Source organism: Bradyrhizobium sp. HKCCYLRH2015, from assembly GCF_051168215.1.
GTDB lineage: Bacteria > Pseudomonadota > Alphaproteobacteria > Rhizobiales > Xanthobacteraceae > Bradyrhizobium.
Genome location: NZ_JBNPUO010000004.1, coordinates 334,794 through 391,914, shown reverse-complemented (window position 1 = coordinate 391,914; position 57,121 = coordinate 334,794). Strand labels below are relative to the sequence as shown.

Genomic DNA, 57,121 nt, shown 5'->3' with positions numbered 1-57,121 from the left:
CGCGCTGATCCGCGCTGCCCATATCTGCCATGCCCTGGTATCCTCGGCCAGCCGGTTGCGGCGCGCCGCGGCACGGAATAGCTAGGGCGCAACAGAGATTTGGGCTCCCATGGTCACCATCGTCGACACGCTCTCCAACACGCCGCTGCGCCCCCGTCACCCCGAAAAGGTCAATCGGCCGGATTCCGTCTCGCCGGCCAAGCCGGCCTGGATCCGGGTCAAGGCGCCGACCACCCGCGGCTATGCCGACACACGCAACATCGTGCGCGAGAACGGCCTCGTCACCGTCTGCGAGGAGGCCGGCTGCCCGAACATCGGCGAGTGCTGGGACAAGAAGCACGCCACCTTCATGATCATGGGCGACACCTGCACGCGGGCCTGCGCCTTCTGCAACGTCAAGACCGGCATGCCCGCCGCGCTCGACGCCGGCGAGCCCGAGCACGTCGCGGAAGCCACCTTCAAGCTGGGCCTGGCGCATGTGGTCGTCACCTCGGTCGACCGCGACGACCTCGCAGACGGCGGCGCCGCGCATATCGCCGCGACCATCCGCGCCATCCGCGCCAAGTGCCCGACCACCACCATCGAGGTGCTGACGCCCGACTTCCTGCGCAAGGACGGTGCGCTGGAGCAGGTCGTCGCGGCCAAGCCCGACGTCTTCAACCACAATCTCGAGACCGTGCCGTCGCGCTATCTGTCGGTGCGTCCGGGCGCGCGCTACTTCCACTCGATCCGGCTGCTGCAGCGGGTCAAGGAGATCGATCCCACCATCTTCACCAAGTCCGGCATCATGGTCGGCCTCGGCGAGGAGCGCCACGAGGTGCTGCAGGTGATGGACGACCTGCGTTCGGCCGAGGTCGATTTCCTCACCATCGGGCAGTACCTGCAGCCGACCAGGAAGCATCACGCCGTGATGCGCTTCGTCACGCCGGAGGAATTCTCCGGCTATGAGACCGTCGCCTACACCAAGGGTTTCCTGATGGTGTCGGCGAGTCCGCTCACGCGCTCCTCGCACCATGCCGGCGAGGATTTCGCCAAGCTGAAGGCCGCGCGCGACGCGCTCGCGCGCTGATCGAGACCAGATGCCGAGATTTTCCAACAAGCGCCGCGTCGCGCACACGGCTGACCAGATGTTCGACCTCGTCGCCGACGTCGAGCGCTATCCGGAGTTCGTGCCGCTCTGCGAGAAGCTGGTGGTGCGCCAGCGCAACCCGAAGCCTGACGGCACCGAGATCGTCGTCGCCGACATGACGGTGTCGTTCAAGCTGGTCAAGGAGACCTTTACCAGCCGCGTCACGCTCGATCGCGCCAACCGCAAGATCCTGGTCGAATATGTCAGCGGGCCGTTCTCCAGCCTGGAGAACCGCTGGAGCTTCGAGCCGACAGGCGAGGGCGCGTGCGAGGTGACGTTCTTCATCGCCTACGAGTTCAAGAGCCGCATGTTGGCGATGCTGATGGGCTCGATGTTCGACACGATCTTCGCGCGGATGTCGGCGGCGTTCGAGAAGCGCGCCGACGCGATCTACGGGCGGAAGCCCGCGGTGTCGTCGACGTAAAGCTCATCATTGGTGCCCGACTGCCGCCTCATGCTCAGCTGTCGTCCCCGCGAACGCGGGGACCCATAGCCACAGAGGGCCCTGTGGCCGCACGCGCGCCACTCCGATCTCGTTTCACCACATCTGCTGCGGGGTATGGGTCCCGGGTCGGCGCCTCCACGGCGCTCCGCGCCGCTCCGGCTTGCCCGGGACGACAGCGGAGGGCGCGGTTGGCCGCGTGCCTCTCACCGCAGAGACGGCAGCGTGCAAGTTCCTTCCTATCCACGTCTTCAAACAGCTGCTCCGCGACATGGTCGCGGAGCCGTCCTGATCGCCGGCGTCAACTGCTGCGATCGAACCTACGCCGCCTGCACGGCGGTCAAAAAGTCCTTCACCTTGCCGCGCAGCTCGTCCGCATGCTTGGCGAGCTGGCCGGCTGCACCCAGCATCTGCCGCGCGGCGCCGCCGGCCGATTCCACCGTCTGGCTGACCGAGCCGATGTTGGTGGCGACCTCGCGGGTGCCGCTGGCGGCCTGGCTGACCGAGCGGGCGATCTCCTGCGTCGCATGGCCCTGCTGATCGACCGCGGTGGCGATGGTCTTGGCGATCTCGCTGATCTGGCCGATGGTGCCGCCGATGCCCTGGATCGCCGCCACCGTATCGCTGGTGGCGCGCTGCATCGCGCTGATGTGGGCGCTGATCTCGTCGGTCGCTTTCGCGGTCTGGCTCGACAGACTCTTCACCTCCGAGGCGACCACGGCAAAGCCGCGGCCGGCATCGCCGGCGCGGGCGGCCTCGATGGTTGCGTTCAGCGCCAGCAGGTTGGTCTGGCTCGCGATCGCGTTGATCATGTCGGTGACGGCGCCGATCTTGGCCGCAGCGTCCGCCAGGCTGTTGACGAGGTCGTTGGTGCGCGAGGACGCCTCGACGGCCTCGGCGGCGATGGTGGAGGAGGTTGCGACCTGGCGGTTGATCTCGCTGACCGAGGTCGAAAGCTCCTCGGTCGCGCCAGCCACCGACTGCACGTTGGAGGAGGCGGAGTTGGACGCCGATGCCACCAGCGCCACGCGTTGCGCGGCCTGATCCGCGGTCGTGGTCAGCGAGGCCGCCGTGGTCTCGACCTCGCGCGAGGCGCCGGAGATCGCATTGGCGATGGCGCCGACCGAGGTCTCGAAATCCTTGGCGATCCGGTCGAGCGCGCGCTTCTTCTCCTCGCGCGCGGCAATGAGGTCGGAGAGATCGCGGCGGAAGCTGATGACGTAGGTCTGGCCCTCGACCTGGGTCGGCACCAGCGTGATCTGCACCAGCGCCGGGCTGCCGTCGGCGCGCTTGGTGGTCCACTCGAACGTCGCGTGGCCCTCGCGCCTCGCCTTGGCATCCATCTCCTTCACGACGTCGGCGGAGCGCTTGCCACTGGGCTGAAACTCCGGCGCCATGGTCGCCGGCGAACGCGACAGCAGGTCCTGCTTGCTGCGGAAGCCGCCGAAGCGGACCGCGGTCTCGTTGCAGGCGATGATCTTGCCGTCGGACATCACCAGGATGGCGTCGCGATGGCGTTCGAACAGCTCCGTCATCAGGAGGTTATGCGTGCGATCAGCCGACTTGCCGGAGAAGAAAGCCATGGGGTCCCGAATCCACTGTCAGAGAAGAATGCGCGAGACGTAGCAGGACAAAATTAACCAAAACCTTTAGGCCGTGGCGGCGCGTGCGATAATCGTCGGCGATCCGGATGATGGGGACGGCATCGAGCGGACAGGCAGCCGCATCCTCCGCGGCGCGATCGCGCCCGGGCTGTGCCTGTCGATGGACCCTCTGAAATCACGAGGGCGCAGGGAATGCCGGGAGCTCGCCGCCCCCATGGCCCGCCTGCGGAAAAAAATGCAGGCGGCAGGTACCACAGGTGCAGCCGAGACATCCCGGCATTCCCCGCGCGACGGTCTTCACGCTTATACGCAGTCTCCCCGGGGACCGGCTGTCTTGCCCCCGTGACCGGCGGGTCATCATCACCACCGGCGTGACACCAGCTTCGGGGTGTCAGGACGCTGCGACTTCACGTCCGCCCACTGCCGTTCGTCCGCACGTCCAAAGACGCGCTGCGGCAACCAGCGGCCATCGCCTCCCCACCTCGCGTGTCGTGACGATCGCGATACGCCCCTCGTGTCGAGGCGGGATGAGGGGAAGGAAACATGGATTCTGGAAAATCGAAAGCGGAATATTTTCGCGGGAAGGACTGGACAGTGAGTCGGACATTGAAAGCACTCGGGAAATTCGTCGCGTGGCGCACGGGGTGGAATGCGATTTCGGCGGCTGGAAGGATTCAGCACCCGGCCGGGCACAGACCGCGAGAGGGCTGATTTGCCCGACGGGTCGGCTATCGTGATGCTCAAGCGACAATCTGAAGAGGAAAGCAGGCTGATGTCACTCTCTCATCTCTATGACGACGCGCTGGTCTATGCGGCGAAGTTGCACCGGACCCAATTGCGCAAGGGCAGCATGGTGCCCTACATCGCGCACTTGCTCAGCGTCTCCAGCCGCGTGCTGTCGGCGGGCGGCAGCGAGGTGCAGGCCATCGCCGGCCTGCTGCACGACGCCGCCGAGGATCAGGGCGGACAGGCCACGCTGGACGAGATCCGGCGGCGATTCGGTGATGGCGTCGCAGAGATCGTCGCGGACTGCACGGATTCCTGGGTCGATCCGAAGCCCGCATGGCGCCCGCGGAAGGAAGCCTATCTCGCCAAGCTGCCGCTCAAGCCGGCGTCATCGCTGCTGGTGTCGCTCGCCGACAAGGTCGACAATGCCGAGGCGATCGCGCGCGATCTTGATGAGGTCGGCGACGCGGTGTGGCAGCGCTTCACCGGCGGAAAGGATGGGACGATCTGGTACTACCGCACGCTGAGCAGCATCTTCGATCAGGCGTTGCCGGGATCGTTGGCGCGGCAGCTAGCGCAGACGGTGGGCGCTTTTCCGTCCTGACACTTTGGACAGCGCGGGCGCTGATCTTTCACCGGATTGGCAGATGACAACTTCAGATCTATCAGCTATAGACCAGCCATGATCACCGTCGCCACCCATCGTTTTGGTCGTTGGACGCACCGTAGCTTGCGGGCGGCGGGAGGATCACGCGCAATCTGATGATGTGCAGTCTTTGATCCGAACAGCCGCCAGGAACCTGGCGGCTTTTTTATTGCCGGCAGGTTCTTTCTTTTCAAGGGAGCCCGCCATGCCGAGCACGACCGACGAGCAGAGTGTCAGCGCCATCGGGACGCGTGGATTGCGTGGTGTCGCGCATGCGCCGCGGATCTTCGAGCGCGGTCGCGATCACGCCGCGCGACTTCCTGCTTCGCCGAATCTTGGGGCCAACGTCTACTACTTGCCGCAACCGATTGTCGGTCACGGCAGCTCTGGGCCCGTGCCAAAATCGGTGCTTCGGCTCTGGTTGGCGCGCTTGCGCGAGCGCCGCCGCTTCGCCAGGGAGCTCCCCTGGCTCGCCGATGAAGTGCTGGAGGACTACGGCATGACACGCGATGAAGCGCGGCGGCTGTGCCGACGGCCGTTCTGGCGTGCATGAGCATTGCTGGCTGAACTGTCACCGCGAGTTTCAAGCACCGGTGTCGCCCCGGGCAAGCCGGAGCGGCGCAGAGCGCCGCGCAGGCGCCGACCCGGGATTCACGCCGCGGCGGATGTGGTGGGACGAGATCCACGGACGTTCCGCTACACGACATCCTGTGGTTATGGATCCCCGCTTTCGCGGGGATGACGACCGAGGCAAAGGCGGCAGCGTCGTCTCCATCTCGCGAGGGCAGGCAAGCGGGCCGTTGATGTTTGTCGGGCGCAGGGCAGGTCAGGTGTGCGTCATTTGCGAGGGGCCGTTGCGCCAAAGCAATCTCGATGTTGTGGAGATACACTGGATCGCGTCGCTGCGCTCGCGATGACGGCGCAGCGGGAGCGGGCGCACTATGTCCAACTAAGTCCGCGGCCGCCTCGGCGGACGCTTCACCGGATGCAGCCGCGGCGCCCGAGCCACGCGCGGTCTCAGACGCGTCGCGGCCGCGCGTTTCGGCTTGGCGGGGACCTGCGGTCTTGCCAGTTCCATCAACATCCGCAGCGCCTCGATCACCGAACGTGTCCGGACGGTGCTGCGGCCGATGGCACCGAAGCGGTGCTCGCGGTGGGTGATGCGGCCGTCGCGGGCTGCGACGGCGAAATGGACCAGGCCCACCGGCTTGCCGGGGGTGGCGCCGCCGGGGCCGGCGATGCCGGTGATGGCGACGGCGAGATCGACGTCGGCGCGCTCCAGGGCGCCGACGGCCATCTGGATCGCGGTCTCCTTGGAGACGGCGCCGAAGGTCTGCAAGGTCGAGGCCTCGACGCCGAGCATCGCGCGCTTGGCCTCGTTGGAATAGGTGACGAAGCCGCGGTCGATGACGTCGGAGGAGCCGGGGATGTCGGTGAGCGCGGCGGCGACCAGGCCGCCGGTGCAGGACTCGGCGGTCGCGATCATCAGCTTGCGCGACCGGCAGAGGTCGAGCAGCGAGCGGGCCAGCGCGCTGGTGGAGCCGATTTGACGTTCGCTCGCCATGTCCCCGCTCGTCCTCGATACCCTGAGAGCAGCATCAGCATCTACGTCCAAGTCCGCATAACGTTCGATGATCTCGAAGCGTTCTCGGCGGGCTCGATTTACCTCGCCTGCCAGCGCGAAGCGAAACTTCGCTCGAGCGGGGAGAGGTCGGATTGCATCGCAAGATGCAATCCGGGTGAGAGGGTGCAGGTCTATCCGCACACACTTCCCGTGCGGCTGCCCCTCACCCCAACCCTCTCCCCGCAAGAACGGGGCGAGGGGCGCACCGCGGTCGCGGTGATAGCTCGACTCAAACTCGGATTGGATCAATCTCGTAGGCTAATGTCGGTAGCGGGTTTCTACCACCTGGTCAGATCAATCCAGTCCTACTCGTTACACACCCCACGGCAACCGGATCGTCGCGCTTGCGGTGGCCGCGATGCCTTCCTCGCGGCCGGTGAAGCCGAGGCGCTCGCTCGTCGTGGCCTTCACTGCGATGCGCGAGATGTCGACTCCGGAGATCTCGGCGATGCGGGCGCGCATCTGGTCGCGCAGCGGGCCGATCTTCGGCCGCTCGCAGATCATCGTCACTTCGAGATTGGCGATGCGGCCGCCGCGCGCGGTGACGCGCTCGATGGCGTATTTGAGGAACTGGTCGGAGGAGGCGCCCTTCCACTTCATGTCCGAGGGCGGGAAGTGCGAGCCGATGTCGCCATCGGCCAGGGCGCCCAAAATTGCATCAACCAAAGCGTGCAAACCGACGTCGCCGTCGGAGTGGGCCAGGAAGCCCTTGCTATGCGGCACACGCAGGCCGCACAGCCAGACATGGTCGCCTTCGCCGAAGGCGTGCACGTCGTAGCCGGTGCCGGTCCGGATGTCGCCGAGCTGCGCGGCAAGGCGCGCTTCCTCGCGCACGAAATCTTCCGGTGTGGTGAGCTTCATGTTGGCAACATCGCCCTCAAAGGTCGCGACGGTCAATCCCGCCCATTCCGCAATCGCCGCATCATCTGTGAACTCGGTGAGGCCCTCGCGCGCGGCGCGGCGATGCGCCTCGAGGATCGTCTCGAACTTGAAGGTCTGTGGCGTCTGTGCGATGCGCAGCTTCGCGCGCTCCGGCGTCGCGGTGATGTCGCCGCCCGTTCCGACCTCCTTGATGGTGTCGGTCACCGGCACGACGGGAATCGCCGCACCGGTCTTGCCGGCCGCGACAATCGCGCGCGAGATCACGGCCGGCGTGACGAACGGACGCGCGGCATCGTGGATCAGCACGATGTCGGGCTTGTGCGGCGCCAGCGCTTCCAGGCCTGCCAGCACCGAGGCCTGGCGCGTTGCGCCGCCATGTGCGGGGACCTCGTGGCGCAGGCCTGATACGGCAGCATTGAAGATGTCGATGTCATCGGGATTCACCACCGGCTGGACCACCGCCACCTCGGGATGATCGGCGAAGGCGGCGAGCGCGCGATGGATGACGGTACGGCCGCCGATCGTGCGGTATTGCTTCGGACCACCGGCGCCGGCGCGCAGGCCGCGTCCGGCCGCGACGAGGATGGCTGCAGTCCGCTGAGAAGTCGTCATGGGAACAGGATATCGATGCTGATGAAAGACGAGGGTGAGGAGATTTGTCGGCTTCTTACATCTGCAGAGGATGTTAAGCGAGCAGGATCACACATGACTCGAGCTGCGACTGCGACCGCGACGCGTTCGTAAGGCGCGGCACTTGCGAAGGCCGATCCGCTGCTGCGAACCGCCGTGGAGCCATGCAAAAATCCGGCGGCTCAAGGGTTTACCATGACTGCCGAACAAGCATATTTTGCTGCACTGCACTTGAAATGCTGATTGTCTTGGCTAAAGTGTAGGCATGACGCTTGACTGCCCAAGATTTGTGCTTGAGAGTGCAGCGCAGACGCAATGATGCGTCCGAAGAGCTTTAAGAGTCGTTCGTGACCGGTCCGGCCCAACCACCAGCCAAAGCCTTGAAGATAGGCGGCGTTTCGCTCGCCAACCGGGCCATCCTCGCGCCGATGTCGGGGATCACCGATGCGCCGTTCCGCCGACTCGCGGCCGAGCTCGGCGCCGGTCTGGTGGTGTCCGAGATGACCGCGAGCGACGATCTCGTGCGCGGGCGGTGGATATCCCGGTTGCGCTGCGAGGCCAGCGGCATCGGGCCACATGTCGTGCAGCTCGCCGGTTGTGAGGCGCATTGGATGGCGGAGGGCGCCAGGGTGGCCGAGGACGGCGGCGCCGATATCATCGACATCAACATGGGTTGCCCAGCGCGGCATGTCACCGGCGGCCAGTCCGGCTCGGCCCTGATGCGCGATCTCGATCATGCGCTGACCTTGATCGAGGCGACGGTCGAGGCCGTCGATGTGCCCGTGACCCTGAAGATGCGGCTCGGCTGGGACGAGCGCAGCCTGAATGCGCCGGAGCTCGCGCGCCGCGCGCAAGCCGCTGGCGTGCAGCTGATCACGGTGCACGGCCGCACCCGGCAGCAGTTCTACAAGGGCGAGGCCGACTGGAGCGCGGTGCGCGCGGTGAAGGACGCCGTCGATCTGCCGGTCGTCGTCAACGGCGACATCACCACCTACGAAGACGCGCGCGAGGCGCTCGACGCCTCCGGCGCGGATGCCGTGATGATCGGGCGCGGCGCGCAAGGCGCCCCCTGGCTGCCCGGTCAGATCGGCCGCCAGCTCAATGGCGGGGCGGAGGAGGGCGCGCCGGAGCTGGCGCAGCAGCTCGCACTGCTCACGGCGCTCTATGACGAGATCTGCCGCCATTACGGCGAGCGTGTCGGCCTGCGCCACGCCCGCAAGCATCTCAGCTGGGGGCTCGACGTCGCCGCCGAGCACGCCCGCGCGCCGGCCGAAAAACTGAAGGCCTGGCGCGACCGTATCCTCACGTCCGAGCAGCCGTCTTTGGTGCATCGGGCGCTGCGTGACGCTTTCGACGATTTTGCCTGGAGTGCAGCCGCATGAGCTCAGCCGCAGAACAGCGCAAGCGACTTCCGTCGGATGGCGACGCCATCCTCAACGCCTTGCCCAATCCGGTTCTCGTCATCGGCCCGGACGGCATGATCATGGACGCCAACATGGCGGCGGAATCGTTCTTCGATTCCTCGACGCAGTTTTTGCAGCGGCAGTCGCTGAAGAAGCTGGTGCCGTTTGGCAGCCCGCTCCTGGCGCTGATCGACCAGGTCCGCACGACGAGCGCGCCGGTCAACGAATACAAGGTCGATCTGGGCACGCCGCGCACCGGCGCCGATCGTCTCGTCGACCTGCACGTCGCGCCGCTGCCGGAGCGGCCCGGCCATATCGTCGTCATGCTGCAGGAGCGCACCATCGCCGACAAGATGGACCGCCAGCTCACCCACCGCAGCGCCGCGCGCTCGGTGATCGCGCTGGCCGCGATGCTGGCGCACGAGATCAAGAATCCGCTGTCGGGCATCCGTGGCGCGGCGCAGCTCCTGGAGCAGCAGGCCTCCTCGGAGGACCGCATGCTGACCCGGCTGATCTGCGACGAGGCCGACCGCATCGTCACTTTGGTCGACCGCATGGAGGTGTTCGGCGACGACCGCCCGGTGGCGCGCGGGCCGGTGAACATCCACTCCGTGCTCGACCACGTGAAGCGGCTGGCGCAATCCGGCTTTGCCCGCAACATCCGCTTCGTCGAGGATTACGATCCGTCGCTGCCGCCGGTGCTCGCCAACCAGGACCAGTTGATCCAGGTGTTTCTCAACCTGGTCAAGAATGCCGCCGAAGCGGTCGTCGACCTCGGCTCGGATGCGGAGATCCAGCTCACCACCGCGTTCCGCCCGGGCGTGCGACTGTCGGTGCCCGGCAAGAAGTCGCGGGTGTCGCTGCCGCTGGAGTTCTGCGTCAGGGACAACGGCCCCGGCGTGCCGGAAGACCTGATGCCCAACCTGTTCGATCCGTTCGTGACCACCAAGCCGACCGGAAGCGGCCTCGGACTTGCATTGGTCGCGAAGATCGTCGGCGACCATGGCGGGATCATCGAGTGCGAGTCGCAGCCGCGCAAGACGACCTTCCGGGTGCTGATGCCGATGTACAGCGCAACCAAACAACCAGACCAAAGCAATCGCGATGACGTTTCGGGGACGCCGTTGCATGCCTCACAGGGATCAAATTGAGGACCACCTATGCCTGCAGGTAGCATTCTCGTTGCCGATGACGATACGGCCATCCGCACGGTCCTGAACCAGGCGCTGTCACGCGCCGGCTATGAGGTGCGGCTGACCGGCAATGCCGCCACCTTGTGGCGCTGGGTGAGCCAGGGCGAGGGCGATCTCGTCATCACCGACGTGGTGATGCCCGATGAGAACGCGTTCGACCTGCTGCCGCGCATCAAGAAGATGCGGCCGAACCTGCCGGTCATCGTGATGAGCGCGCAGAACACCTTCATGACCGCGATCAAGGCCTCGGAGCGCGGCGCCTATGAGTATCTGCCGAAGCCGTTCGACCTGAAGGAGCTGATCGCGATCGTCGGCCGCGCCCTGGCCGAGCCGAAGGAGCGGGCGGCGAGCCAGCCCGACGATGGCGAGTTCGAATCGATCCCGCTGGTCGGCCGCTCGCCGGCAATGCAGGACATCTACCGCGTGCTGGCGCGGCTGATGCAGACCGATCTGACCGTGATGATCTCTGGCGAGAGCGGCACCGGCAAGGAGCTGGTGGCGCGCGCGCTGCACGACTACGGCAAGCGCCGCAACGGCCCGTTCGTGGCGGTCAACATGGCGGCGATCCCGCGCGACCTCATCGAGTCCGAGTTGTTCGGCCATGAGCGCGGCGCCTTCACCGGCGCCAACACCCGCGCCTCCGGCCGCTTCGAGCAGGCCGAGGGCGGCACCTTGTTCCTCGACGAAATCGGCGACATGCCGATGGAGGCCCAGACGCGGCTTTTGCGCGTGCTGCAGCAGGGCGAGTACACCACCGTCGGCGGCCGCACCCCGATCAAGACCGACGTGCGCATCGTCGCGGCCTCCAACAAGGATCTGCGCATCCTGATCCAGCAGGGGCTGTTCCGGGAAGACCTGTTCTTCCGCCTCAACGTCGTGCCGCTGCGGCTGCCGCCATTGCGCGAGCGCATTGAGGACCTGCCGGATCTGGTCCGGCACTTCTTCGCGCTGGCTGAGAAGGACGGGCTGCCGCCGAAGAAGCTCGATGCCGCCGCGTTGGAGCGGCTCAAGCAGCACCGCTGGCCGGGCAACGTCCGCGAGCTGGAGAACCTCGCGCGGCGCCTGGCGGCGCTGTATCCGCAGGACGTCATCACCGCCTCGGTCATCGACGGCGAGCTGGCCCCGCCCGCGGTGACCACCGGCTCCAACGCGCCGACCTCGATCGACAATCTGGGTGGTGCCGTGGAGGCCTATCTGTCCTCGCACTTCCAGGGCTTTCCGAACGGCGTGCCGCCGCCGGGCCTCTATCACCGCATTCTCAAGGAGATCGAGATTCCGCTGCTGACGGCAGCGCTCGCAGCGACGCGCGGCAACCAGATCCGCGCCGCCGATCTGCTCGGTCTCAACCGCAACACGCTGCGGAAGAAGATTCGCGACCTCGACATCCAAGTGTACCGCAGCGGCGGGTGACGGTGATTTGATACCTTCGCGGCTGGCTCAAGCCCGCCTCAGGTGAGAATTATTGTAGACAAATCCGCGTCGCGCTTCCGCGCCGCGGATTTGTCGCAATTTGGCAACAGCGTGGTAGGAATGCATCAGTCCGATTCCCGGACGTGCCGCGTTCAGCATCACCCACCACCTTGCCGGAATGACCAGCGCAGAGACCTCGGCCACCCCCTTCGATTCCTCGTCCGCCGACGGCCGGCGCTGGACCTGGCGCACCTGGCTCGCGCCGGTCGCGGTTGCGCTGGCGCTGCTGTCGGCCTTCCTCACCTTCATTGTGCTGGTCGGGCTGACCCCGGTCGAGCCGACGACGGACGTCGTCAAGACCTTCTACTTGATCGATGCCGGAACGATCCTGGTCCTGGTCGGGATCATCATCCGCGAGGTCTGGCAGGTGGTGCAGGCCCGCCGCCGCGGCCGGGCGGCGGCACGGCTGCACGTCCAGATCGTCAGCCTGTTCTCGGTGATCGCGGTCCTGCCGGCGGTGCTGGTCGCGGTGGCCGCCAACGTCACCATCGATCGCGGCCTCGACCGGCTGTTCTCCGGACCGGCCAAGGTCGCGATCCAGAACTCGCTGACCATCGCGCGCGCCTACATGCAGGAGCACGCGCAGTTCATCCGCGGCGACATCATCGGCATGGCCAATGACATCGCCCGTGCGCGGCCGCTGTTCGATCAGGATCGCGCCAGCTTCCGCGATCTGCTGACCACCAGCGCCGCCTCGCGCAATCTGCCGGGCGCGATGATCATCGACAAGAACACCAATCCGATCGTCTGGGCCGAGTCCGGCGGGGTGCAACTGGCCTATTCGCCGCCGGCACCCGACTTCCTGAACAATGTCCGGGAGGAGGAACCCGAGATCGCGGTGCTGCCGGAGTCGAACTACGTCGCTGCGGTGATCCGGCTGCGCGCGTTCAACGACACCTTCCTCTACGTCGCGCGTCCGCTCGATCCGCAGGTCGTCGAGCAGCTCAAGCAGACCGAGCTGTCGGTCGCCGAATATGCCCAGGTCGAGGCGCGGCGCTTCGGCATCCAGATCGCCTTCGCGCTGATGTTCGCGGTGATCGCGCTGACCATCCTGATGGCCTCGGTGCTGATCGGGCTGAACTTCGCCAACTGGCTGGTGGCGCCGATCCGGCAACTGATGAATGCCGCCAACACCGTGTCGACCGGTGATCTCAACGTCCAGGTCCCGGTGCATCGCTCGGAGGGCGATCTCGCCCAGCTCGGCCAGACCTTCAACAAGATGACGCAGGAGCTGCGCACGCAGCGCGACGAGCTGGTCAGCGCCAGCGATTTGATCGACAGCCGGCGCCGCTTCATCGAGGCGGTGCTGTCGTCGGCCTCCGCCGGCATCATCGGCGTCGATGCCTCGGGCAGCGTCGGCATCCTCAACCGCTCGGCCGAGAAGCTGATTGGACATGCCGAGCAGGAGGTGCTCGATCATCCGCTCTCCGACGTGCTGCCCGAGCTCGACGACATGATGAAGACCGCGCGCGAGGGCAAGCAGCGGCTGGTGCAGGGCCAGATCACGATCCAGCGCGACGGCCATGAGCGCAATCTGTCGGTGCGCGTCACCGCCGAGCAGACCAACCAGGCGCGCGACAGCTACATCATCACGCTCGACGACATTACCGAGCTGGTGTCGGCGCAGCGCACCTCGGCGTGGGGCGACGTCGCGCGCCGCATCGCACACGAGATCAAGAATCCGCTGACGCCGATTCAACTCTCGGCTGAACGCATCCGCCGCAAATTCGGCAAGGTCATCACCGAGGACAAGGCGGTATTTGAGCAATGTACCGAGACGATCGTGCGGCAGGTCGACGACATCAGGCGAATGGTCGACGAGTTCTCGCGGTTCGCGCGGATGCCGAAGCCGGTGATGGAAGGCGAGGACGTCGCCGACACCGTGCGGCAGGCCGTGTTCCTGATGAAGGTCGCGCATCCCGAGATCGACATCGAGACCGAGATCAAGCAGGACCCCTTGCGCGCGCAGTTCGATCGCCGCCTGATCTCGCAGGCGCTGACCAACATCATCAAGAACGCCACCGAGGCGATCGAGGTGGTGCCCGAGGCGGAGCTCGGCAAGGGCCGAATCGATGTCGTCGCCTCGCGCGAGGGTGAGGACGTGCTGATCGACGTCATCGACAACGGCATCGGCCTGCCGAAGGTGGCGCGGCAGCGGCTGCTCGAGCCCTACGTCACGACGCGCGCCAAGGGCACCGGCCTCGGGCTCGCGATCGTCGGCCGCGTGCTGGAAGACCATGGCGGCAAGCTCGAGCTGAAGGACGCATCCGATTTTCGTCCCGGCCAGCGTGGCGCCTGGATGCGGCTGCGCTTTGCCGTCTCCGGCCAGGCCGCCAAGACGGGCGCGAAGGAGCAGGCGGCGGCGTCTGACAATGCGCAGAAGACCGAGGCCGGCGGCGAAACCGCCGACACGGTTCAAACGACCAATGATGAACCAAAAATCCAAGCCGCAACCGGCAGCTGACGAGACAGGCGTGACCCATGGCGAGTGATATTCTGATTGTCGACGATGAAGCCGATATCCGGGAGCTGGTCGCCGGCATCCTGGACGACGAAGGCTTCACGACGCGAACCGCGCGCGACAGCGATTCGGCGCTCGCGGAGATCACGAGCCGCCGTCCCAACCTGGTGTTCCTGGACATCTGGCTGCAAGGCTCCAAGTTGGACGGTCTGCAGCTGCTCGAGCAGATCAAGAAGGACCATCCCGACCTGCCGGTGGTGATGATCTCCGGCCACGGCAACATCGAAACGGCGGTCGCCGCGATCAAGCGCGGCGCCTATGACTTCATCGAGAAGCCGTTCAAGTCCGACCGCCTGATTCTGGTCGCGACGCGTGCGTTGGAGAATTCGCGGCTCAAGCGCGAGGTGCGCGAGCTGAAGCAGCTGGCGCCGACCGCGAGCACCATGACCGGTCGCTCGCCATCGATGAACCAGCTGCGCCAGACCATCGAGCGCGCCGCCAAGGCCAACAGCCGGATCCTGATCGTCGGCCCTCCCGGCTCGGGCAAGGAGCTCGCCGCGCGGTCGCTGCACGCGCAGTCGCCGCGCTCCGAAGGCCCGTTCGTCGTCATCAACGCCGCCGCGATCACGCCGGAGCGGATGGAGGAGGAGCTGTTCGGCATCGAGCAGTCCAATGGCGAGCAGGCGCGCAAGACCGGCGCGCTCGAAGAGGCCCACGGCGGCACGCTGTTCGTCGACGAGATCGCCGACATGCCACGCGAAACGCAGAACAAGATCCTGCGCGTGCTGGTCGACCAGACGTTCCAGCGCGCCGGCGGCACCACCAAGGTGCACGTCGACGTGCGCATCATCTCCTCGACCGCTCGGAATCTCGAGGAGGAGATTGCCGCCGGCCGTTTCCGCGAGGATCTGTATCACCGTCTGTCGGTGGTGCCGATCCGGGTTCCGCCGCTGTCGGAGCGCCGCGAGGACATTCCCGAGCTGATCGACTATTTCATGGACCAGATCTCGGTCACGACCGGCCTGCCGAAGCGGCAGATCGGGCAGGACGCCATGGCCGTGCTGCAGTCGCATGTGTGGCCCGGCAACGTCCGCCAGCTCCGCAACAACGTCGAGCGCGTGATGATTCTGGCCGCCGGTGGACCGGAGGTGATCATCACCGCGGACATGCTGCCGCCGGATGTGGGATCGATGGTGCCGGCGATGCCGACCAGCAACAATGGCGAGCACATCATGGGACTGCCGTTGCGCGAGGCACGCGAGGTGTTCGAGCGGGACTATCTGATCGCCCAGATCAGCCGCTTTTCCGGCAATATCTCGCGCACCGCCGAGTTCGTGGGCATGGAGCGGTCTGCCCTGCATCGCAAGCTGAAGGCGCTCGGCGTCGGCTGAGGCCTTCGGCTCGGCCAAACTTGCCGACTGGACGAATTTACATTGGAAAATTCGGCCAGTTCCGGAATTTTACGGATGAATCCGGGTCTTTTGGAACCGGCTTCCCTGCAAGCGGCTTGCCTAATATGCTCGCCTGTCTTCTAATCCGGCATCCCGTGGTCCCTCGAGGGGGATCTCAACGGACCATGGGTCACCTCGATGAATCCGGGGCCTGCGATCGGGTCATCGAAGGTTCAATAAGAAAAAGCACAAGACTGCGAGATAACAACAATGGCGGCCGACCGCGCACAAAACCTACAAGACACCTTTCTCAACCATGTCCGCAAAACCAAGACGCCGCTCACGATCTTCCTGGTCAATGGCGTGAAACTGCAGGGGATTGTCACATGGTTCGACAATTTCTGCCTGCTGCTCCGGCGCGACGGTCACTCGCAGCTCGTCTACAAGCATGCGATCTCCACCATCATGCCGGGAGCGCCGATCCAGCTGTTCGAGGGTGGCGAGGACGCGTCTGCGTAAGTCTGACCTGACGTGAGAGTGACCTGATTGGAACCCCGCGATCGCGAAGGGACCATCGGCCTGTCGAGGCCGGATGACAACAAGGGGACCGGGCTCGTCATCGTGGTCGGCCCCTACTTGCGAGCGCGCCGCGGCGACGATGGCGCGCAAGCAGGCCAATCCGACATGCGTGATTTCGAGGCGCGGATCGACGAGGCCGCCGGCCTCGCGCGGGCCATCGAGCTGACCGTGGCCGAGGCCATTCTCGCGCCGATCGGGCAGATCCGCCCCGCGACCTATCTCGGCAAGGGCAAGGTCGAAGAGATTGCCGGCGTGATCGCCGGCCATGGCGTCGAGCTGGTGGTGATGGATTGCGCGCTCTCGCCGATCCAGCAGCGCAACCTGGAGAAGGCCTGGAACACCAAGGTGCTCGATCGCACCGGCCTGATCCTCGAGATCTTCGGCCGCCGCGCCAAGACGAAGGAGGGCGCGCTGCAGGTCGAGCTCGCGCATCTCAACTATCAGCGCAGCCGTCTGGTGCGGTCCTGGACCCATCTCGAACGCCAGCGCGGCGGCTTCGGCTTCATGGGCGGTCCCGGCGAGACCCAGATCGAGGCCGACCGCCGGTTGATCGGCGACCGCATCACGCGGCTCGAGAACGAGCTGAAGAAGGTCCAGGCGACGCGGCGGCTGCATCGCGCCGGACGCCAGCGTGTGCCGTATCGCGTCGTGGCGCTGGTCGGCTACACCAATGCCGGCAAGTCGACGCTGTTCAATCGCCTGACGCGCGCCGACGTCCAGGCCGCCGACATGCTGTTCGCGACGCTCGATCCGACCTTGCGCGCGATCACGCTGCCGCATGGCGGCAAGGCAATGCTGTCGGACACCGTGGGCTTCATCTCCAACCTGCCGACGCAGCTCGTCGCCGCCTTCCGCGCCACGCTCGAGGAGGTGCTGGAGGCCGACGTGATCCTGCACGTCCGCGACATGTCGCACGAGGATGCCGAGGCGCAGCAGCACGATGTCGAACTGGTGCTGAGCCAGCTCGGCATCGATCCCGAAGCCACCGACACCATCATCGAGGTCTGGAACAAGATCGATCGGCTCGACGCGGCTGCGCGCGAGAACCTCGCCAACATCGCCGCGCGGCGTCCGCCGGAGCGGCCTTGCCTGCTGGTCTCGGCCGAAACCGGGGAGGGCGTCGACGCGCTGCTGCAGACCATCGAGGACCGGCTCGCCGCGGCGCGCACCACGTTGGACCTCACCATCGACGCCGCCGACGGCGCCGGCATCTCCTGGCTGCACCGCAATGCCGAGGTGCTGGCCAAGGAGCTGCACGAGGGCCATTACGACATGACCGTGCGCGTCGACGCCACCAAGCGCGACATCGTGGTGGAGCGCTATCACGGCGTGCCCCGGGTTGCGTAGAATAGTAAAGGTATCCAACCACTATCGATTGCCACTCGATCGAGTGCGCAACCATCCAAATCAACTGATTTGAGCGCTTGTTCGCTATATTCTTTGAGCGTCTCCGGCGGCCGCTTAGTGGGCCACCATCAGCTTCATCGCGCAGCAAAATCAAGCAGATGCAGCCGATTCAACGGCTCTAACAGCCATCTCGGCTCACAGACGCGGATGACTTTACAGACAAAAAACTTACAACTAAAACGTGTCAATCATAATATTGATTTGTATCAATAGCGGCCGACGGCCACGCCGTTCAGAAGTGCCTTTCGTTCAAATGAGATTATTTTGTCGAGCGACATGCGGGTTGCGCGTATGGCCTCAAGAGAAAAAATCCGACAGAGTGTCCGAACCTCGATCTTTATGAGATCGATTGGTCACTGTGAGTACGGTGCTTGTGGGGAAATCGCTGCAAGATGGTCCAATGGGCACATCGAGATGATCGGCGAACTCTGCCACATCCTGCCGGTGAATGATGGCAGTCGATCCGAATTCAAAGCATCGTTTCCGCACGTCGATCTCGATTCTGAAAACAACTTGATGCTGCTTTGCCGAAAGCACCATCACCTGATCGATCAGGAAAAACCGAGCGAATACCCGCCGGCGATCCTCTTCCAGATGGTCATGAACAAAGCTCGTCACGTCGCTAGATTCGTAGATGACTTGTTTCAGAGCAGTCCATTCAGGTTCGACCACCACGAGTTGGCGCAAGATGTCAGGGTCGGTCGAATCTATGACCTGATGAATGAGGCGACCCTGAGCGGACCAAAAGAGGGGCGCAGTCTTCTCCGGGAGGCAGAGCGTGTTCTAGGCGATATTGCGCTCAACCCGTTGGTCGAAACTGCCGTGCAATGGGTGGAGTTGGCGCGACTTGAACTCAAGACGACGTCGTTGGAGAACGACTATTCTTCGTCTCGATGGGAGAAGGGTCTGCAGGCGAGCACCGCTCTGCTGAGAAAGATAGCAGACGCGCGAAAGGTGCCCGTCGCGGTTTCGCTTATGCTGCTTTTCTTAAGGGATGAGTACAGCGTATTCGATACGCAAAAGAAGCTCACATTGGCAAAGGCTCTGAACGACAAGCTCGATTCAGTTAGTGCTTCAGCTGAAGATCAGGACGCCTTGGCCTATATCTTAATAGTGAAGTCAGCCGTCGTCAGGTGGCGAGGCCGCTTGCAGCGACTTCAATCACACCAAGAGAGTTCGTTCAGCGAAGCTGAACGCTGCGCGAAACGTAGCCTGTCTCTCGTCAGATCCTCGTCGGCGTTGCTGCAGTCTTTGCTCGTGGAATACTCGAAGGCAAGATTGCTCCCGCTGAGGTCGGTTGCGGAGTATGATGAACGGATAGCCGCTATAGGCCAGAGTTTGGAGGGCCCCGAACTTCTAGAATACGGCGCGTCTGCAAAATATCGTCCAATCTTCTATCGGCAGACATTTCAATATACCAAGTCGATAGACGCATTTTGGAAGGGTATCGATTTCGGATTTCGTCCTGCGTTGAGCCGAGTGGCGTACATCATAGGCGAGGCGTCGACTGCTGCATATTCGCAAGATCGAAGCAGGGGATTGACCATTGTGAATGACGCGCTCTCGTTTCTTTCGGAGTCATTGCGTCAGGGCTTCGACCATGCCCACAATTTCAAGGCCTGGATTGCTTGCAGGTCCATCGTGGATGAAGAGTGGTTCGATGTTAACCTGTTATCTAAGTTTGAGACTGACCTCGAAGCTCCAAATCAACTCGCAAACATCTTGACTGATGCGCGACGGCGTTTTTTTGGGCAAGACGCATTCGGCCACGACGTGCTCTTCGGTGTTGATGAAGCGGAGTTCTGGACGATGCTAGGTACCTTAACTGCTCGTTGTAGATCTGATCTGGATCTCGCAATGCGGTTTTTCGAACGCGCCAATCGCTATGGAGGGCATAAGTTTCCGATACATGCTGCACGTGTGCGGGCCTGCTTGCATGTAAAGCGTCTGGAGGAAGCACGGGCGCACCTAGTTAGGGCACGGAGCGTGGCAGGCGCGCGATATGGGAGCGCGATCGCCGATCTGGAAGCGTCCCTCGCCAGATTGGAAGATTTACCGGGTCTGTCCCGAAGCTCGGCATGATTCATTTCATACCTCATGTTCAACTGGCCTTCTCCGTGTCGTTCCATAGCTGTCGACATCTTCAGGCAAGGACCACTTGCAGAGTGGCCCCGTCAGCAGGGACGAGCTCGATGTAGGCAAAGAGAACTGATCGCCGCGCCGGGGCAGACCGCGCCGTTTGGTCGCGCCCGATCGAACTAAAGCGGCGTGATGTCCACATGCAGCACCGCGGCGCGACCGCCATCGACGGCTGCGACGCAGCGCTCGATCGCCGCATCGAGGGCATCGGGATCGTCGACCCGCTCGCCATGGGCCCCAAATGCGCTGGCGATGTCGGCGAGACGGCGCTGCTCGTCCTGACGGCCGGTGCAGAGCCGGGACAGAAACGAGTCCGTCCGCTGGGCCGTGCCATCGGGATAGACGCGCTGAACCGACGCCTTCACCGCCTGCCATCCGTTGTTGTCGAGGATCACGGTCAGGATCGGGAGCTGGTATTGCTGCGCTACGGCGTAGACGGAATCCGGTGCGGCGAAATGGTAGGAGCCGTCGCCGACGATCTGCACCACGCGCGTCGAGGGATCGGCGAGCTTGAGCCCGAGCGCCATGCCGCCGCTGAAGCCGAGGCCGCCGCCAGCGAGGCCCACATAGGTCATCGGCCTGGTGCGGCGAAGCTGCTGCTGCAGGAGCGGCGCATTGCGGACCGCCTCGTTGACGACGATGTCGTCCTCCGACAGATGCGCCTGCAGCCGCGCGAACAGATAGGCCGGGTTGATCGCGCCGGTCCGGCCCTTCTGGCCCGCCGCGGCGGTGCGTTTCGCCTGTGCCGCCTCGCGGGCCGGCTGCCAGCTCGCGATCCGATCGCGCACTTTTCTCAGATACGCATCGTCGGCACGGGCGACGACGATCTCCAGGACCTGGCGGAGAATGACGGCCGAATCGCCCTGAATGCGAAGGTCGGTGGCAAATCCCCACATCGGGATGTCCGCCTTCAGGGCGTCGATGTCGATCTGGATCCAGCGCAGCCGATCGGCCGCCTTCAGCATCTGTGGAATGAAGGGCACGTCGATGTCGATGAGCAGTCCGAGGTCGGCGCCTGCGATGAGCGCGGCGGGGTCGGCGCCCGCAAAGCAGGGGGAGTCCTGGCAGATGTTCATCGTGACGGGATTGAACTCGGCGACGCGGATGCCGCACACCAGCGCCAGCCGCTCCATGACGGAAACCGCCTCGGCGCTGCGGCCGAGATAGGCGGTCAGCGCGATCGGATTGTCCGCCTTCATCAGCGCGTCCGCGATCGCCTGCGCCCGTTCCGGCTCGATGCCTCCCGCTTTGACGCTGCCATAGCGCGCGGCCGGGTAGGCCGGCATCGCCTGCTCGTCCCAGGTCTCGGCCAGGGTTTCCCGCGGCAGCATCATGTAGACCGGGCCGGGCGGATCACTATGCATGAATGCGGCGGCGCGGGCCACCGCCTCCTTGACGACGACGCCCGACGGCAGCGTGTATTCCCATTTGACATAGGGCCTGATGACGCTGCCCTGATCGAAACTCTCCTGCACGAAGTGGACGTAGGTGTCACGTCCTCCCGGCAGCTCGCCATGCAGCGCGAACGGAGCCCGCCCCGCGAACAGCAGCACCGGAAGCCGGTAGCGAAAGGCATTCTGAATGGCCATGCACGCGTTCGCCGTGCCGGCATCGACGTGGACGAACACGGCCTGTCCGCGGCCGGTCGCACTCGCATAGCCCATCGCCATGTGCACCGCGACCACCTCGTGGGGGCACAGGATCACCTCTGGGTGCCGTCGGCCTTCGCTGTCCCAGCGCGCAAGTTCCTCGATCAGCGAGACATGATCGGTGCCGAGATTGGCAAAGATGTAGTCGACGCCCATCTCGACGAGCGCCTCGAGGAAGTAGTGCGCGGTGGTGTGGCGGGTCATGGCGCGGTGGCGCGGATCAGGCGACGACGGCATTGTCACGGCGCACGGCCTCAGGCTGGGTTGTGAGGCCGCGCAGGCGGCCCAAGAGGTTGTCGGGCTCTTTCGGTGCGGCCATGCCACGCCAGGCGATGTGGGAATCCGGCCGCACCAGCAGCAGGCTTTCGGCAAAGCCATAGCCGGCCGCGGCCCGGTCGACGTCGACCACAGTTAGGGGAACGCCATGCCGAGCTGCGGCCTCGACGAGCGCCGTGACATCGACGGCCGGATCGAACCGGACCAGCGTGTAGGCCGGGCCGAGCGCATCCAGCAGCGATCGGCCATCGGCGAGCCACACATGAGGGGCGCGTGCGCCCGGCACCGTGGACGCAGTGAAATGGCCCATGCCGTAGGGCGGCGGCGTCTCGCCATCGTACGAAATGGCCGGTGACCGGTCATAGTAGTAGCCGAAGTTCAAGCCGGCGCAGCAATATTGCTGCACGTTGAGATCGTAGGCGGCCTTGCCGACCTTGCTACGCGCCGCGTCGCCGACGGGGCCCTCCATTTCGACCTCGGCAGGCACGGCGCGCCGCTGGCTCATCACGGCGAGCGCATGGTTCATCGCGAAGTGCGACACCTGCTCGGTAATCGGCTGACGCTCCGCCTCATAGGCGTCCAGCAGGGCGGGGGCAGCCCAGCCGTGCAGCACGCCGGCGAGCATCCAACACAGGTCGACCGCATCGGCGATCCCCGCATTCATGCCGTAGCCGGCATAGGGAATCCACAGATGCGCGGCATCGCCACAGATGAAGGTGCGGCGATCGCGGAAGCGGTCCGCCACCAGGCGGCGTCCGATCCAGTCCTCCTTGCTGATGATCTCATACTGGAAACGGTCGTCGACGCCGAGAATGGTGCGCAGCGCCCAGTCGCGATCGACACTGTCGAATTCGACTTCCTCGGCCGCGAGGTGGTTGTGGATCAGCCAGTTGTCGCGGCCGTCGATGGAGACGGTAGTGCCGCAGCGCCGCGGGTTGAGCGACATCGTCATCCAGGCCGGCTTCTGGGTGATCAGGTCCTTCAGCGCGGGGGCACGGATGTAGGTCGACTGCACCCGCTGTACGACATCGGTGCCGCCGAGCCGTGCGCCGATCAGCTTGCGCACCGCGGAGCGGCCGCCATCGCAGCCGATCAGATAATCGGCCGAAATTGTGATGTCCTGGCCGGTGTCGAGATCGCGCGCCCGCGCGATCACGCCGTCTTCATCCTGGTCGAACCGATCGACCTCGACGCGGTTGAGAATCGTGATGCCGCGTTGCGCCTCGGCGCAAGCGAACAGGATGGGCTCGAGATAGATCTGGTTGATGCGATGGGGCGGCTCGGGCGTCGGCCAATCGGTGTCGGGTCCACCGGTCGCCGTATAGCGATCCTGGCGGGACGGAATCGGAATGCGGGTCAGCTCGCGGCCGACGACCGCGGTGCGATAGGCGCAGTCGTTGGGAAAGTCGGCCGGCAGGCCGCCTTCGCGCACGTGTTGGACGATACCAAGGCGGCGGAACACCTCCATGGACCGCGCGGAAACGTGGTTGCACTTCACGTTGGGCGGCTCTCCGGCGCGCCTGATCTCGGCGACGACGACGTCGATGCCGCGCGAGGCAAGGTCCATGGCGGCGGTCAGCCCGACCGGGCCGGCACCCACGATGAGCACCTGGGTTTGAATCGTCTTCATGTCAGTTCTCTTTTTAATTTGAACCTAGGCACGCTCGGCTGTCGAAAGCGTGTCCCGCTGCGCGTCGCCGGCGCTCGGAAGACTGCCGCGCATGCCAAGGACGGCAAGGCCGAGGATCACCAGTGCCGAGAACAGCTGCGGCACCGCGCTCGCCTGAAACAGCGAGGACACGTCCCATTTCGCCGCGAGCATCAGCCCGCCGAGCGTGACGCCTAGGATCGAGCCGAAGCGGCCGATGCCGAGCGCCCAGCCGATGCCGGTGCCACGGATGTAGGTCGGATAGATCCGCGCCGCGTAGGCGTTGCAGCCGATCTGTCCGCCGATCACGGCGACGCCGGCGATGAAGACCGCGGGCACCAGGATCGGCAACGAGGCGCCGGCGATGCCGATGGTGACGATCGAGAGGAAGCCGGCGACGTAGGTCACGAACAGGACGCGATCGAAGCCGAACCGTTCGATCAGCAGGCCGAGCCCGACGGTGCCGAGCATGCCGCCGAGCTGAAAGGCGACGCCGACCGCGATCGCCGCCTGGACGTCGAGGCCGACACCATGCGTCAGCGTCGGCAGCCAGCTGTTGAGGAAATAGATGTCCATCATGTTCATGAAGAACATCACCCACAGCAGCAGGGTCGGGAGCAGGCGCCGCTTGGTGAACAACTGCGGCAGCAGGAAGCCCTTGCCGCTCTCCTCGACGATGGTGAACCGCGCATCGGCCGGAAGCTGGGCCGTGGGATCGATGCGCGCCAGCAACGTGCGCACGCGTTCGCTCCTGCGCGGATCGAGCGCCATCAGCGAGAGCGATTCCGGCAGCCAGACGATCAGGACCGGACAGAGGATGAGCGGCAGAGCGCCGCCAATGAGAAAGATGATCTGCCAGCCATAGGCGGTGATGAGCTTGGCCGCGACCGCTCCGCCGATCGCCGACCCCAGCGACACGGTCATGAACATCAGCATGATCAGCAAGGTTCGGCGACGCTGCGGGGAATATTCGCCGGTCAGCGCGATGGTGTTGGGCAGGACGCCGCCGAGCCCGATTCCGGTCGCGAAGCGGAGGACGACGAGGTCGGATATGCTGGTGGCCTGCGTCGTCGCCAGCGAGCCGAGCGCGAATACGAGAACGCCGGCCACCACCAGCCATTTGCGTCCGAGATAGTCGGCCAGCGCGCCGAACACCAGCGAGCCGATCATCACGCCGAACAGGGACGCACCGAACACGGGCCCCAACGCGCCCGGCGCCAGATGCAAATCCTTGCTGAGGGCAGGGGCGACGAAGCCGAGCGCCTGGGCATCGAAGCCGTCGAGCCCGACGACCAGCGCGCACAGGCAGATCACCCGGATCTGGAATCCCGACAGCGGCCGCTCGTCGACGTAGCGCGTGAGATTGATCGCCTGCGTCAAATGTCCCTCCCCATGTGCTTGTTGTTGCCGGGCCGCTTCGCCGCTCCGGCTGTTTGCAAATATGTTGCATGATCAAACTCTTTCGATTAGCCACAAAATTCTCATTCATTCATGAGGAAAGCTAATGCCCCCGACCCTGCGGCAACTGGAGGCCCTGGTCTTGGTGTATCGGCTCGGCAGCATCACCAGGGCGGCCGCCGAGCTGCGCGTCACGCAGTCGGCGATCAGCCTCTTGATCCGGCAGATCGAGGAGAACTTTCAGCTCAAGCTGTTCGAGCGCACGACGCGGGCGCTGCATCCGACGGCGGCCTGCCGCGAGGCGATCACCGCCGCCGAGCGCATCCTGGCGGGAGCGCAGGGGCTGTCGCAGCGGATGCGCGACCTTGCCGAGATCAAGGCCGGCCGGATTTCCATCGCGGTCTCAGCGGGCGTGGCGTCGGCGCTGCTGCCACGCGTGTTCGCGACCTTCCGGTCGCGCCATCCCGAGGTGAGGATCGACCTGCGTGATGTCGCGCCTGACGAGCTGCTCGCGATCGTGATGGCCGGGCAGGCGGAGTTCGGCCTCGGCAGCGTCGAGGACGAGGGCGTGCCGGAGGTCCGGATCGACACACTGATGCAGAGTCCGCTGTCGGCCATCGGCATCAAGGACGGCCGGTTCGAGAAGCACCGCCGCCTGACGTGGGACGGCATCATGAGCTCCGAGCTGATCACGATGCGTCACGGCACGCGGATCCGCAGTCAGATCGACGAGGCGCTGGCGCAGACGGGGCGGGCGCTGAAGCCGGCCTGGGAGGTGTCGCTGATCACCACCGCGCTGGCGCTCACGGCGGAGGGCGCAGGCCTGAGCATCCTGCCCGCGCACATGCTGCCGAAGGCACAATTTCCGACGCTCGTTGCCATCCCCCTGTCGCAGCCGACGATCCATCGGCACGTCTCGCTCTTGAGCCGCGCCGATTTCGGATTGTCGCCCGCCGCGCAGCGCTTCGTCGAGATCGCGAAGGCCGTGCTGTCGCGCAAGGGCGGCTGATCACGGCTTCGGAGACGGGGGACGCTCCTTCTCCAGTCGCTTCGCCTCGTTCCACAATTCGTCCATCTCGTCGAGCGAGGCTTCTTCGAGGCTGCGGCCCTTGGCCGTCAGCGCCTGTTCGATGTGCGCGAAGCGGCGCTCGAACTTGGCGTTGGTGCCGCGCAACGCGGTCTCCGGATCGACATCGGCATGGCGGGCGAGATTGACCAGCGCGAACAGGAGATCGCCGGTCTCTTCGGTCAGCTCGGTCGCATCTCTGTTGTCGAGGGCGGCCTCGATCTCGTCGGCCTCCTCGCGGATCTTCTGCAACACGGCACGCGGATCGTTCCAGTCGAAGCCGACGGTCGCGGCCTTGCGCTGCAGCTCCATCGCGCGCACCAGCGCCGGCTGTCCGGCCTTGATCCCTGCCAGCAGCGAGGACTTGCTCGTCCGCTCCTCGGGCGGGCGGCGCGCGGCGCGCTCGGCCTTCTCCTCGGCCTTGATGCGGTCCCAGGTGCCCTTGGTGGGCTGGGTGACGTTGCCGTCCTTGTCCGGGAACACATGCGGATGGCGGCGGATCATCTTCTTCGTGATGCCCTCGACGACGTCGCCGAACGCGAACGCGCCTTGCTCCTCGGCGATGCGGGCGTGATAGACCACCTGCAGCAGGAGATCGCCGAGCTCCTCGCGCAGATCGTCGATGTCGTCGCGCGTGATCGCGTCGGCCACCTCATAGGCTTCCTCGATGGTGTAGGGCGCGATCGTCTGGAAGGTCTGCTCGACGTCCCACGGACAGCCGGTGACCGGCGTGCGCAGCGCCGCCATGATCTCGATCAGGCGGGAGATGTCGCGGGAAGGGATCATGGGCAGGTCCTGACAGCATCGTTCGATCCTGTCCTGTATGCCCCAAGCGGCGCGCGGCTCCCAGCAAAAAGGCCATGACGCGGGATCGCTCCGCAGGTTGGCCCGACCCGTCGATGATGCTAAGCGGGAGCCATGAATGAGCAGGACACGACGGCCCTGGTGCTGTTCTCGGGCGGGCAGGATTCCACGACGTGCCTGGCCTGGGCGCTCGACCGCTTCGCGCGCGTTGAGACGATCGGATTCGCCTACGGCCAGCGCCATGCGATCGAGCTCGCCTGTCGCGACCGGCTGGTCGAGGGCATCGCGCGCCTGCGTCCCGACTGGGCGGCCAAGCTCGGCGACAGCCACACGCTGGACATTCCGACGCTGGCTGCGATCTCGGAGACGGCGCTGACGCGCGACGTCGCGATCGAGATGGGCGCCGACGGCCTGCCCAACACCTTCGTGCCGGGCCGCAACCTGGTGTTCCTGACCTTCGCGGCGGCGCTCGCCTATCGCCGCGGCATCCGCCACATCGTCGGCGGCATGTGCGAGACGGACTATTCGGGCTATCCGGACTGCCGCGACGAAACCATCAAGGCGCTGCAGAACGCGCTGAGCCTGGGCATGGCGCGCGCGTTCGAGCTGCACACGCCGCTGATGTGGCTGTCGAAGGCCGCGACCTGGCAGCTGGCGCACGATCTCGGCGGCACCGGCCTCGTCGACCTGATCCGCGACCAGTCGCACACCTGCTATCTCGGCGAGCGCGGGGCGCGGCACGATTGGGGCCATGGCTGCGGGCAGTGTCCCGCCTGCGAGCTGCGCGCCAAGGGATGGCGCGAGTACATCGCGGCGGGCGGGCCATCCTGAATCGGAAGCGGGGCCCTCGAGCCCCGCGGAGAGTTCCGCGACAGACGAGCGCTCAGGCGGCTTCGGTGTCCGACGGCTCGCGCTGGCTGACGATGACGAGATCGGCATCGGCGACGTCGTGGCCGTCATCGGCCTGGTTGGCGGCAGCGGAGGCCGCCTGCGCAACGAGACGCGCAGTGATCTCGTCCTTGGCGTCCTTGCCGCTCTTCTCCCAGGCGGGTGCGTTCAGCACCACGATGTCGTCGTCCTCCGCGGCATCATCCTGATCGGCGGGCACGATCGATGGCGACTTCGCCGGAGTATCGACGACACGCAGGGTCGGGGCCCCGGCTTCGACCGGCTCGTCCTCGGCTGAAGCCGTTTCGTCTTCGGCCATTTCGGGCTGGGCCGGCTCGACGGGCGTGGCCTCTTCGGCGGAGGCGTCGGTTTCGGCGCTCGCCATTGCCTCAGCAGCTTCGGCGGGCTGCTCGGCGGCCGCGGCGGGGCTCTCTGCGGCAGGCGCCTCATCAGCCGGCGCGAGGCCGAGATGCTGCGAGATCTCCTTGATCACGCGGTCGATCGCCACCAGCACGCGATATTCCGGGATCGAGGCCATGTGCTGCTCGAACCGGTTGCGCGCATATTGCAGCGAGTCGATCACGTCGGTGGCGATGGAGGAGCCCGACGCCTCGGTGCCGTGCAGGGCGCCCGCGGCCTTCTCGGTCGAGCTTTCGATCAGCAGGAAGGCCTCGTATTGCGGAATCGATTTGAGCTTCTCGTGATAGTCCTGGCGCACGCCGGCGAGCGTGTCGACGATGGTGGCGAACTCTGGCGCGGGCATTTCGACGTCCCCCTCAACTTCAGCAAAGAAGATGCGGGACGCTACGGACGCACTGATGAATGTTCAATTTCGAACGAATACGGCTGTTCGCGGCATGAATAGCCGGCCGTTAAGACCGGCCCACCAAAAGCAGGATCGCCCGCTCACCGGGCATTAAGCATTCTTACGACGCGCACGAAGGGCTCAACCGACGAAATCCTCGGGCTTGAGCTCGATCGGCCTGCCATGCGGGGTGCGATCGGCAGCGTGATCCCAGGCATCGCGGTAACGCGTCAGCGCGTCCGCGGAGGTGACGCCCTTCTCGGCGACGAGCCGCTCGAGCGTCGCCAGCCAGTGCCGGTAATAGGTATCGCCGCAATCGGGATCACCAGACGCTTGCGCGCGCGAAATCTCCTCGGCGAGCGCAGCCGCCCATTCGGGCCAGGTGAAGAGGCCGCGGGCGTGCAGCGTGACGGCCATCGCGAAGGCGTGCGCTTCCCACGGCTCGCGAAACACGGGCCCACTGTCATCGACGGGAATGCCGGGCAGGGCGCGCGTCGCCGCGACCGCCGCCTCACGGTCCGGTGTCATCGGGCTGGCTCCAGATAGGGCTCGAAGGCGTCGACCGTCACCTCCAGCAGCGGATCGGGCGCGTCGGCCCACAGCTCGGCGCCGCTGAACGACACCGTGTAGAGCCATTGCGGGTCTTCGCCGCCGCCATGGGCGTTGCTGTCGGGAAACACGTGCACGCCCCGGATCGCCTCGATGCGGCCGAGATGGCCGCGCACATAGCGCGGCAGCCGCGTATGCGTCGCCGGATGGATGTCCTTGGCGCGCACGCGGTCGCCGACGGCGAACCGCGCCGGCTTGGTTTCCGTGCGTTCGGTCGGACCGCCGCGACGCAGGGTCGCCGCGACGGCATCTGCAGTGAGGATCCTGGCGACGGGCCTGGCCGGATGCAGCGCCTCGCCGGCGGCGATCTCATCGGCGTCGACCAGATGCCGCTCCTGCATCAGCCGTTCGATGCCCGCGAGCCAGATCTGGTAGTAGCTCATGCCGAGGTAATCGTCCGGCGGACGGTTCTCGCGCGCGAAGCGCGACATGTCGATGTTCCAGCCGCCGGGCGTCGCCATTGCCAGCGTCATGGCGAACGCACGACGCTCCCATTCGGCGTGAAACACCGGCTCGTTCGGCTCGGGGCGGACCGGACCGAAGCCGGCGACGCCGCCCATGTCATGCGCGCCATCCATCAGCTACCGACCTCATGCGGTTGCTTCGGCAGCCCGGTGCCGATCATGCTGTCGCGCGTGACGAGTTCGGCGAGCTGCTCCGCGCTCCAGCCGTCGGTCCCCGCGGGACGCATCGGCAACACGAAATAGCGGACCTCGGCGGTCGAATCCCACACCCGGATCTTCGTCGTCGGCGGCAGCTCGAAGCCGAAATCCTTCAGGACGCCGCGCGGATCCTTCACCGCCTTGGCGCGATAGGGCGCCGATTTGTACCAGACCGGCGGCAGGCCGAGCACGGGCCACGGGTAGCAGGAGCACAGCGTGCACACGACCATGTTGTGCAGATCCGGCGTGTTCTCGACCGCCACGATGTGCTCGCCCTGGCGGCCGGCATAGCCGAGCTCACCGATCGCCGGCGTGGCCTCGGCAAGAAGGCGCGCCCGATAGGCGGGATCGGTCCAGGCCCGCGCCACGACCTGGGCGCCGTTGCGGGGACCGACCTTGCTCTCATAGGTCTCGATGAGCACGTCGAGCGCAGCAGGATCGATATACCCCTTCTCGGTCAGGATGCTTTCGAGCGCGCGAACGCGCAGATCGGTCTCGGACAGGTCCGAGTGATCGTGCGGATGGTCGTGATGGTGATCGTGATCCGTCATGACTCAACCATAGGCGTAATCGGGCACCGCTGTCGAGCCGAGGTGGCTCCCTCGGTGCGTGCCGCCGTGTTCAACGGCCGCCGCAGCCGTGCGGCGGTCAGAATGCCGAGCGTTGCGTCCTCGGCCGTTGACGCGACGGCGCGGGACGCAGATGTGATCGGGGTCGCTCCATTGCCGCCATCCCGGGCTGTTCAAATCGGGGCCCAGATATGGTTCGTAGGGCCTACGTTGTCCCGATCGGGCGCGAAAGCGACAGAGGTTTGAGGTTCATCAATGCCGAACGACGTCTCCCGCCGTGATCTTGCAAAGCTGGCCGGGCTGGCGGCCCTTGGGGCGGCCAATGGCCCGGCGCAGGCGGAGGAGAGCGCGGTGAAGGAGGATACCGGGCGGCGGTTTCCCGCCGATTTCGTGTGGGGGACGGCGACGTCGTCGTATCAGATCGAGGGCGGGGCCACGGCCGATGGCCGCGGACCGTCGATCTGGGATGTGTTCACGCATCTGCAGGGCAACATCGAGGACGGCAGCACCGGCGACGTCGCCTGTGATCACTACAACCGCTACAAGGGCGACGTGCGGCTGATCAAGGAGCTCGGCTGCCGGGCCTATCGGTTCTCGATCGCCTGGCCCCGGCTGTTTCCCGACGGCGGGCTGACGCCCAATCTGAAGGGCCTCGACTTCTACAACCGCCTCGTCGACGAGCTCCTGGCCAACGGCATCACGCCGTACGCAACGCTGTATCATTGGGATCTGCCGCAGGCGCTGCAGGACCGGGTCGGCGGCTGGCTGTCGGCCGACACGGCCAGGGCCTTTGCGCATTATGCGGGCTACGTCGCGCAGCATCTCGGCGACCGTGTGAAGACCATCTTCACGATCAACGAATGCGGCCGCTTCATCCCGTTCGGCTATGGCCTCGGCGTCGACGCGCCCGGGCTGAAGCTGCCGCAGCAGCAGGTCAACCAGGCGCGCCATCACGTGGCTCTGGCGCACGGTCTCGCCGTCCAGGCCATCCGCGCCGGCGGGCAAACCGGCATGCGCGTCGGCATGGCCGAGAACATCACGGCCTGCCTGCCGGCGATCGACACGCCGGAGAACATCCGCGCCGCCGAGATCGCGACGCGCGAATTGAATGCGGGCTTCCTCAACGTCATCCTCGAGGGGCGCTACACGGACGGTTTCCTGGCGTGGTCCGGCAAGGATGCGCCGAAATTCACCGCCGACGAACTGAAGATCATTTCAGCGCCGGTCGATTTCGTCGGCCTCAACATCTACGCGCCGCAAGCCTATGTCGTCGCGTCGGACCGCGCGGCCGGCTTCGACGTGCTGCCGATGCCGTCCTCGTTCCCGCATATGAGCTCCCCCTGGCTGCAGGTCGGTCCGGAGACGGCCTATTGGGTGCCGAAGCTCGCCGCCAAGATCTGGAATCTCCAGACCATCTACATCACCGAGAACGGCACCTCATCGGACGACAAGCTGACCGCCGACGGCAAGGTCCACGACCTCGACCGCGTGATGTATCTGCGCAATTATCTCGCCCAGCTCCAACGCGCAACGTCCGAGGGCGTGCCCGTGAAGGGCTACTTCCTGTGGAGCCTGCTGGACAATTTCGAGTGGGTGTTCGGCTACAAGCAGCGTTTCGGCATCTATTACGTCGACTTCGACACCCAGGTGCGCACGCCCAAGCTCAGCGCGTCGTACTACCATCACGTGATCAGCCGCAACGCCGTGAGCGCGTGAAGCGCCGCGACGTCACCCGGGGGTCCAGCCGGACCCAGTCCACGCCATTCAGGCGGCCAATGTGCCCTCGGCACCCGACGCATTGAGTGTCGGCGCGCCGGACTTCACGCCGCGATTGCAAATCCATGATGCGGAAAGCACACCTTGTGCGACTCTTTTGCGCGCACGCAGTTTTCGTGGCGAAAGCTGGCTGCAGATGACTTAAACCGGCAATCTGCCGGCCCCTCAAGCGAGTTTTCCAGCATGCAAGTTTCCGTTGTCTGTCCGCCAGCCGTCCGCGCGGGCGTTCTGTTGTGCGTCCTCGGAGTGATCGCTGGCTCCAGCGCCTGGGCCCAGGGAGCCGCGAACGATGCGGCCAAGCCCGCCACGGAGCAGTCTGCCGCGCCGACGGCCGACAAGCCCGCAGAGCAGCCCTCGGACGCCGCCGGCAAGCCGGCGGCTGCGGCCGAGCCTGAGAAGACGGCCGAGAAGCCCGCCGAGCCGGCCGCTGTGGACACCAAGCCCGTTCAGTCCACTGACAGCGCCAGCCCGCAGCCGGCGGACAAAGTATCGACCGAAAAAACCGCGACGGATGTTGCGGCCGAGAGCAAGCCGGCCGAGGCCAAATCCGAGACCAAGGTCGAACCGAACTCCGCCACCGACGTCGGCCAGAAGCCGGCCGTGACCGAGTCGAAACCGGCAGAGCCCGCTCCGGCCGTTCAGCCCGCCGCCGTCGCCAAGGACGCGCCCGTACCGGAGAAGCTCGAAGGGAAGGCCGAGGCGAAGCCTGCGGTAGCGCCGGCCGAGCCCAAGACATCCGAGCCGCCGGCCGCGGCGCCTTCAGCGGCGGTACCGCAGACGGCGGCCGTGAAGCAGGATACCGCAGCCCCGTCGGCCAAACCCGAACGGCACGGCAAAGCGAACGCGCATGCTCATCACACCGAGGACGACGCCAAGCCGGCCAAGCGCAAGCTCCGCGCCCGCAGCAAGCCCGAGAGCGAAGCGAAGCGGGAAGCGAAGAGGGGTGGTGTCAGTTGCAAGAGCTTCCGCACCTACGATGCGGAGAAGGGCACCTATCGCGGCTACGACGGGCGCGTTCACACCTGCTCGTAAGGACCGGTCGGCAAATGGGCGCATCGGCAGCGGAAAGGCCGCTACCGATGGCCGCTGCCGATCACACCATCAACGCGGCATCGGCGGCTGAATGCCCGAGGTGTTGCGGGTAAAGAGTGTCCCGAACGTCGAACCCTGCGGCTGCGCCGGCTGCGGCCGGGCCATTCCCGTCGTGGTCCGCTGCTGCGGCGTGACGATGATCTGCTGGGGCGGGCCTGGGGGGACCGTGCCGCGTGCCTGCACCGCCTGGTTTGACATTCGTGACACCAGTCGCATCAGCTGATCCTGGCCGGCCTGTAGCTGCTCGATGGCGCGGGTGTGATCGCGGCTGGCCTGATCCTGTGTGGACTTGATCTGTTCGATGCCCTGCTGCAGATCGGCGATGTCGCGCGCCATCCTCTGCATCAATGTCGCGGGCTCGCGGGAGCCGGTGGTGTCTTCCGCTCCCCTCAGCGAGGCATTCGACATCATGGCATCCTCGCTGCCCTGCTGAGCCGTCGCCTCGTCCTGCGTCGCTTCGCTGGCGCCCGGCATCCAGCGGTCCATCAGTGACGTGCCGACGTCGCGCTGCGACCAGGCGACCGAGCCGCCGACCAGCACGACCAGCAGCGCGAGACCCACGGCGTTGCGCCCGCGCAGCCTGCCGAGGGGGGCCTTCACCCGCGCCCAGCGGCTGGCCCCGGCGTTTGCCGCCCCGCTCGTGCTCGCTGCCGCCGCGGCATCCGCCGCCATGCCGGGTTTCTCGATCGCCGCAAGCCGCGTATCGATCCGGGTCAGCACCTCGCGCAGGACCCGCCGGTACAGTTGATCGTAGCCTGCCTTCTCGGGCTTCTCAGGGGCGAGGCCGATCTCGCTCTGATCAATCTGTTGCACGTTCTGTGTGGACTGCATTGCTGATCCCCAAACCCTTGGCCCGCCGCCGACGCCGATGTTCTCTTTGAATTTTCAAACGTGACTCGACCCGCCGCTTTGGCCGAAAGCAAGACAGCGTCGTGACGAGGAGGGGGCCTTTTCGGACCATCTCTCCCTCGCTGCAGCGCCAGTCGATCGCTTCGAGAGGCCTCAATCGGCCTTTGGTTGCGCGCTGCCGAGCCTTCGAGGTACTATCCGACCGATGTTTTTGGGGGATTGGGGCCGGTGCAAAGCTTGATTGTCATTGCGCGCGCAGTGTTGTGCGCAGCGTTCGTCGTTCTGTCTGCTCACGCGCAGGCCGTGCCCTTGGATGAGGCCACGCGCAAGGCTGAACTGATGGCCGCCTGGCAGGCAGCGAGCCAAGCGGGCACCGACGGACCAAGCGACATCGTGCTGATCGACCAGGGCACGCTGAAGCTTCCGGCCGACTACTTCTACGTCCCGAAGAACGAAGGCCTGCGGGTCCTTCGCGCGCTCGGCAACGTCGTCAACGACGCGACCTTCGTCGGGCTGGTCGTCGGCAGGCGCCAGTACGACGACTGGATGGTGGTCATCAAGCACATCAAGGAAGGCTACATCAAAGACGACGACGCCAAGAGCTGGAACGCGGACGATCTCCTGAGCAACCTCCGCGCCGGCGCCGAAGAGGCGAACAAGGACCGTGCGGCGCGCGGATTTCCGGAAATGGCCGTGGTCGGCTGGGTCGAGCCGCCGGCCTACGATGCCACGACGCATCGTCTCGTCTGGTCGCTGCTCGCCAAGGAGAAGGGTCAGCCCGACGACGCGCCGAAGAACGTCAACTACAACACCTACGCGCTCGGGCGTGACGGCTATTTCAGCCTGAACCTGCTGTCCGGCTCGGAGCGGATCGCGGGCGACAAGGCTGTCGCGCACGAGCTGCTGTCCGATCTCTCCTACAATGCCGGCAAGCGCTATGAGGATTTCAGCGCCGGCACGGATCGGATCGCCGAATATGGCTTGCTGGCGCTGGTCGGCGGCGTTGCCGCGAAGAAGCTCGGGCTGCTGGCGCTGGCCGGTGCGTTCGTCCTGAAGTTCGCCAAGATCATCATCTTCGCCGTCGTCGGCGCCGGGGCCGCGGTCATGAACTTCCTGCGCCGCAAGCCGCGCGGCGACAACGCGGGCGGGCCCGCGTGAAGGCACTCCTGCTGATCCTGTTCTCCGGCCTGAAATGGGGGAAGCTCGCCATGAGCGGCGGCACGATGCTGCTGTCGCTGGTCGTGTATGCGGGCATCTGGGGCTGGCGCTACGCGGCGGGTTTCATCGCGCTGCTGTTTGCTCATGAGATGGGGCACTACGTCGCCGCGCGCCAGCGCGGTCTCGACGTCGGCGCTCCCGCCTTCATCCCGTTCGTCGGCGCCTGGATCGCGCTCAAGGAGCAGCCGGTCGACGTCGAGACGGAGGCCTATGTGGCACTCGCCGGTCCGCTGGTCGGGACCGCCGCGGCGCTCGCGGTCTATTTGTTGGCAAGATCGGAAGACAGCAATCTGCTGCTCGCGATCGCCTATTCCGGCCTGTTCCTGAACCTGTTCAACCTGCTACCGATCTCGCCGCTGGACGGCGGCCGCATCACCAGCGTGCTGAGCCCGCGCATCTGGCTGCTCGGCGTTCCCTTGCTGCTGGCTTTGATGCTCTATCGGCCGAGCCCGATGCTGTTCATCATCGCCATCCTCGCAGCCCCGCAACTGATGAAGGCCTGGCGCTACGATCCCGGCGCGCCCGAGAACGTTGCTTATTATGGCACGACGCTGCAGACGAAGCTCGAATATGCCGGGACTTATCTCGCGCTCGCGGCGCTGCTCGCCGTCATGACCTACGACGTGCACGAGATGCTTGGACACTTGCGCCAGTTTGGCTGAGTTGAGGTCGCCGCTTCAGACGAGAAGCTTCATGTAGATCGAGGGCACCGGCACCGCCTGGTCGTAAGGACGTGGGCCTTCTGCGACTCGGAATATCCGTTGCTGCAATGCAGCGGATGTGTCTGGGCGGCGCGCAGGAACGAGGCAGTCTTGTGAGATGTTCCATGAGCCATGAGCGCGGCGCGCTATCACAATGCGCTGAGCGCAGAGCACGTTGCCGGATGTTCCCTTGCCCACTGGCATATCGGAGACCAAAGTTGGGCCTGCCCGTCAGAGGCATAAGGATTCGGGAGGTTTCATGATTTCGCTCAAGTCCATCTTGCTTGCGAGCTGCGCAACTGCGCTCGTCTCCTCGGCCGCCATGGCCGCCGATCCCATCAAGATCGGCGTCATCGCCGAAGCCCAGGCCGTCGCAGGCTCGTCGATCGCTCCCGCGGCGCAATTGGCCGCCGAGGAGATCAATGCTAAGGGCGGCGTCGACGGGCGCAAGATCGAGATCGTCGTCTACGACAATCACTCCTCCTCGGCGGAATCGGTGCGTGCCTTCCAGCGCGCCGTCAGCGAGGACAAGGTCAACGCCGTCATTGCGAGCTACATCTCCGAGGTCGTGCTGGCGCTGGAGCCGTGGGCAGGGCGCCTCAAGACGCTGATGATCACGCCAGGCGCCGCATCCGACGTCATCACCCAGAACATCGCCAAGAACTACGACCAGCTCAAATACACCTTCCATGGCTATCTGACCTCGACCTCGTTGGCCGGCCTCGTCTGCGACGCGGCCAAGGATCTGCTGGTCGAACCCTACAAGATGAAGACCGCGGTAATCATGAGCGAGGATGCAGCGTGGACGACGCCGCTCGACGCCGGCTACGAGAAGTGCCTGCCGGAGATCGGGCTGAAGGTCGTCGACCATATCCGCATGTCGCCTGATACCACCGACTTCACACCGATCTTCAACAAGATCGAAGGCCTGAAGCCGGACGTCATGATCACCGGCATCTCGCATGTCGGCACCCAGCCGACCGTGCAGTGGAAGAGCCAGCAGGTGCCGATCCCGATGTTCGGCATCTCCTCGCAGGCGACCAACTCGACCTTCTGGAAGGACACCAACGGCGCCGTCGAGGGCGTCATGTACAATGCCGTATCGGGGCCGGGCGTCGCGGTGACGCCGAAGACACTGCCGTTCGTGGATGCCTATCAGAAGAAGTTCGGAAACTTCCCATCCTATGCCGGCTACACCTCCTACGACGAAGTCTACATGATCGCGGACGCGATCCATCGGGCCGGCGGCACCGATCCCGACAAGATGGTCGAGGCGATGGAAGCGACCGACTATGTCGGCACGATTGGCCGCATCGCCTTCAAGCCGAAGGGCGATCCGAACCCCCATGCGCTGCGGACCGGCAAGGGCTACATCACCGGACTGATGCTGCAGTGGCAGAACGGCAAGCAGGTCAATGTCTGGCCCAAGGAGCTCGCCTCCGGCACCGCAACCTGGCCGTCCTTCATCAAGCTCAAGGCGGCCAGCAACTGACGCATCGCGGGGCCGCTCCTTCAAGGAGCGGCCCATTTTCTTGGTGCCTCAGTCTGACGTTGCGGATCGATTTTCAATGCTTTTCTGGCAGATCTTGATCGATGGCTTTGCCATCAGCGCGCTGTATGCCCTGGGCGCAACCGGCTTCACGCTCATCTTCGGTGTCTCCGGCGTTCTCAACCTTTCTCACGGCGCCATCATGGTCGGCGCCGCGGTCGCCGCCTGGGCCGCCGCCAGCGAGCTCGGCGTCGGGCCCTACACGGGGGCGCTGATCGGCGTCATCGCCGGCTTCATCCTGGCGTTCGCCACCTACTTCATCGCCGTCAGGCCGATCCAGCGATCGAAGATCATCGCCGAATCCGAGAAGGAGATCTTCATCCTGACCGCGACGCTGCTGTGGGGCATTATCATCCAGGAGGCGATCGCGTATCTGTTCACCAACAACGCCAAGACCGTGCTGCCCATCGTCGAGGGCGTGACCACGGTGTTCGGCGTGCGTACGCCGAAGAACGAGTATTTCACCGCCGTGATCTGCTGGGTCGCGATCGGGCTGCTGTGGTTCCTGGTCAACCGCACCAGGCGCGGCAAGGCCGTGATGGCGGCGTCGATGAACCCGCGCGGCGTCACCTTGCTCGGCATCGAGCTGTCGTCGATCTATCTCACCGTCTGGGCGATCTACGGCTTGCTGGCGGGCGTTGCCGGCATCCTGCTCGGCATGTTCCTGGGCGTCAGCTCCTACAGCGTCGGACCGCTGACGGCGAGCGCGTTCTCGATCGTCGTGCTCGGCGGCCTCGGCAGCGTGTCAGGCTCGCTGATCGCGGCCTATGTCGTCGGCTATCTCGAGACCGGAACGGCCTATCTGATCTCGCCGGCCTACCGGACGATCCCGGCGCTGCTGCTGCTCGTCATCGTCATGTATCTGCGCCCGCAAGGGCTGTTCGGACGGAGGTGAGCATGCCTGCATTCGTTACGTCGCGGCTGTTCTGGATCGCGCTCCTGACCGTGATCGTGGCTCTGGTCCTGCCGACCTACGTCTCAGGCTACGTCCTCGGGCTGCTGACGGTCGCGTACTACACGGCGGTGTTCGCGATGTCCTGGGACCTGCTGTTCGGCTTCGCCGGCGAGGTCAATTTCGGACCGACCTTCCTGATCGGCGTCGGCGCCTATACGGCCGGCATTCTCGACGCGCATTTCTCGCCCGGCCTGTCGATCTGGCTGTGCATCGCCGCCGGCGCACTGGCGGCGGTCGTCGGAGGGGTCGTATTGGCGCTGCCGGCACTGCGCGTCAGCGGACCGTATTTCGGCCTCACGACGCTGGTCGCCGTGCTGATGCTGCAGAACTTCATCGTCGTCGCCGCGGGGCTGACCGGCGGCGAGATCGGCCTCGCCGTGCCGGACGTGATCTCGATCGACGCCAGGACCAACTACTGGATCGCGCTCGGTTTCATGCTGGTGTCAGGTGCCATCCTGTTCGGCCTGTCGCGCAGCGCCATCGGCCTGATCCTGCAGGCGAGCGGGCAGGACAAGATCCAGGCCGGCGCGCTCGGCTTCAACGTCACCAAGCACAAGCTCGCCGCCTTCGTCGTCAGCGCATTTTTCTCCGGGCTCGCCGGCGCGCTGATGGTGTTCTACATGGGCACCGCCTCGGTCTCGACCTTCGTCGATGTCGGCGTCGGCGTGCAGATCATCATCGCCGCCGTGCTCGGCGGCCGGCGCACCGTCATCGGCGCCGCGATCGGCGCGATCTTCCTGATCGGCATGGGCGAGCTGCTGCGGCCGCTCGGCGAGCTCGCGACCCTCATCGTCTCGGTGATCGCGCTCGTGGTCATCCTGTTCTTCCCCGACGGCTTCCTCGGCATGATCAGGGGAGGGGCCAAGGCATGACGCAAGCCATGAGCGGCGCTCCGATGCTCGAGGTCAACGGCCTCACCAAACGGTTCGGCGGCCTCGTCGCCGTCAAGAATTTGAGCTTCTCGATCCGGCCCGGTGAGATCCTCGGCCTGATCGGGCCGAACGGCTCGGGCAAGTCGACCGCGATGAAGAGCGTCATGGGCGTCGAGCGGCCGACCGCGGGCTCGGTCAGGCTCGACGGCGTCGAGCTCGCGGGCCTGCCGTCGCACCGCATCGCGCGCATGGGCGTCGGGCTGGTGTTCCAGCATTCGCGACCGCTGGCGCGCCAGACCGTGCTGGAGAACATCAAGGTCGCGCTGCTGCCGGACAAGCTGACGCGGCTGTTCGCCGACAAGGACGTCGATGCGCGCGCACGGGCCATTGCGGAGCGCGTCGGCCTCGGCGGCGTCATCGACCGGCGGCCGCCGACACTGGCGTTTGCCGATCTGCGCCGGCTCGAGCTTGCGAAGGCGGTGGCGCGCAGCCCGAAGCTGGTGCTGGTGGACGAGCCTTTCGCCGGCCTCACGGCGTCCGAGGTCGCCGACTTCTCCGAGCTCATCCGCGAATTCCGCGACGACGGCCACGCCGTGCTGCTGGTCGACCACAACGTCAAGAGCGTGTCGGCGCTGGTCGACCGCGTGCTGGCGATGTATCTCGGCGAGAAGATCGCCGAGGGCAGGGCGACCGAGGTGATGCAGGACGAGACGGTCCGGCGCGTCTATCTCGGCGGCGCGCTGGTGTCGACCGCGCGGCCGGAGGCGAGCTTCAAGGACGTCACGCCGGCGCTGCAGGTCGACAAGGTCGGCGTGCTCTACGGCAAGGCGCAGGCGCTCCAGGACGTGTCGCTGCACGTCCATGAGGGCGAGTTCGTCTCGGTCGTCGGCCTCAACGGCGCCGGCAAGACGACGCTGTTCAACGCCATCTCGGGCCTGGTGCCATATTCGGGCGAGGTGAAGTGGGCAGGGCGCAGCCTTGCCGGCGGCACGGCGGCGCAGATCGCCCGCTCAGGCATCGTGCAATGTCCGGAGACGCGCGAGTTGTTCGGCGACATGAGCGTGCGCGAAAATCTCGAGCTCGGCGGCAATGCGCTGGCCGACACCGAGCGTGCCGAGCGGCTCGAATGGCTGTTCGGGCTGTTTCCGATCCTCAAGTCGCGGCAGCCGCAGCTGGCGCGCACGCTGTCCGGCGGCGAGCAGCAGATGCTGGCGATCGCGCGGGCGCTGATGATGAAGCCGAAGCTCTTGATCCTCGACGAGCCGACGCTCGGGCTCGCGCCGGTCATCCTGGAGACGCTCTCGAAGGCGCTCGACCGACTGCGCGAGACCACCAAGATCACGGTGCTGCTCGGCGAGCAGAACGTCACCTTCGCGCTCCCGCACGCCGACCGCGTCTACGTGCTGGATCATGCCAAGATCGTCTGGGAAGGCCCGCCGGACCGCTTCGAGGCCGAGGCCGCTGCGAACTATCTGTGAGGGTTGAGCGGAGAGCGTGGGGAAGGGGAGCCAATTGAAGGGGAATGGCCACGCACCCGTTTCCGACGTTGCGGCCTGTCGCGCCGTCGAGTTGATCTATCACTCCTACCTGACCGGCCTCATCCTGATGTTGTCGTCGCGGGCGGGTCCGCAGCGCGCTGCGGAGATCGTGTTCCGGACGTTTCGGCGGCAGCAACTGGCTCGCTTCCTTCCGGGGTTGAAGAAGCTCGGTCTCGACGGTCTGCCGCATGCGGTCGCGTGTGCGCAGTACCACTACCTGTCCAATCAGGTCGGCGGCGTGAAGGTCGAATACGTCTACGAAAACGATCGCAAGGCGTGGGTGCGCTATCCGCCGCCGCGCTGGATCTGGTCGGGGACGGCGATCTGCGGCATTCCCTCCGAGGTGTCGCGCGCGATGCTGCGCGGATGGCACGCCAACAATGGCGTCGTCCTCGGCAATCCCAGGCTCGGCTTCGTCTGCACCGGGCAGACCGTCGACGGCCAGCCCGGCCTCGAAGGCTACTACAAGGAATGGGATCACGATCTCGCGCCGGACGAACGTCTTCAGTTCTCGCCGGGCGAGCGTTGCCCGGCTTTCGATCCGGCCCGCGCTCCCAAGCTCGCGGAGAATGCCTGGCCCGAAGAACGGCTCCTCAAGGTGCTCCGCAACTATGCGATGGAGTATATCACCTCGATCGTGCCGGAGACGGTGGCCGTGCTCGGCCCGGAGGAAGGCGGCCATCTGGCCGGCGCCGCGGCGAGGCTGATCGGCATGCATACGTTCGACGAGGTCGCAGCGCTTCTTGGCGGCGTCGAGCCTGGCGCTGCAGGGTTCGCAAAGGCGTTCGCGCGACTGGCCCGCGGCCAAGGCGACGACGCAGAGCTGTCGCCGGATCGCGACTCGATCCTCGTACGCCAGACGTCCTGGCGTCTGATGTCCGAGCGGGACAACCTCCCGCCAGCCGTGTTCGAGGCCTGGAGCGAACTCTGGGTCGGCACGGCGCTCGCGCACGACCGATTCATGAGGATCGACATCGTCGAGCGGCGCGACCGAGGCGACGCACACTGGGCCTGGCGATTTCGCTGATCGCAAAGTCCGCACATGCCTGCGCGTCCGGGAGAACCGTGCCGGAACTTCTTAGAAGCGAGGCGGGCGGGCCTGAGGCGGCCGGGGTGGGAGGCGCACGGCTGCGCCAACCGTCGTGGCCTCGGTCTTCGCCCCCCGGACCGCGCGCACCAACTGGTCCTGGCTTGCCTGCAGCTGTTCGATCGCCCTGGCCTGATCGCGGTTGGCCTGCTCCTGGCTGGACTTGAACTCCTGGAACCCGCTCTGCAGTTCGGCGACATCATGCGCGATCTTCTCGATCAGTGGCATAACGTCCCGGTCGGGAGCGGGCGGCATGTCACGCTCCGACGTTGCCTCCGCCATCGCGGAGGATGGATCGCTGGAGCGCGTTGATGATGCTGACGGTGACGTCTCCGGTGTTGGCGAAACGGATGGTGATACGGATGGTGATGGTGAGGCAGGGGCCGTCTCGGCCACACTCGATCCGTTCGCCGCCGTCTCCAGCGTCACGGCTGGATCCGCCGTCTGAGCGTTCTCGCGCCGGATGGATTGAACCGCCGCTTCGATCCGGTCGGTGACGGAGGTGATGGTCTCGGTATGGTCCCGCGCCAGGGTGATGGCCGCGCCGACGAGCCCGGCCGACGCCATCAGCGTGATCATGGCCCGCAATACGGGCCGGCGCCGGGCCGGAGGAGGCGTTTCCAGGTGCTCGCCGCCTGCAGCGGGTTCGGCAGCCTCGACAGCATCTGCGGCGGCCTGGGCCTCGATGGCGGCGATCCGCTGATCGATACGTGCGCGCACCTCGGCCAGCACCCGCTGATAGATCTCCTCGCAGACAGCGTCGTCAGGCGGCAGCGCGACATCACCCGGATCAACTTCCTTCGACGTCGACTGAACTGGCATGTCTTCGGATCCCATTCACGATACGCCCGTGCCCAATCCTGAAGGATGCGGTTTTGACCTCTGGGCTTTGACCAAACGAAGACTGCGGGGTGACGAGGCGGGGGCGATTTCGCACAGGCGCCGACGTGCGCTGGGCGGGCCGATGTGCGGCTTCCACCGTCAGGCAACCGCCCATAGCCAATTCGCATAAGGTATATTATGGAATATTTATATGCTGAGGGAGTTCAACGGCTTGGCGCCGAATCCTCGAATTTACGGCAGCCGCGGGCCCTTCAGACCCCCGGCCAGCCCAAGCTGATGGGCGCTCGCCATCGCCGAGACTCGCGCTGCGCATGGGGCCTGCTGCGAACGCCGATATTGCTGCTGCGGCCCATCGCTGCAATAAGCGCAGGCGACGTCGCTGATGTCGCTGGATTCGTCCGGCGATGCTTGCGGCGGCGCGATGCAACGAGAAGAAGCTTCTCCAGGGAGAAACGAGAATGAGCCTGTCACGACGCGCGCTGTTGAAGGCCTCCGCGGCGTCAGCCGTACTGGGTGGAATTGGCACCGTCGCAGCGCCGCATGTGGCGCGCGCTGAGAGCGCCGAGTTCACGTACAAATACGCCAACAACCTCCCCGACTCCCATCCGCTCAACGTCCGCGCCAAGGAGATGGCGGCGGCGATCAAGGCCGAGACCAACGGCAAGTTCGACCTGCAGATATTCCCGAACAACCAGCTCGGTTCCGACACGGACATGCTGAGCCAGATCCGCTCCGGCGGCGTCGAGTTCTTCACGCTCTCGGGCCTGATCCTCGCGACCTTGGTGCCAGCCGCGTCGATCAATGGCATCGGCTTCGCGTTCCCGGACTACGACACGGTCTGGAAGGCCATGGACGGCGATCTCGGCGCCTATGTGCGCGGCCAGATCAACAAGGCCGGCCTGGTGGTCATGGACAAGATCTGGGACAACGGCTTCCGCCAGACGACGTCGTCGACCAAGCCGATCAACGGTCCGGATGACCTCAAGGGCTTCAAGATCCGCGTGCCGGTGTCACCGCTGTGGACCTCGATGTTCAAGGCATTCGAGGCGGCGCCCGCCTCGATCAATTTCAGCGAGGTCTATTCGGCGCTGCAGACCAAGGTGGTCGAGGGCCAGGAAAACCCGCTGGCGATCATCTCCACCGCCAAGCTCTACGAGGTGCAGAAGTACTGCTCGCTGACCAATCACATGTGGGACGGCTTCTGGTTCCTGGCGAACCGCCGTGCCTGGGAGGCCGTGCCGGCCGACATGCGCACGATCGTCGCCAAGCACATCAACGCGGCCGCCGTGAAGGAGCGCGAGGACGTCGCCAAGCTCAATGCCGGCCTGCAGGCAGAGCTCGCGTCGAAGGGCCTGACGTTCAATCAGCCGACCGTCGCGCCGTTCCGCGACAAGCTGCGCACCGCCGGCTTCTATGCCGAGTGGAAGGGCAAATACGGCGACGAGGCCTGGGCGCTGCTCGAAAAGGCCGTCGGCAAGCTGTCGTAGCCCCGAGCATGATCCGGAAAAGTGGAGACCGGTTTTCCGAAAAGATCATGCTCAAAACAAGAATGGCGTAGGGCGCGTTCGGGTGACGTCATGGCGCATGCCGAGTTCACGGAAATTGCGATCAGCGAGGTGATCATCGAGACCCCTCGCCGCCGGTCCTGGCTCGACGGCCTGGAGGCCCTGCTCGGCCTCCTCGTCGAGATCCCCGCCGCGCTGCTCGTCGTGGCCGAGATCGTCATCCTGTTCGCGGGCGTCGTGGCGCGCTACGTCCTGCACCAGCCGCTGATCTGGTCGGACGAGCTGGCCTCGATCCTGTTCCTGTGGCTCGCAATGCTCGGCGCCGCGGTGGCGTTCCGCCGCGGCGAGCACATGCGGATGACGGCGATGGTGGCGCGCGCCAGCCCCGGCTTACGCGCCTATCTCGATCTGGTCGCGACGAGCGCGGCGCTGGCGTTCCTGGTCATGATCGCCTGGCCGTCCTGGGAGTACGCCTACGAGGAGAGCTTCATCACCACGCCGGCGCTGCAGATCGAAAACATCTGGCGCGCCGCCGCACTGCCGGTCGGCGTCGGACTGATGGCGCTGTTCGCCCTCATCCGTCTCGCCCGCACGGCCAGCGTCAGGACGATGCTGCTGGCCGTCGTCTCCGTCGTAGCCATCATCGCGCTGTTCTGGGTGGCGCAGCCGCTGCTGAAGCCGCTCGGCAACATCAACCTCGTGATCTTCTTCGTCGGCGTGGTCGGCTTGTGCGTCTTCGCCGGCGTGCCGATCGCGTTCGCTTTCGGGCTCGCGATCTTCGGCTATCTCGCGCTGACGACGCGCACGCCGCTGATGGTGCTGGTCGGGCGCATGGACGAGGGCATGAGCCACCTCATCCTGCTGTCGGTGCCGCTGTTCGTCTTTCTCGGATTGCTGATCGAGATGACCGGCATGGCCCGCGCCATGGTCGCGTTCCTGGCAAGCCTCTTGGGGCACGTCCGCGGCGGGCTGCATTACGTGCTGGTCGGCGCGATGTACCTGGTCTCGGGCATTTCCGGCGCCAAGGCCGCCGATATGGCCGCGGTCGCGCCGGTGCTGTTTCCGGAGATGAAGGCGCGCGGCGCCAAGCCCGGCGATCTCGTCGCCCTGCTCGCCGCCACCGGCGCGCAAACCGAGACCATTCCGCCGAGCCTGGTGCTGATCACCATCGGCTCGGTCACCGGCGTGTCGATCGCGGCGCTGTTCACCGGCGGCCTGCTGCCGGGCGTGGTGCTGGCGATCACGCTGTGCACGCTGGTGTGGTGGCGCTACCGCAACGAGGACATGAGCGGCGTCCGCCGCGCCAGCGGAGCCGAGATCGGCAAGGCCTTCATCGTCTCGCTCCCTGCCCTGGCCCTGCCCTTCGTGATCCGCGCGGCCGTCGTCGAGGGCGTCGCGACGGCGACGGAGGTCTCGACCATCGGCATCGTCTATGGCGTGCTGGCGGGCCTCCTGGTCTATCGCCGCTTCGACTGGCGCCGGCTCATGCCGATGCTGATTGAGACGGCGGCGCTGTCCGGCGCCATCCTGCTGATCATCGGCACCGCCACCGGCATGGCCTGGGGCCTGACGCAGTCCGGCTTCTCACGCGCGCTGGCGGCCGCCATGACCGGGCTGCCGGGCGGCCCGGCGACGTTCATCGCGGTCTCGATCGTCGCCTTCACGATCCTCGGCAGCGTGCTCGAAGGCATTCCGGCAATCGTGCTGTTCGGGCCGCTGCTGTTTCCGATCGCGCGTGCCGTCGGCGTGCACGAGGTGCATTATGCCATGGTGATCATCCTGGCGATGGGCATTGGCCTGTTCGCACCGCCGTTCGGGGTTGGATATTACGCCGCCTGCGCGATCGGTCGGGTCGATCCCGCCGAGGGCATCCGCCCGATCTGGGGCTACCTGCTGGCGCTTCTCATCGGCCTCATCGTGGTTGCGATTTTTCCGTGGATTTCGATCGGGTTCCTGTAAACTCTTCAGATGACGAGGGAGGGTGGTGATGAGCACGAACCAGTACAAGCTCGGCCTGGACAAGACGCCGGCCAACTACGTGCCGCTGACCCCGCTCAGCTTCCTGGCGCGCAGCGCGGCCGTCTATCCCGACCACGTCAGCACGGTCTATGAAGGCCGCAGCTTCACCTGGCGCCAGACCTACGAGCGCTGCCGGCGCTTCGCGTCCTATCTCGCGGGACGCGGCATCGGCGAGGGCGACACCGTGGCTGCGATGCTGCCGAACATCCCGGCGATGAACGAGGCGCATTTCGCCGTGCCGATGGCCGGCGCGGTGCTCAACACCCTCAACATCCGCCTCGATGCATCCTCGATCGCGTTTCAGCTCGATCACGGCCAGGCCAGGATCATCCTGGTCGATCCCGAATTCTCTGCCGTGATCAGCGAGGCGCTGAAGCTGATGAGCGGCGCCAAGCCGTTCGTGATCGACGTCGATGACGCCTCCTATGCCGGCGGCAGCCGCATCGGCGAGATCGAGTACGAAGCCGCGGTCGCATCCGGTGATCCGAGTTTCGAGCCGCGCCGTCCCACTGATGAGTGGGACGCGATCGCGATGAGCTACACCTCGGGCACCACGGGTAATCCCAAGGGCGTCGTGACGCATCATCGCGGCGCCTATCTGAATGCCGTCAGCAACATTCTCGCCGGCGGACTGGGCCAGCATCCGGTCTATCTCTGGACTCTGCCGATGTTCCACTGCAACGGCTGGTGCTTCCCCTGGACCATGGCGGCCGCCGCCGGCGTCAATGTCTGCCTGCGCAAGGTCGAGCCGACCAAGATCTTTGAGCTGATCAAGACCCACGGCGTCACCCACATGTGCGGCGCGCCGATCGTCTACAACGTGCTGATCAACGCGCCGGACGCGCCCAAGGGCAAGCGCGACAAGCCGGTCGTCGGCCTGATCGCCGGCGCCGCGCCGCCGGTTGCCGTGCTCGAAGGCGCCGAGAGCATCGGCATCAAGCTGACGCATGTCTACGGCCTCACCGAGGTCTACGGCCCCGCCTCCGTCTGCGCCGAGCAGCCCGGCTGGGATGACCTGCCGGCGCCGGAGCGCGCGCGGCTGAAGCGTCGGCAGGGCGTGCCTTATCCGTTGCAGGAAGCCGTCACGGTGCTCAATCCCGAGACGATGCAGGAGGTGCCGCGCGATGGCGAGACCATCGGCGAGGTCATGTTCCGCGGCAACATCGTGATGAAGGGCTATCTCAAGAACGAGAAGGCGACGCAGGAAGCCTTCGCCGGCGGCTGGTTCCATACCGGCGACCTCGGCGTGCTCGACGAGCACGGCTACGTCATCATCAAGGACCGCTCCAAGGACATCATCATCTCCGGCGGCGAGAACATCTCCTCGGTCGAGGTCGAGGACATCCTCTACAAGCACCCCGCCGTTTTGTTTGCCGCCGTCGTCGCCAAGCCCGATCCGAAATGGGGCGAGGTGCCCTGCGCCTTCATCGAGCTCAAGGACGGTGCTGAAGCCACCGAAGCCGAGATCATCGCCTATTGCCGCAGCCACATGTCCGGCTTCAAGACGCCGAAGGTCGTCGTGTTCGGCCCGATCCCGAAGACGTCCACCGGCAAGATCCAGAAGTTTTTGCTGCGCAACGAGGTGAATTCGGCGAAGGCGATCTCGGCGTAGTTACCTATGAGTAGGGCGGGTTAGCCGCAGGCGTAACCCGCCGCGGCTATGGCGGATATGCTGCGCTAATCTAGTCCGCCCAGTTCGCTGTCACAGTTTGGTCCCAACCATAATTTGCAGCCCAGGGAGATAGTCCCACTCAACTTGTGCACTAAGAGCGTTACGATACTGCGTACCGGCAATGCTTCCGCCAGACGTGCCAGGAGGCAACGGAGCAGGGTCGGAAGGTCTTGGAGGTTTTGGCCCAGCAAACGGTTTGGGGTCTCTATGGGCCAAGACACCAGTTGCGTTTAGCTCTCGCACGAGTACGTCAGCAGCATTGGCGCTGAGGATGTCTCCTTCTCTGGTAGACACCCACACTCCACTTGGCCGATCGTCTGTGCCCCAAGTCGTCCCTGCGTTTGCTTTCCACCCCGCCAAAGCCAAAACACCTGCGATTTGAGATTCCAATGAGTCAATGTCGAAAGCGTGCCTGAGCGGTTGAGTTGTTCCAATTGTCGCGAATATTGGCTTAAACTGGCTCAGCTTTTCGCGCAGAGTATTTTGCGCTGGCACCGACAATATCCGAGGCGCAATTGCTTGCAATTGTGCTATTCGTTCCTCTCTTGCAGCATCGATTTGATGTTCAAAACGTTTTGCGATGCGGCCGGCTACTAGCTCCACCGCCAGCGCTACGATGACCACGGCGAAAGCAATGTCGGCAATAGTTTCGAGCAACGGAGCCCAGTATGCTGCTGTTGCCAGCCCGCTGTCCTCCATATTGCTCCTCCGCTGGGGCGACCACAATTTCATTAATAAGCTCACTAGTATCGACGCCTATAAAGCGGAGTAGATTGCTCCAAATTTGTTGGATTGCAACTTAAAATCGAACATCTGGCTGTCACCAAAATCGGAGGGCCGCGCCTCACCTGCTGTTAGCTAGCCAATCTCTCGTCCCTGCTCTTCTCCGGATAATATTGCGGCGCCTCGCGGCGGTCGTACATGCCGTAGTCGCGGGTCACTTCGACGATGCGGATGTTGTCGGCGCCTGGCTCAGCGAGCAGGCGCGTGCTCAGCACAACGCCGGTGGCCTCGTCCGGCAATTTGACGAGATGTGCGAAGCGGCCTTCGCGATAGACGCTGGAAAAGCTTGCGACGGGTAGATTATTCCCGCTGCTCAACTGGGCGGCTGATGTCTCCAATACCAGCACATAAGTCGGTGCACGCCGCTTCGGATCGTTGTAGGTGCCGCGCCGCTCCGGCTGCCAAGCCGCCTGCCCCGGCCTGACCTCGTGCACCAGCTCGGCGACGCGCAGGCGATAGTCGGAGAACACCTTGTCGCGGCCGAGCGTCTGGATGTCGTGGTGATGGGCGTGCACGCGCCAGGCGGTCATGGCGCCCTCGTCCTGCCAGATCTGGTAGGACAGGATCAGGTTATCGCGCGATAGGCTCCTGAAGCGGTCGAGGAACAGGCAGCCGCCAAGGGCGTCGAGCTTGGGCCGCAGCGCGGCAGCGAGCTGCAGATACTGGTCGAGATGGCCGGGCTTGACCTCGACCTCGAAGAACAGCGACAGCATGGTAGCGTCTCCATGTATTCGGCCGCAGGCTGCTACAGCTTCGTGGCCCTTGCGGTCGCCCGCCCCTGCCCGTCATTGCGAGCGAAGCGAAGCAATCCAGAGTCATTGCTATAACTCTGGATTGCTTCGTCGCCTTCGGCTCCACGCAATGACGGCCTTAGCCGGCCAACGAACAATCAGCCGACCTCCAGCCGCATGCCATCATACGCCGGCACCACACCGGCCGGCAGGCTCTGGCGCAGCACCTCGTAGTCGAGATCGGCGGTCATGTTGGTGATGACGGCGCGTCGGGGCTTGAAGCGCTCGATCCAGGCCAGCGCGTCGTTGACCGAGAAATGGCTCGGGTGTGACGCCGGGCGCAGGCCGTCGACAATCCAGAGGTCGAGATCCTCCAGTGCGCCCCAGCTCTCCTCTGGGATGTCGTTGAGGTCAGGCGTGTAGGCGGCATTGCCGATGCGGTAGCCGAGCGCGGGGATGTTGCCGTGCTGGACGAGGAACGCGGTCAGCCTCAGCTCGCCGCCCTTGCCTTCCACCGCCTGGGTCTCGCCGGCCTCGATCGCGTGCTGGGTCAGGATCGGCGGATAGTCGCTTCCCGGTGGCGAGATGAAGCAATAGGAGAACCGGTGCATGATGTCCTTGGCGGTCGACTGGTTCAAATAGACCGGAATCCGCCGCCGCTGATGCATGACCACCGAGCGCAGGTCGTCGATGCCGTGGGTCTGGTCGGCGTGCTCATGCGTCAGGAACACCGCGTCGATGTGGTCGACATTGGTATCGATCAGTTGTTCGCGTAGATCCGGCGAGGTGTCGATCACGACGCGCGTCACGCCGTGCGCGGCGCGGCGCTCCACCAGCAGCGAGCAGCGCCTGCGGCGGTTCTTCGGGTTGTTGGGATCGCAGGCGCCCCATCCCAGCGCCGGGCGCGGGACGCCGGCCGAGGAGCCGCAGCCGAGAATGGTGAGCGTCAGCGTCATGCAGCCTCCTTTGGCCGCGGCACCTTGGAGAAGAGCTTGAAGAAGGTCTCGGTGGTCTGGCGCGAGAATTCCTCGAGCGAGACGCCGCGGGTCTCCGCCAGCACCTTCGCGGTCTCCACGACATAGGCCGGCTCGTTGCGCTTGCCCCGGAACTTGCCGGGCGCGAGATACGGCGCATCGGTCTCGACCATGATGCGGTCGGCGGGCACCTCGGCGGCGAGCGCGCGCAAGGCCTCGGACTTCTTGAACGTCACGATGCCCGTGAACGAGATGTGCAGTCCGAGATCGATCGCCTTCATCGCCAGCTCGCGTCCGCCGGTGTAGCAATGCAGCACGGCGTTGAAAGGTCCGCGCGCCATCTCCTCCTCGAGGATGCGGCCGCACTGCGCGTCGGCCTCGCGGGTGTGGATGACGAGCGGCAGGCCAGTGTCGCGGGCGGCCGCGATATGCGCGCGGAACCCGCGCTCCTGGGCGTCCTTCGAGCCGTGATCGTAGAAATTGTCGAGCCCGGCCTCGCCGAGCGCGACCACCTTGGGATGGCGAGTCAGCGCAATCAGCTCCGCGGCCGGAATGCCGTCCTCCTCGTCCGCGTTGTGCGGATGGGTGCCGACCGAGCAGAACACGTTCTCGAACCGCTCGGCGATCGCGAGCAACTCGGGCAAGCGCCGCACCCGCGTCGAGATCGTCACCATCCGGCCGACGCCCGCGGCGGCGGCGCGCGCGACGATGCCATCCAGATCCTCGGCGAAATCCGGAAAATCCAGATGGCAATGGCTGTCGACCAGCATCACGCCGCCGTCGGCTCGATGTAGCGCGGGAACACCGCCTGTGGCGCTGGCAGCTGCGTGCCCGCAGCAATCCGGAGCTCTCCGCCAAGCCGCGCGAACGTTCGCTCGTCCTCGGGAATGCCGAGGCTGTCGAGCAGCTTTGCCGACGCGGCCGGCATCACCGGCTGGGTCAGGATCGCGACCTGACGGATCACCTCGGCGGTGACGTAGAGCACGGTGTGCTGGCGCGCCGGATCGGTCTTGGCCAGCGCCCAGGGCGCCTCGCCCGCGAAATAGCGGTTGGCCTCGGCCACGACCGACCACACGGCGTTGAGCCATTGGTGGATCTGCTGCGTCGCCATGGCTTTGCGCGCCGCGCCGATCATCGCGTCGGCCTCGGCCAGAATCGCCTTGTCATTGGCCGAGAACTCTCCGGGCTCCGGCAGCACGCCGCCGAGCTGTTTCGAGATCATCGACAGCGAGCGCTGTGCGAGATTGCCGAGGTCGTTGGCGAGATCGGCGTTGATGCGCGCGACGATCGCCTCGTGATTGTAGTTACCGTCCTGGCCGAATGGCACCTCGCGCAGGAAGAAGTAGCGGAGCTGGTCGACGCCATACTGGTCGGCGAGATTGAACGGATCGACGACGTTGCCGACCGACTTCGACATCTTCTCGCCCCTGTTGAACAGGAAGCCGTGGGCATAGACCCGCTTCGGCACAGGGACGCCGGCCGACAGCAGGAACGCCGGCCAGTACACCGCATGGAAGCGGATGATGTCCTTGCCGATGACGTGGACGTCGGCCGGCCAATACTTCCAGTTCGGATCCCTCTCGTCGGGAAAGCCGACGCCGGTGATGTAGTTGGTGAGCGCGTCGACCCAGACATACATCACGTGCTCGTCGTCGTGGGGCACGCGGACGCCCCAGTCGAACGTGGTGCGCGAGATCGAGAGGTCCTTCAGACCGCCCTTGACGAAGCTGATGATCTCGTTGCGCCGCGCATCCGGCCCGATGAAATCCGGCTGGCTCTCATAGAGCGCGAGCAGCCTGTCCTGATAGGCCGACAGGCGGAAGAAATAGCTCTTCTCCTCGACCCACTCCACCGGCGTGCCCTGCGGTCCGCGGCGGACATTGTCCTCGCCGACGACGGTCTCGTCCTCGGCGTAATAGGCCTCGTCGCGCACCGAGTACCACCCCGCATAGGTGTCGGCGTAGATGTCGCCGTTCTCGCGCATGCGAGTCCAGATCGCCTGCACCGAGTTGTGATGCGCGGGCTCGGTGGTGCGGATGAAGCGGTCGAACGAGACGTTCAGCCGCTCGTCCATCTCGCGGAAGCGGCCGGCATTGCGGGTCGCGAGCTCCGACGGCGTCAGGCCCTCGTTCTGCGCGGTCTGCACCATCTTCAGGCCGTGCTCGTCGGTGCCGGTGAGGAAGAAGACGTCCTTGCCGTCGAGCCGCGCAAAGCGTGCGATGGCGTCGGTCGCGATCGCCTCATAGGCGTGGCCGATATGTGGGTTGCCGTTGGGATAGGCGATCGCCGTCGTGACGTAGAAGGTGTTCTTGTCGACCGGAGGTGCGGCGACCTGCGCTACGATCTCGTCGATTTCGACGACGACAGCGGCCTCGACCTTCGGCTTGCGCGGCGCCTTCGGCTTGGCGGCGCGCGGCGGCTTCGGGGCTTCAACGATGGCCGGCGCGACCTTCTTCGGTGCGGCCGGCTGTTTCGGAGCGGCGGGCTTCCTCGCTGCCGCAGGCTTGGCGGCGGTCTTCTTGGCCGGCGGTGTGGCGGGCTTTGCCACGGCCTTCCTGGCTGGCGCCTTCACAGCTTTCTTGACCGCTTTCTTGGCGGCGCTCTTCGAAGCTTTCTTGGCCGCGGTCGCCGCCGGAGCTTTGCTGTTGGCTTTCGCGGGGGCCGTCTTGGATGTGGCGGTCTTTTTCTTGGCGTCCTTGTCCTTCGCCGCCTTCGCCTTGGCCGCGCTGACCTTGCCCTTCGCGGGCGCGTTGCGGGCAGCCTTCTTCGCGCTGCTCTTGCTCGCGGGCTTGCCCTTTTTCACGGTTGTCTTGCTGGCCTTGGCCACGGCAGATTCCTCTTTGACGACGTCGGTCGACGGATTGATCCTGATGATCCCGGGATGATGGTCGCGCGGTTACCGCGTGGCTTCGGCAAGCATCCCGAACACCGAGAAAACCAGCGGTTTTCGTTCCAGATTATAGGATTCGGTGTCGCGCGCGGCGCGGACGATCTTTTCCCATACCTCCGCCAGCCGTGCAAGGCGCGGCAGTTCCGCGTTGGCATCGCCAGCGCGCAGCCGCTCCGCCACCCAGCGCTCGATGCTGTCGAGGAAGCTCGCCAGCGCGACGCGGTCGCTGGTGCCGAGCGCATCACCCAGGGCATGCAGCTCGCCGGCGTCGATTCGCGGCAGGCTCGCGAGCAGCGCCGCGGTCCGGGTCTGCAGCTGCAGCCCGTCGCCGCCCAGCAGCATCAGGGTGCGCGCGACGCTGCCCTCGGAGGCCCTGGCCGCCTCGCGCAGCGCCGGCTCGGCTACGTTCATGCCGGTGGCCTCGGCCGCGGCGCTGATGACGTCGTCGGTCGCCAAGGCCCGCAGCGCCAGCCGGCGGCAGCGCGATTTGATGGTGGCCAGCACCCGCGCCGGCGCGTGGCTGACCAGCAGGAACAGCGACTGCTGCGGCGGCTCCTCGAGGATCTTCAGCAGCGCGTTGGCGGCGTTGGGATTGAGCTCGTCGACGGTGTCGACGATGCAGACCCGCCAGCCCTCGACCGCCGCCGTCGAGCCGAAGAACGAGATCGTCTCGCGGGTTTCGTCCACGGTGATGACGGTGCGCAGCACGCCCTTGTCGTTGGCCGAGCGCTCCAAGGTGAGCAGCCCGCCATGGGCCTCGGAGGCGATCAGCCGGGCCACGTGATCATCCGGGTCCACGTACAGCGAGCCGGCGGTACGTACCGCGTCCGACGCAGGATCACGGTGGGTCAGCACGAAGCGCGCCATGCGGTAGGCCAAGGTGGCCTTGCCGATGCCTTGCGGGCCGCCGATCAGCCAGGCATGCGCCATCCGGCCGCTGCGATAGGCTGACAGCAGCGCGGCCTCGGCCTCGCGATGGCCGAACAAGGCGCTGGTCTCGCGGGGATGGCGGACCGCGATCTCCGGCTCGACCTTGCGTGCGCTCATGAGGCGGCCGCCACTTCCGCGAACAGCCGCTCGCGCACGGCGTCCCAAACGAGTTGCGAGACCGTATCCGCGCTCGCCGTGGCGTCGACCAGCACGCAGCGCCGGGGATCCTCGGCGGCGATCTTGTGAAAGGCGTCGCGCAGCCCCTTGTGGAACTTGATGTCCTCGCCTTCGAACCGGTCCGGCGCGCCGCTGCCGCGCCGCGCCGCGGCGCGCTGCAGGCCGACCTCGACGGGCACGTCGAGGATCAGCGTCAGGTCCGGCTTGAGGTCGCCGATCGTGACCCGCTGCATCGCATTGAGCACATCGGGCGCGACCTTGCCCTGGCTGCCCTGGTAGGCCCGGGTCGAATCGAAGAAGCGATCGCACAACACCCAGCTTCCCTGGTTCAGCGCCGGGAGAATCACGTTGCGCACATGGTCGTCGCGTGCGGCGGCGAACAGCAGCGTCTCGGCCTCCGGCCCCAGCAGCTTGCCCATGCCCGACAGCACGAGGTGGCGCATGATCTCCGCGCCCGGCGATCCCCCGGGCTCGCGGGTCAGGACGACGCGCACACCCTCCTTCTGCAGACGGTCCGCCAACATCTTGATCTGCGTGGATTTTCCGGCGCCCTCGCCACCCTCGAAGGTGACGAATCGGCCGCGGCCCGGACCACGTTTCAAAGCTGAATCCGCCATGTCTCTAGAGCTTCTCGGCCCCGGCGCGGAACATCCCGATCACGAGCTCGCTGACCCCATCGATCGCACGCCGCATCGTGGATCCCCTGCCCACCGCCTCCGCAGCATAGACAGGGGCCTCCATGGCGATATTGGGGCCGCGCCAGACCCTGACAACCCCGACCTTCTGCCCGGGCTCGATGGGAGCCCTGACCGGGCCACTGTAGATGATGCGGGCGATCAGCTTGTCGCCGCCATTCTTCTGCACCATGACCTTGACCGGCACCGGGCTCGACAGCTTGACCGAGCGGCTCTCGCCGCCGAACACCTTGGCGTAGCCGATCGGCTGCTCCGCCGCGAACAGGGTGCGGGTCTCGAAATTGCGGAAGCCCCATTCCAGCATCTTCTTGGCCTCGGTGGCGCGGTCCTCGGAGTCCTCCAGGCCATTGACGACCACGATCAGCCGGGTGCCGTTCTGCACGGCCGAGCCGACCATGCCGTAGCCGCCTTCCTTGGTGTAGCCGGTCTTGAGGCCGTCGGCGCCCTCCATCGCGTTCAGCAGCGGGTTGCGGTTCTGCTGCCGGATCTTGTTCCAGGTGAATTCCTTCTCGCCGAAGATCTTATAGAACTCCGGGAAATCCAGGATGATGTGCCGGGCGAGCATGGCGAGCTCGCGCACCGTCATCTTGTTGCCGGGATCCGGCAGCCCGTTGGAATTGGCGAAGGTCGATCTGGTGAGGCCGAGCTCGCGCGCCCGCTTGGTCATGTAGTCGGCGGCGAAGATCTTCTCGTTGCCGGCCATGCCCTCGGCGAGCGCAATGCAGGCGTCGTTGCCGCTCTGGATGATCGCGCCGTGCAGGAGGTCGCTCACCGACACCTTGCTGTTGAGCGCGGCGAACATCGTCGAGGTGCCGGAGGGCGCCCCGCCCCGGCGCCAGGCGTTCTCGCTGATGCGGTATTCGTCGTTGAGCTTGATCGTGCCGTCCTTGACCGCGTTGAAGACCACCTCGGCGGTCATCAGCTTCATCATGCTGGAAGGCGCCCGCAGCTCGTCCGCATTCTTCTCGAACAGCACGCTGCCGCTGTTGGCCTCCACCAGGATCGCGGTCGGCGCATCGCCGTCGAAGCCGCCATCCTCCTTGCGCGCGCCCTGGACGCTCTGGTTGGCGGCGTAGAGCACGCCGCTCCAGCCGACGGCGAACGCCGCGGCCAAGGCGATGAGCGCACGCGTCACCCGTCCGGACGTGAAACCGGAGCGACGCGGCGGTAAGGTCATGACATTCATCGGCTAAGCTCTGGAGCGCACTGGGATTCTAGCAGTTGCGGGGGGCGCAAACAACTCGGCAATCCCGCGAATCCAAGCGCTGTCCCGCGATTTGCGCAGCCCTTCGGCCGGTGCGATACCTCCAGGGCCGACAATCAAGGCGGCCAATCAAAAGCGAGCGATCGAGGGTGGAAACGGTGTCATCGACGCGGACCATCAAGGTCAACGGAATCGAGCTGTTCGTGCGCGAACAGGGCGAAGGCCCGCTTGTCGTGCTGTGCCACGGCTGGCCCGAACTGTCCTATTCGTGGCGGCACCAGATCGTGGCGCTGGCCGAGGCCGGCTATCGGGTGGTCGCGCCCGACATGCGCGGGTTCGGCCGCTCGCAGGCGCCAGCAGACATCGCCGCCTACTCGATCTTCGACACCGTCGGCGACATGGTGGCACTGGTCGAGGCGCTCGGCGAGGACACCGCCGTCATCATCGGCCACGACTGGGGCGCGCCGGTCGCCTGGCATGCGGCGCTGTTCCGGCCGGACATGTTCACGGCCGTCGCCGGCTTGAGCGTCCCGCCGCCGTTTCGCGGCCGCAGCCTCCCCCTTGAGACGTTCCACGCCGGCGGCATCGAGAATTTCTACTGGCAGTATTTTCAGACGCCCGGCGTCGCCGAAGCCGAGCTCGAGCGCGACGTCGCGCTGACGATGCGCACGATGCTGGCGCGTGGCTTCTCCGACCCGCAGTCGCTGTTCGTCGCGCCGGACAAGGGCTTCCTCGGTGCGGCGAACCCCGCCCTGCCTCGGCCGGCGTGGCTGAGCGAAGCAGACCTCGCCGAGTTCATCGCAGCCTATCGCACCTCCGGCTTTCGCGGTGGCCTGAACTGGTATCGCAACATCGACCGCAACTGGGAGCTGACCGCGCCATGGCAGGACGCCCAGATCCGCCAGCCGTCGCTGTTCATCGCGGGCAGCGCGGACGCGGTGGTGACGGGGCTGATCGGCGC

Annotated in this window: 48 protein-coding genes (1 of these 48 running past the window's edge); 27 read left to right on the top strand and 21 right to left on the bottom strand. The window is 65.6% G+C overall.

Features of this window, described 5'->3' with window-relative positions; translation table 11 throughout:
- Positions 1-109 precede the first annotated feature (109 nt).
- Positions 110-1,069: a lipoyl synthase gene (gene lipA / locus ACQR1H_RS12950; protein ID WP_434907630.1), complete on the top strand. Its 960-nt coding sequence runs from the start codon at positions 110-112 to the stop codon at positions 1,067-1,069.
- A 10-nt stretch (positions 1,070-1,079) separates the two neighbouring features.
- Positions 1,080-1,553: a type II toxin-antitoxin system RatA family toxin gene (locus ACQR1H_RS12945; RefSeq protein WP_434907629.1), complete on the top strand. Its 474-nt coding sequence runs from the start codon at positions 1,080-1,082 to the stop codon at positions 1,551-1,553.
- Between the two features lie 338 nt (positions 1,554-1,891).
- Here ACQR1H_RS12945 and ACQR1H_RS12940 read toward each other — a convergent pair whose 3' ends face one another.
- On the bottom strand, positions 1,892-3,154 hold the full coding sequence (locus tag ACQR1H_RS12940) for a methyl-accepting chemotaxis protein (protein WP_315799938.1): 1,263 nt from the start codon (positions 3,152-3,154) through the stop codon (positions 1,892-1,894).
- A gap of 793 nt (positions 3,155-3,947) precedes the next feature.
- Here ACQR1H_RS12940 and ACQR1H_RS12935 point away from each other — a divergent pair.
- Both ACQR1H_RS12935 and ACQR1H_RS12930 read left to right on the top strand, forming a co-directional pair.
- On the top strand, positions 3,948-4,505 hold the full coding sequence (locus ACQR1H_RS12935) for an HD domain-containing protein (protein WP_434846847.1): 558 nt from the start codon (positions 3,948-3,950) through the stop codon (positions 4,503-4,505).
- Between the two features lie 247 nt (positions 4,506-4,752).
- Positions 4,753-5,100, top strand: a complete 348-nt coding sequence (locus ACQR1H_RS12930) for a DUF1127 domain-containing protein (protein ID WP_315799940.1) — start codon at positions 4,753-4,755, stop codon at positions 5,098-5,100.
- Positions 5,101-5,496: 396 nt separating this feature from the next.
- Here the strand turns inward: ACQR1H_RS12930 and ACQR1H_RS12925 are convergent, their stop codons facing one another.
- Both ACQR1H_RS12925 and ACQR1H_RS12920 read right to left on the bottom strand, forming a co-directional pair.
- Entirely contained in the window at positions 5,497-6,111 is a 615-nt protein-coding gene (locus tag ACQR1H_RS12925; RefSeq protein ID WP_434907628.1) for a CinA family protein, read from the bottom strand.
- Positions 6,112-6,483: 372 nt separating this feature from the next.
- Entirely contained in the window at positions 6,484-7,665 is a 1,182-nt protein-coding gene (locus ACQR1H_RS12920; RefSeq protein ID WP_434907627.1) for a bifunctional 2-C-methyl-D-erythritol 4-phosphate cytidylyltransferase/2-C-methyl-D-erythritol 2,4-cyclodiphosphate synthase, read from the bottom strand.
- A 446-nt stretch (positions 7,666-8,111) separates the two neighbouring features.
- Here ACQR1H_RS12920 and dusB point away from each other — a divergent pair, with 446 nt between their 5' ends.
- From dusB to ACQR1H_RS12880, 8 genes are all read left to right on the top strand, one after another.
- Positions 8,112-9,065 carry a tRNA dihydrouridine synthase DusB gene (gene dusB / locus ACQR1H_RS12915; protein WP_315800425.1) on the top strand — a complete coding sequence of 318 codons (954 nt, stop codon included), beginning with the start codon at positions 8,112-8,114 and terminating at the stop codon, positions 9,063-9,065.
- Entirely contained in the window at positions 9,062-10,237 is a 1,176-nt protein-coding gene (locus tag ACQR1H_RS12910) for a two-component system sensor histidine kinase NtrB (protein ID WP_315799943.1), read from the top strand. The genes dusB and ACQR1H_RS12910 overlap by 4 nt, the downstream gene beginning before the upstream one ends.
- 9 nt (positions 10,238-10,246) lie before the next feature.
- The gene (gene ntrC, locus ACQR1H_RS12905) at positions 10,247-11,689 is read left to right on the top strand and encodes a nitrogen regulation protein NR(I) (RefSeq protein WP_315799944.1); all 1,443 of its coding nucleotides are present in this window, start codon (positions 10,247-10,249) and stop codon (positions 11,687-11,689) included.
- A gap of 178 nt (positions 11,690-11,867) precedes the next feature.
- On the top strand, positions 11,868-14,213 hold the full coding sequence (locus ACQR1H_RS12900; protein WP_315799945.1) for a sensor histidine kinase NtrY-like: 2,346 nt from the start codon (positions 11,868-11,870) through the stop codon (positions 14,211-14,213).
- A 17-nt stretch (positions 14,214-14,230) separates the two neighbouring features.
- Positions 14,231-15,601: a sigma-54-dependent transcriptional regulator gene (locus ACQR1H_RS12895; RefSeq protein ID WP_315799946.1), complete on the top strand. Its 1,371-nt coding sequence runs from the start codon at positions 14,231-14,233 to the stop codon at positions 15,599-15,601.
- A gap of 270 nt (positions 15,602-15,871) precedes the next feature.
- Positions 15,872-16,120, top strand: a complete 249-nt coding sequence (hfq, locus tag ACQR1H_RS12890; RefSeq protein WP_006613906.1) for an RNA chaperone Hfq — start codon at positions 15,872-15,874, stop codon at positions 16,118-16,120.
- A gap of 27 nt (positions 16,121-16,147) precedes the next feature.
- Complete coding sequence (gene hflX / locus ACQR1H_RS12885; protein WP_315799947.1) at positions 16,148-17,527, top strand: GTPase HflX; 1,380 nt, start codon at positions 16,148-16,150, stop codon at positions 17,525-17,527.
- A 474-nt stretch (positions 17,528-18,001) separates the two neighbouring features.
- On the top strand, positions 18,002-19,669 hold the full coding sequence (locus tag ACQR1H_RS12880) for an HNH endonuclease signature motif containing protein (protein ID WP_316178708.1): 1,668 nt from the start codon (positions 18,002-18,004) through the stop codon (positions 19,667-19,669).
- Between the two features lie 176 nt (positions 19,670-19,845).
- Here ACQR1H_RS12880 and ACQR1H_RS12875 read toward each other — a convergent pair whose 3' ends face one another.
- Genes ACQR1H_RS12875 through ACQR1H_RS12865 form a run of 3 tightly spaced genes read right to left on the bottom strand, consistent with a single transcriptional unit; the run spans position 19,846 to position 24,679 of the window.
- On the bottom strand, positions 19,846-21,579 hold the full coding sequence (locus tag ACQR1H_RS12875) for a thiamine pyrophosphate-requiring protein (protein WP_434907698.1): 1,734 nt from the start codon (positions 21,577-21,579) through the stop codon (positions 19,846-19,848).
- Positions 21,580-21,595: 16 nt separating this feature from the next.
- Entirely contained in the window at positions 21,596-23,281 is a 1,686-nt protein-coding gene (locus ACQR1H_RS12870) for an FAD-dependent oxidoreductase (RefSeq protein ID WP_434848636.1), read from the bottom strand.
- A 24-nt stretch (positions 23,282-23,305) separates the two neighbouring features.
- Positions 23,306-24,679, bottom strand: a complete 1,374-nt coding sequence (locus ACQR1H_RS12865; RefSeq protein ID WP_434848635.1) for an MFS transporter — start codon at positions 24,677-24,679, stop codon at positions 23,306-23,308.
- A gap of 124 nt (positions 24,680-24,803) precedes the next feature.
- Between ACQR1H_RS12865 and ACQR1H_RS12860 the strand changes: the two genes are divergently transcribed.
- Positions 24,804-25,706, top strand: coding sequence for a LysR family transcriptional regulator (locus tag ACQR1H_RS12860; RefSeq protein ID WP_315799952.1), 903 nt, complete (start codon positions 24,804-24,806; stop codon positions 25,704-25,706).
- Here ACQR1H_RS12860 and mazG read toward each other — a convergent pair whose 3' ends face one another.
- On the bottom strand, positions 25,707-26,549 hold the full coding sequence (mazG, locus tag ACQR1H_RS12855; protein ID WP_316178717.1) for a nucleoside triphosphate pyrophosphohydrolase: 843 nt from the start codon (positions 26,547-26,549) through the stop codon (positions 25,707-25,709).
- 132 nt (positions 26,550-26,681) lie between these two features.
- Here mazG and queC point away from each other — a divergent pair, with 132 nt between their 5' ends.
- Entirely contained in the window at positions 26,682-27,398 is a 717-nt protein-coding gene (gene queC / locus ACQR1H_RS12850; RefSeq protein ID WP_434886125.1) for a 7-cyano-7-deazaguanine synthase QueC, read from the top strand.
- Between the two features lie 52 nt (positions 27,399-27,450).
- Here queC and ACQR1H_RS12845 read toward each other — a convergent pair whose 3' ends face one another.
- From ACQR1H_RS12845 to nthA, 4 genes are all read right to left on the bottom strand, one after another.
- Positions 27,451-28,218, bottom strand: a complete 768-nt coding sequence (locus ACQR1H_RS12845; protein WP_316215824.1) for a hypothetical protein — start codon at positions 28,216-28,218, stop codon at positions 27,451-27,453.
- Positions 28,219-28,401: 183 nt separating this feature from the next.
- Complete coding sequence (locus tag ACQR1H_RS12840) at positions 28,402-28,788, bottom strand: nitrile hydratase accessory protein (RefSeq protein WP_315799956.1); 387 nt, start codon at positions 28,786-28,788, stop codon at positions 28,402-28,404.
- Complete coding sequence (gene nthB, locus ACQR1H_RS12835; RefSeq protein WP_434907626.1) at positions 28,785-29,447, bottom strand: nitrile hydratase subunit beta; 663 nt, start codon at positions 29,445-29,447, stop codon at positions 28,785-28,787. The genes ACQR1H_RS12840 and nthB overlap by 4 nt, the downstream gene beginning before the upstream one ends.
- The gene (gene nthA / locus ACQR1H_RS12830; RefSeq protein WP_315799958.1) at positions 29,447-30,082 is read right to left on the bottom strand and encodes a nitrile hydratase subunit alpha; all 636 of its coding nucleotides are present in this window, start codon (positions 30,080-30,082) and stop codon (positions 29,447-29,449) included. The genes nthB and nthA overlap by 1 nt, the downstream gene beginning before the upstream one ends.
- A 273-nt stretch (positions 30,083-30,355) precedes the next feature.
- Here nthA and ACQR1H_RS12825 point away from each other — a divergent pair, with 273 nt between their 5' ends.
- Together ACQR1H_RS12825 and ACQR1H_RS12820 are read left to right on the top strand one after the other, a co-directional pair.
- Positions 30,356-31,816: a GH1 family beta-glucosidase gene (locus ACQR1H_RS12825; protein WP_434907625.1), complete on the top strand. Its 1,461-nt coding sequence runs from the start codon at positions 30,356-30,358 to the stop codon at positions 31,814-31,816.
- 243 nt (positions 31,817-32,059) lie between these two features.
- Positions 32,060-32,908 (top strand): hypothetical protein, encoded by an 849-nt coding sequence (locus ACQR1H_RS12820; protein WP_434907624.1) that lies wholly within the window; start codon positions 32,060-32,062, stop codon positions 32,906-32,908.
- 69 nt (positions 32,909-32,977) lie between these two features.
- Here ACQR1H_RS12820 and ACQR1H_RS12815 read toward each other — a convergent pair whose 3' ends face one another.
- The gene (locus ACQR1H_RS12815; protein WP_434881536.1) at positions 32,978-33,799 is read right to left on the bottom strand and encodes a hypothetical protein; all 822 of its coding nucleotides are present in this window, start codon (positions 33,797-33,799) and stop codon (positions 32,978-32,980) included.
- 357 nt (positions 33,800-34,156) lie between these two features.
- Here ACQR1H_RS12815 and ACQR1H_RS12810 point away from each other — a divergent pair, with 357 nt between their 5' ends.
- The 7 genes from ACQR1H_RS12810 (at position 34,157) to ACQR1H_RS12780 (ending at position 41,677) form a co-directional block, all read left to right on the top strand.
- Complete coding sequence (locus ACQR1H_RS12810) at positions 34,157-34,975, top strand: DUF2167 domain-containing protein (RefSeq protein WP_434907623.1); 819 nt, start codon at positions 34,157-34,159, stop codon at positions 34,973-34,975.
- A complete protein-coding gene (locus ACQR1H_RS12805) occupies positions 34,972-35,697 on the top strand; it encodes a site-2 protease family protein (protein WP_315799962.1) in 726 nt (241 codons plus the stop codon). Before ACQR1H_RS12810 ends, ACQR1H_RS12805 begins: the two co-directional genes overlap by 4 nt.
- A gap of 298 nt (positions 35,698-35,995) precedes the next feature.
- Positions 35,996-37,228 (top strand): ABC transporter substrate-binding protein, encoded by a 1,233-nt coding sequence (locus tag ACQR1H_RS12800; protein WP_316215819.1) that lies wholly within the window; start codon positions 35,996-35,998, stop codon positions 37,226-37,228.
- A gap of 76 nt (positions 37,229-37,304) precedes the next feature.
- Positions 37,305-38,180 carry a branched-chain amino acid ABC transporter permease gene (locus ACQR1H_RS12795; protein ID WP_316215818.1) on the top strand — a complete coding sequence of 292 codons (876 nt, stop codon included), beginning with the start codon at positions 37,305-37,307 and terminating at the stop codon, positions 38,178-38,180.
- A gap of 2 nt (positions 38,181-38,182) precedes the next feature.
- A complete protein-coding gene (locus ACQR1H_RS12790; protein WP_434872803.1) occupies positions 38,183-39,112 on the top strand; it encodes a branched-chain amino acid ABC transporter permease in 930 nt (309 codons plus the stop codon).
- Between the two features lie 8 nt (positions 39,113-39,120).
- Positions 39,121-40,590 (top strand): ATP-binding cassette domain-containing protein, encoded by a 1,470-nt coding sequence (locus ACQR1H_RS12785; RefSeq protein ID WP_409997866.1) that lies wholly within the window; start codon positions 39,121-39,123, stop codon positions 40,588-40,590.
- A gap of 34 nt (positions 40,591-40,624) precedes the next feature.
- Positions 40,625-41,677 carry a hypothetical protein gene (locus tag ACQR1H_RS12780; RefSeq protein WP_316236480.1) on the top strand — a complete coding sequence of 351 codons (1,053 nt, stop codon included), beginning with the start codon at positions 40,625-40,627 and terminating at the stop codon, positions 41,675-41,677.
- A 51-nt stretch (positions 41,678-41,728) separates the two neighbouring features.
- On the opposite strand, the gene ACQR1H_RS12775 is transcribed toward ACQR1H_RS12780, so the two are convergent.
- Positions 41,729-42,574: a hypothetical protein gene (locus tag ACQR1H_RS12775; RefSeq protein WP_434907622.1), complete on the bottom strand. Its 846-nt coding sequence runs from the start codon at positions 42,572-42,574 to the stop codon at positions 41,729-41,731.
- A gap of 464 nt (positions 42,575-43,038) precedes the next feature.
- Between ACQR1H_RS12775 and ACQR1H_RS12770 the strand changes: the two genes are divergently transcribed.
- The 3 genes from ACQR1H_RS12770 (at position 43,039) to ACQR1H_RS12760 (ending at position 47,716) form a co-directional block, all read left to right on the top strand.
- Positions 43,039-44,067 (top strand): TRAP transporter substrate-binding protein, encoded by a 1,029-nt coding sequence (locus tag ACQR1H_RS12770; protein ID WP_316236482.1) that lies wholly within the window; start codon positions 43,039-43,041, stop codon positions 44,065-44,067.
- Between the two features lie 90 nt (positions 44,068-44,157).
- Positions 44,158-46,044, top strand: coding sequence for a TRAP transporter large permease (locus tag ACQR1H_RS12765; protein WP_434907621.1), 1,887 nt, complete (start codon positions 44,158-44,160; stop codon positions 46,042-46,044).
- A 28-nt stretch (positions 46,045-46,072) separates the two neighbouring features.
- Complete coding sequence (locus ACQR1H_RS12760) at positions 46,073-47,716, top strand: acyl-CoA synthetase (protein ID WP_434889342.1); 1,644 nt, start codon at positions 46,073-46,075, stop codon at positions 47,714-47,716.
- Between the two features lie 90 nt (positions 47,717-47,806).
- Here the strand turns inward: ACQR1H_RS12760 and ACQR1H_RS12755 are convergent, their stop codons facing one another.
- From ACQR1H_RS12755 to ACQR1H_RS12720, 8 genes are all read right to left on the bottom strand, one after another.
- Positions 47,807-48,475, bottom strand: a complete 669-nt coding sequence (locus ACQR1H_RS12755) for a hypothetical protein (RefSeq protein ID WP_434907703.1) — start codon at positions 48,473-48,475, stop codon at positions 47,807-47,809.
- Between the two features lie 155 nt (positions 48,476-48,630).
- Positions 48,631-49,272: an antibiotic biosynthesis monooxygenase family protein gene (locus ACQR1H_RS12750; protein WP_434907620.1), complete on the bottom strand. Its 642-nt coding sequence runs from the start codon at positions 49,270-49,272 to the stop codon at positions 48,631-48,633.
- Between the two features lie 176 nt (positions 49,273-49,448).
- Positions 49,449-50,246, bottom strand: a complete 798-nt coding sequence (locus tag ACQR1H_RS12745; protein WP_316178740.1) for an MBL fold metallo-hydrolase — start codon at positions 50,244-50,246, stop codon at positions 49,449-49,451.
- The gene (locus ACQR1H_RS12740) at positions 50,243-51,034 is read right to left on the bottom strand and encodes a TatD family hydrolase (RefSeq protein WP_434907619.1); all 792 of its coding nucleotides are present in this window, start codon (positions 51,032-51,034) and stop codon (positions 50,243-50,245) included. Before ACQR1H_RS12740 ends, ACQR1H_RS12745 begins: the two co-directional genes overlap by 4 nt.
- Positions 51,034-53,091 carry a methionine--tRNA ligase gene (gene metG, locus ACQR1H_RS12735; protein ID WP_434907618.1) on the bottom strand — a complete coding sequence of 686 codons (2,058 nt, stop codon included), beginning with the start codon at positions 53,089-53,091 and terminating at the stop codon, positions 51,034-51,036. Before metG ends, ACQR1H_RS12740 begins: the two co-directional genes overlap by 1 nt.
- A gap of 69 nt (positions 53,092-53,160) precedes the next feature.
- The gene (locus ACQR1H_RS12730) at positions 53,161-54,201 is read right to left on the bottom strand and encodes a DNA polymerase III subunit delta' (RefSeq protein WP_434907617.1); all 1,041 of its coding nucleotides are present in this window, start codon (positions 54,199-54,201) and stop codon (positions 53,161-53,163) included.
- Complete coding sequence (tmk, locus tag ACQR1H_RS12725) at positions 54,198-54,878, bottom strand: dTMP kinase (protein WP_315799977.1); 681 nt, start codon at positions 54,876-54,878, stop codon at positions 54,198-54,200. The genes ACQR1H_RS12730 and tmk overlap by 4 nt, the downstream gene beginning before the upstream one ends.
- A 4-nt stretch (positions 54,879-54,882) precedes the next feature.
- On the bottom strand, positions 54,883-56,142 hold the full coding sequence (locus ACQR1H_RS12720; protein WP_316178747.1) for a D-alanyl-D-alanine carboxypeptidase family protein: 1,260 nt from the start codon (positions 56,140-56,142) through the stop codon (positions 54,883-54,885).
- A 176-nt stretch (positions 56,143-56,318) separates the two neighbouring features.
- On the opposite strand from ACQR1H_RS12720, the gene ACQR1H_RS12715 reads away from it, so the two are divergent.
- Positions 56,319-57,121, top strand: the 5' portion of a protein-coding gene (locus ACQR1H_RS12715; protein ID WP_434907616.1) for an alpha/beta fold hydrolase. Its footprint extends 151 nt past the window's final position; the window shows 803 of its 954 coding nt (coding positions 1-803); it begins with the start codon at positions 56,319-56,321; its stop codon lies beyond the right edge, outside the window.

Excerpts from the sequence above, each read along its gene's own strand:
- ACQR1H_RS12935 (WP_434846847.1), top strand. The coding sequence starts at position 3,948 with ATGTCACTCTCTCATCTCTATGACGACGCGCTGGTCTATGCGGCGAAG.
- dusB (WP_315800425.1), top strand. The coding sequence starts at position 8,112 with ATGTCGGGGATCACCGATGCGCCGTTCCGCCGACTCGCGGCCGAGCTC.
- nthB (WP_434907626.1), bottom strand. The coding sequence starts at position 29,447 with ATGGATGGCGCGCATGACATGGGCGGCGTCGCCGGCTTCGGTCCGGTC.
- ACQR1H_RS12880 (WP_316178708.1), top strand. The coding sequence starts at position 18,002 with ATGATCGGCGAACTCTGCCACATCCTGCCGGTGAATGATGGCAGTCGA.
- ACQR1H_RS12790 (WP_434872803.1), top strand. The coding sequence starts at position 38,183 with ATGCCTGCATTCGTTACGTCGCGGCTGTTCTGGATCGCGCTCCTGACC.
- ACQR1H_RS12795 (WP_316215818.1), top strand. The coding sequence starts at position 37,305 with ATGCTTTTCTGGCAGATCTTGATCGATGGCTTTGCCATCAGCGCGCTG.
- ACQR1H_RS12895 (WP_315799946.1), top strand. The coding sequence starts at position 14,231 with ATGGCGAGTGATATTCTGATTGTCGACGATGAAGCCGATATCCGGGAG.
- ACQR1H_RS12820 (WP_434907624.1), top strand. The coding sequence starts at position 32,060 with ATGCAAGTTTCCGTTGTCTGTCCGCCAGCCGTCCGCGCGGGCGTTCTG.
- ACQR1H_RS12870 (WP_434848636.1), bottom strand. The coding sequence starts at position 23,281 with ATGAAGACGATTCAAACCCAGGTGCTCATCGTGGGTGCCGGCCCGGTC.
- ACQR1H_RS12745 (WP_316178740.1), bottom strand. The coding sequence starts at position 50,246 with ATGACGCTGACGCTCACCATTCTCGGCTGCGGCTCCTCGGCCGGCGTC.
- hfq (WP_006613906.1), top strand. The coding sequence starts at position 15,872 with ATGGCGGCCGACCGCGCACAAAACCTACAAGACACCTTTCTCAACCAT.
- ACQR1H_RS12720 (WP_316178747.1), bottom strand. The coding sequence starts at position 56,142 with ATGAATGTCATGACCTTACCGCCGCGTCGCTCCGGTTTCACGTCCGGA.
- ACQR1H_RS12755 (WP_434907703.1), bottom strand. The coding sequence starts at position 48,475 with ATGGAGGACAGCGGGCTGGCAACAGCAGCATACTGGGCTCCGTTGCTC.
- ACQR1H_RS12840 (WP_315799956.1), bottom strand. The coding sequence starts at position 28,788 with ATGACACCGGACCGTGAGGCGGCGGTCGCGGCGACGCGCGCCCTGCCC.
- ACQR1H_RS12810 (WP_434907623.1), top strand. The coding sequence starts at position 34,157 with ATGGCCGCCTGGCAGGCAGCGAGCCAAGCGGGCACCGACGGACCAAGC.
- ACQR1H_RS12785 (WP_409997866.1), top strand. The coding sequence starts at position 39,121 with ATGAGCGGCGCTCCGATGCTCGAGGTCAACGGCCTCACCAAACGGTTC.
- ACQR1H_RS12760 (WP_434889342.1), top strand. The coding sequence starts at position 46,073 with ATGAGCACGAACCAGTACAAGCTCGGCCTGGACAAGACGCCGGCCAAC.
- ACQR1H_RS12730 (WP_434907617.1), bottom strand. The coding sequence starts at position 54,201 with ATGAGCGCACGCAAGGTCGAGCCGGAGATCGCGGTCCGCCATCCCCGC.
- ACQR1H_RS12750 (WP_434907620.1), bottom strand. The coding sequence starts at position 49,272 with ATGCTGTCGCTGTTCTTCGAGGTCGAGGTCAAGCCCGGCCATCTCGAC.
- ACQR1H_RS12900 (WP_315799945.1), top strand. The coding sequence starts at position 11,868 with ATGACCAGCGCAGAGACCTCGGCCACCCCCTTCGATTCCTCGTCCGCC.
- nthA (WP_315799958.1), bottom strand. The coding sequence starts at position 30,082 with ATGACGGATCACGATCACCATCACGACCATCCGCACGATCACTCGGAC.
- ACQR1H_RS12940 (WP_315799938.1), bottom strand. The coding sequence starts at position 3,154 with ATGGCTTTCTTCTCCGGCAAGTCGGCTGATCGCACGCATAACCTCCTG.
- ACQR1H_RS12740 (WP_434907619.1), bottom strand. The coding sequence starts at position 51,034 with ATGCTGGTCGACAGCCATTGCCATCTGGATTTTCCGGATTTCGCCGAG.
- ACQR1H_RS12845 (WP_316215824.1), bottom strand. The coding sequence starts at position 28,218 with ATGCCCGCGCCAGAGTTCGCCACCATCGTCGACACGCTCGCCGGCGTG.
- ACQR1H_RS12815 (WP_434881536.1), bottom strand. The coding sequence starts at position 33,799 with ATGCAGTCCACACAGAACGTGCAACAGATTGATCAGAGCGAGATCGGC.
- ACQR1H_RS12945 (WP_434907629.1), top strand. The coding sequence starts at position 1,080 with ATGCCGAGATTTTCCAACAAGCGCCGCGTCGCGCACACGGCTGACCAG.
- ACQR1H_RS12825 (WP_434907625.1), top strand. The coding sequence starts at position 30,356 with ATGCCGAACGACGTCTCCCGCCGTGATCTTGCAAAGCTGGCCGGGCTG.
- ACQR1H_RS12920 (WP_434907627.1), bottom strand. The coding sequence starts at position 7,665 with ATGACGACTTCTCAGCGGACTGCAGCCATCCTCGTCGCGGCCGGACGC.
- ACQR1H_RS12770 (WP_316236482.1), top strand. The coding sequence starts at position 43,039 with ATGAGCCTGTCACGACGCGCGCTGTTGAAGGCCTCCGCGGCGTCAGCC.
- ACQR1H_RS12860 (WP_315799952.1), top strand. The coding sequence starts at position 24,804 with ATGCCCCCGACCCTGCGGCAACTGGAGGCCCTGGTCTTGGTGTATCGG.
- lipA (WP_434907630.1), top strand. The coding sequence starts at position 110 with ATGGTCACCATCGTCGACACGCTCTCCAACACGCCGCTGCGCCCCCGT.
- ACQR1H_RS12800 (WP_316215819.1), top strand. The coding sequence starts at position 35,996 with ATGATTTCGCTCAAGTCCATCTTGCTTGCGAGCTGCGCAACTGCGCTC.
- ACQR1H_RS12925 (WP_434907628.1), bottom strand. The coding sequence starts at position 6,111 with ATGGCGAGCGAACGTCAAATCGGCTCCACCAGCGCGCTGGCCCGCTCG.
- queC (WP_434886125.1), top strand. The coding sequence starts at position 26,682 with ATGAATGAGCAGGACACGACGGCCCTGGTGCTGTTCTCGGGCGGGCAG.
- ACQR1H_RS12875 (WP_434907698.1), bottom strand. The coding sequence starts at position 21,579 with ATGACCCGCCACACCACCGCGCACTACTTCCTCGAGGCGCTCGTCGAG.
- tmk (WP_315799977.1), bottom strand. The coding sequence starts at position 54,878 with ATGGCGGATTCAGCTTTGAAACGTGGTCCGGGCCGCGGCCGATTCGTC.
- ACQR1H_RS12775 (WP_434907622.1), bottom strand. The coding sequence starts at position 42,574 with ATGGGATCCGAAGACATGCCAGTTCAGTCGACGTCGAAGGAAGTTGAT.
- mazG (WP_316178717.1), bottom strand. The coding sequence starts at position 26,549 with ATGATCCCTTCCCGCGACATCTCCCGCCTGATCGAGATCATGGCGGCG.
- ACQR1H_RS12930 (WP_315799940.1), top strand. The coding sequence starts at position 4,753 with ATGCCGAGCACGACCGACGAGCAGAGTGTCAGCGCCATCGGGACGCGT.
- ACQR1H_RS12910 (WP_315799943.1), top strand. The coding sequence starts at position 9,062 with ATGAGCTCAGCCGCAGAACAGCGCAAGCGACTTCCGTCGGATGGCGAC.
- ntrC (WP_315799944.1), top strand. The coding sequence starts at position 10,247 with ATGCCTGCAGGTAGCATTCTCGTTGCCGATGACGATACGGCCATCCGC.
- ACQR1H_RS12765 (WP_434907621.1), top strand. The coding sequence starts at position 44,158 with ATGGCGCATGCCGAGTTCACGGAAATTGCGATCAGCGAGGTGATCATC.